Here is a 47,122-nt window from a genome sequence, read left to right as displayed (position 1 = left end):
GATTATGTAAGCATAAAATTCAATTAAATCTGGGGGCTTTGCATGAAAAAAGAAGTGATACTTTTTGATATAAACGAAACGGTTTTAAATTTGGAGTCATTACAGCCTAAATTTAAAGCGGTGTTTGGAAAGGAGGATGCATTATCACTTTGGTTTTCAAAGCTTTTACACTCTTCAACGGTTTGCATCGCAACAAACGTAAAATCTACTTTTTCTGAATTAGCGAATGCAGCGCTCAACGCTATTGCACAACGGTACAAGTGTGATTTAACGGCGGAAAGCAAAGGTGCCTTGTTAACTTCTTTTGCCAATCTACCACCGCACACAGATATCAAAGCGTCTTTGCTCAAATTGCGCGAGAACGGGTTTAAAACCGTCGCTTTTTCCAACTCATCCCTCGATCTCATCACTTCTCAAATCAAGAACTCAGGCTTAGAAGATTATTTCGACACCGTCATTTCCGTTGAAGAAACAGGCAGTTTCAAACCCAATTCAGATGTGTATAACTTTGCAGCCGAAACTTTAAAAGAGCCTGTCGAAAACCTTCGTCTTGTCGCTACTCATGATTGGGACACTCATGGTGCGCTATCCGCTGGCTTACAAGCAGCCTATATAGACCGAACAGGAGTTGAGTATCATTCCTTGTATTTGAAACCGGAGATTAGCTCAAGGACGATGAATGGTGTGGTGGAACAAATAATTAAGCACAATTTAGACAAGTAAAATCTCAAGAGACTTTTCTACTCCTGATTCGATACAACCACCCTGTAGTGGTCAACAAATTCCGGACACTGACTTAACCGCTTTGATCAACCTTGTGTTGAACTGCTCTGGTTATAGAGACGCTGTCGGTTACCTAAAAACTGCAGTTACCTAGCAACAAATATAAGCTAGAAACTACTGTAAGAATGAGGAACGCGTTTGTCTTCATCCCAGCCTGATAGCTCAATATTGATCAATGATTTGCGCTGCTCATTACACAGTGAAGCGATATTGATGATAGGCAGTTGACTACGAAACTGCGCTGTAAGGATGACCTTTTTACTTTCGTTAAGGCTGCTTCTGCATTGCCGCAAAATCGCTTCAGTATCTAGTTGGTGTGCGTTCTCGATAATTTGGATATCAGCATTCTCTTGATAGCAATCTATCAACCAAGATACAGCAGGCTCTTCTATGCTGGTGAGCACGATGACATCTTTTGTTGTGACCAATTCTTTGAGTTCAGATAGTTTGAGTTCAGTTTCCATAGTTACCCTCATTCAGCAGCAAATACATTAAAGTCGATTGCCCAGTTTAGCCTGTGCTAAGTGGTAGCCTCTGTCGATCATCTCTTGTGAGCGATCAAACTCTAGGGTGCCACAAGCATTGCGTGGGATCTCAAGCGTGATATCGGCGGGGTAAGCGGCCAACTTTTGGCGAGCAATGGTCGATTGCATCGCATCAAATGCTTGGTTGGCAATATCGTAAAAAGCAAAGTTGAAGCTCATTTTGCTTTTTACACTGCTACCGAGGTTATCGATAAAATGCACAACCTTCTCATGCAGGTTGCTCTCTTTTGTTGGCAGGGAAACCGGTATCACTTCCTGTTTAACCATTTCAGGTTCACCACCTAAATTCACAGCCAGTGTAAAGTCTGTATTATCACCAAAGGTAGGCGCAATCGGTACGGGATTAAGAACGCCGCCATCAATCAGCACTTCTCCATTGATAACGTGAGGGGTCAAGAACAGTGGCAAAGAGATAGAGGCGCGAATGGCATCAAACAGAGAACCTGATTGCAGCCAAACCTCTTTTTCATCGGCGACGTTAGCGGCAACTGCGGTATAAGGGATGGGCAGATCTTCAATTGAAATCTCGCCGATCAGCCCACGCAGTGTGTCGATGATCTTGTCCCCTTTGAACATACCACTCGACTGCCATGAAAAGTCCAACAACATCGCCATATCACCTTGATCGATACTGGTGACCCACTCTTCAAATTCATCCAACTTGCCCGCAGCGTAGACACCACCGATAAGTGCGCCAATTGAACAGCCAGAAATGGATTTTATCTGATAGCCATGCTCAATTAACCAGCGGATGACTCCAACGTGAACCAAGCCTCTTGCGCCACCACTGCCAAGTACCAATGAGATCGTTTTTGCCATCATATTAATCCTTTAGTTTTAAATTCTAGGTGGGCTAACTCGCCGATTTACCAATTCGCCGATCTCAACTCACTGAATCACTCTCAGTCCATACGGGTAATGAAGGTTTGCTCGTCATCGACAAAAGCCACGTAGTCGCCGTGATAGATAAAAACCCGACCACGCCCTTCAACGATACACGCAAGCTGTGGGTTCAAATCTTCTTCAATATCTCTACTTTGAAAAGTGCCGGTATCGGTGATCACACCGCGGAGTTTAGGCAAAAATCCATAACTGCGTTTGGCTTGATCAATCAGGCTCAACTCGCTGGCGGTAGAAAAGCAAGCTGGGATTGGGCCTGCATCTTCGATAAACATAGTTTTCAGTTCTTCAAAGGCTGTAATTACCAGCCAGTCGATGCCATTTACGTGATGGATAAACATTGTTTATAAATACCTAGTTTCTCGATAACTCTAATGCGGAGATTCTATCACTATCAAGTGCAGAACGTGGGAGAAATTAAGGGACTACAAATAACCAGACACATACTATCTACAGGGTCTAATACTAGTCGTCCGACTCTACGACTAATGTCTAACCGACTGAGTCTATTTGTTTTTTTTGGTTTGGTATAAGGTACTAACAACTAAATGTTAATGGGTTTTTAATTATAAGTTGACGCATTGTTTGCACTTCATACCGTGAGTCAACAACGTTTGTTGGAATAACACACCTAAGAGTGTGAACGAAAGGAATCAAAATGAGCACTACTTTAGAGTCTGCACATATACAAACAGAGAAGCCTCAAGCCAATGAGGATGAACTCACCTATGAACAACAACATAAACCAAGCTCAGAGTTTGAATCCCGAGAACAGTATCTAGAACACGAATTGCAAATCATGTCGCCTAAGCGCTGGCGTCCAAATTTGCCGTTTAAAGATTATCGATTTGAGATAGAAGACACCATCCCAGCGATGGCGGCGACCATTGGTAAAGTGGTTATGGTGGGCGCGATTGCAGCCACCTTTGCTGGGGCTCTCGGATTAAATGAAGACTTCATTCTAGAAAACGTTCGTTATGAACTGCTCATCGCCTCTGTTTTCATTATTATTTTCTCTGGCTTTTTATTGCCGACTGCAAACCTCGCAGGGACCCACGGCCCACTTATCCCTTTGATTCCGATTGTGGTTGCAGCAGGTGGACACCCGATGGCGTTTGGCCTGTTGATTGGCGCTTTTGGCCTCATCTTAGCCATCAGTAAAGGTGGCAGCATGTTGGCCAACCTCACCAGTAAAGGCGTGTGTGGCGGCTTATTGCTCTACCTCGGCTTTGTTGGAACCGCCTCTCAAGTGAAAAAGCTTTTCGCTTGGGCTGAAGGAATCGGTATGAGCCACATCGCGTTTGTGGTGATCTTTTGCACCATTATCTTGTACGCGCTACTGGAACACTTCCGCAAACGTTGGTTAGCAGTACCTCTTAGCTGCTTGTTGGGTGGTACGATTGCATTTGCCATGGGCGCCCCATTTGCTTTCCACACTGAGCCAGGCTTGCCCAACATGAACCCTATGTATTGGTGGGGAGAAAATACAGGTTGGATGCTAGGCCTACCGACGATTGAACACTTCATGGTGGTATTGCCGTTTGCGATTCTAGCCGTAGCGATGTGGTCACCGGATTTCTTAGGGCATCAAGTATTCCAAAAGATCAGCTACCCAGAACGTACCGAAAAAGTACACATGAACATCGACGACACCATGACCACGGCATCAATTCGTCAAACGTTCGGTTCTCTGCTTGGCGGTACTAACTTTACGTCTTCATGGGGGACTTATATCGTACCGGCTGCGATTGCTAAACGCCCTATTCCTGCCGGCGCTTTGCTCACGGCTCTGTTCTGTATTATCGCTGCTGTTTGGGGCTACCCGATGGATTTAGCTATCTGGCAACCTGTACTGTGTGTGGCGCTGATTGTTGGGGTATTTGTGCCATTGCTAGAAGCTGGAATGGAAATGACGCGTGAAGGAAAAACCACACAGTCGGCAGCGATTGTTGTGTTCTCTTCAGCGCTCGTTAACCCTGCATTTGGCTGGGCTCTCACCATGCTGTTAGATAACTTAGGCTTAGTCGGTTGTAAAGAACGTAGTAGTGAACTGAGTAAAATGAGCCGCTGGGTATTGCCTGGCATTATGTTTATTGTGCTAAGTGGTGTAATGGCGCTGGTTGGCCTTCTACCGGGCATACCAGCGATTATCCCGAGTTTTCGTTAATATCGATTTTTGGTCTAAACTCCTCAATGAACAACAGAATGATTTAATAAGGAAATAATCATGGGCAGTAAGATTCAAATAAAGCTAGAGAGACCACGGGTAGAGTTACTACTTGAGCGTTATAAAGAGCTGATTGGGGAAGATTATCTTGGCTATCGTAATCATGTTTATAGAACAATCACTTATGCAATGCACTTTCTAGATTATGATGAACAATTTGAAAAGTTAGTCGAAACCGCATTTGTCTATCATGATATTGGCCTGTGGACTGACCATGAACTCGCTTACCTTGAGCCATCAGAAGCAGTGGCATTAAATGACAATGAAAAGGAAAACTGGGGATTAGACCCTGATGCTCTAAAAGGCGCTATTCACTGGCATCACAAAATCACACCGTATAAAGGTCCACATGAAAAAGTTATAGAAGCTTGTCGAAAAGCGGACTGGATTGATGCATCAAAAGGAATGGTTAAAAAAGGGCTCCCTAAGTCCATGATTGCAGAAGTAGAACAAGCTTTCCCAAATCATGGATTTCATGACACTTTATTAAGATTAGCGAAAGACTACGGTGGTTCTACTTTAATTGGTGGCATTAAAGTGACTCGTGGCATCGTAAAGCTGTAATTTCGTAGTAATGGATAGGTTAGACTTCGTTATTTTTTTCTGAATCATGAGTACATTTAACCTCGCCATTTTTGTCCAATTCTGTGTTCACACCCCTACTTTTAATTCCCCCACAAACAACTAAGGCCTCGCACACGCGAGGCTTGTTTTATCTAAGTTTCAACGAACGATCACCGAAGCAATTTACAATGGTAAAACCACATCAACTCGAGAGCCATTCATCCAATACTTTGATGAATTTAGGATTAATGAGATAACCGATGGAAGCATGCGGATTGCTTTTTCCGTTGCGAATATTGAGGTTATAAACTGGGTGGATATCTTTCATTCCACCGGGTATTAGATCCAGTTTGAGCATATCCTTGAAGTCATTTTTAATTTTGCTGTCATGAGAGATAAAATCATCTTCTGCCGATATGTTTATCCACTGCTGAATGTTTAACGGATACTTCTTCTCATCTTTCAAGCGACTCCCCTTTAGCCTATCTTTTACGTTTTCATCGCCTAACGGCGACCCGAGCGTAAGCAATAAGTTGACCTTCTTGTTTGCACCATAGTCATGCCTATACTCTCCGTAATGAGACAACTTCCATAACACGTCATAACTGATCATCGACCCAAGACTGTGCGACACAATCATCACATCATCCTGATTATCAAGCGCTTCCTTCAGTTCAACCATTAGCCTATGCCTGACATCGCTACCAAAATAGGTATCTTCATTCCAATAGTTCGCCATATCTGGCGCGACCTTCGTTATCAGTGTCTCAGCCACACCTAGCTTTCCAAATAGCGATGAAAAAGTATCTGCTAACGCCTCTTTTAGAAAACCAATTTTAGATACCTTGTTATACGTTGTTTTATTGAATTGGTTTGTCTTGTACTTTTTGAGTTCAGACAGCGCTTGTTGTCGACTTGCAGGGTCTTCTGTTGGTTTCTCTAACAATGTATTTGATAGTTCACCGTAATAGACAAATCGTTTATCGACATCTTTAAAAGCTTGTAATGAGCTTGAGTCTCCACAATCTCGCTGCAAGCCATGCTCTATAGCCTCGTACCAGAGTGCTTGAAGGGGAGCTTTATCGGGCTTTTGAGCGCGACCATGAATGAATATTATTTTCTTAGCCATAGCAGGACGTCCTAAACACATAGTTGAAGTGATTATCAGTAAAAAGCACCACTAGATTCGGTCAGCCCTCACCAATAACAGTGGCGCTAATTACATATCTAGGGGGGGTGGTAGAGCATTTATATAACTATGAGGCCGTCGTTTAAGGACCATAAACGAGTGAACGATGCGATCATCACTCGCAAATTGAAATGAATGTAGCTAGCAAAACCTCCAACGAACAAAAAAGCCCCGCAATCGCGAGGCCTTGGTTTTATCTATCACCGATTACATCCATCATTTAACAACTAAAGCACCCTACTTCACCGCTTTCATCAGCATTGTGTGAATGGGTCTAGTAGACCAAAACCTCCCCCTCTAGCTCCCCCTCGAATGGAGTGACCCGATCTCTTTAGATTAACGATCGAGGGGGAGAACATTCTTTGGCGCTGAACATATAGCTGCACTTTTCACGATCGGTATTCAGTTCCTCCCCTTTCCCATTACCAACAAGAGATTGGAGATGTAAACCAAGGGGAGGCTAGGAGGGGATTATCAGCCTATTCTCACGTACATCTGCCCTAGTCGTTTCAGGATCTGTACTGCACGTTAAAAGCCCTCACTCACTTGGTTTTGCCATAGCCTGCTGTCTAGGCTCCAGCCGTGAATGAAGATCAGCGCCGTCTCCCAGCTCCCACTTTTGCCATACGCAATTTGCTCACCATCGTGAGATATCGCGATACCGTACTTAACCGTTGAGTCATAAGCCATGGCATTCATGCTACCAAGCGCCATGAATACCAAGAGTGTGATGTTTAGAATTAAGCGTTTCATAGTGTCTCTCTCTACTTACTTTAAAGGGAACACAGAAAGCGCCCCTCTCAATCAATATAGCTACTATAAAGTGTGAAGTTGTAGACGGGTCAGATATATATATTGAAGTGGAGATCACGTTACATTTAGTTAATAATTCTAGTCCCTTTTGATCTAACGTACCATATTTCCAATTAAGAGAGCTTATGATAAAGGAGCCCGAGTGCAATTAAATACTAAATTACCTTATATATTTGCTTTTCCAAACTTTCAACTATAGTTTGGTACTCAGATACGTACTTAGCTTCAATACATTGATACTTATCGTTAAACTTCAAAATTGATATTATATACGCACGATAGCCTGTAAGCCTGTTTCTAGTTTGTGTTTTGTAAAATTTCTTCTTGAACTCTTCTTTACCCTTTTTAAAATTATAAACAATATCTCTATCTTGTACTCTAAAAACCCTGTTCATTATGACCTTATGAGGCACTCCTTTTTCCATCATATAGATCAGCTTATATATTTTTTTTGTTTTCTTCTCTGAAATCCTGATCGTACCATTTCGACCATCTCCTTTTGATTCGATGACATAGCCATTAATTGATATCATATTCTTATCTTTAATTGTCTTAGATGTATTTATCCTAAATTCACCTAAAGACAAAATGTAAGAAATCTCATTAAAGAATTTATTTGTGTGTAAATAAGTATGCTCAGAGGGCGAGGAAAACAACATATCATCAGCATAACGAGTGTAGGATATGCCACTTCTAGAACAAAGCTCTTGAATTAATATATCAAATCTACGAAAAATTATGTTGGATATCACCGGTGATGATTTAAAACCAATAGGTAATATAGATTTATTCACTAGCTGTGGATCATTATAATCTTTTGTAACATTAAGGCTAATCAAGTTAAGAAAAGCATCGATTAGAGGCTGCTTTGACTTTCCATCTTCACAAAAAACCTCGTCCGAAATATAGGCCGAAAATGTTTTCTTTAATGCCTCCCTGTTTATACTATGAAAGAAAGACTTTATATCTAATCTTAAAAAATTCGCGTTATTTCTATGAGGCTCAAACATATCAAGGTATGACTTTTTCCCTACATATGCTACGGCTGAATTATTTACTTCAATATTTGAGAAAAATTTTTGATTAAGCCTTTCAAGATACTGAGATTTAGCGGGTGCAAGTTTAAATATAGATTTAGTTCCAATTTTACCATGCTTCACATCTTTTATTGTATAAGGTTGAATGGGGTTTCTGGATAGCTCCAGTTGATCAATAATTTCATCTGAGAGTATAGATAGGAATGTTTTAGTTGTTAATTTTCTATATTTCATAATATAACGGTTTCTTCCTCGACACAAAATACCAATCTTTACACGCCGTGTGCCTTAAAGTTACCATTAAAGCATAATGGAAACGGCGCACAGCTACTGACTGTTAGGAGCTAAGCTTTGTTTAAAGTTTTCCAACTTTACCCATTGCGACTTGCGTGCAAGTCCTCCTGCGCTATCGAGGAAGAAACCTTCCTGATAATATCAGATAGTTCAGGGAAAACAAATGCAAACTTTCGATTAAAGTCTTTATTATTCATACTATTTTTCTCAATATCTTCGATAGCAAAGTCAAGAAAATCAGTTACCCAGCCACCAGTCTTACCCATTATTGGTCCAAGATTTTTGAAATAATGAGTTCGCATCTCCTTAACAAGATTTACAAACTGAACATTGGCCGTATTTAAATAATCATCATGCAATCTACTCAGCAAGTTATCGGTTTTACCTTCAAAAACAACCCTTAGAACATTTAAGATTATTTTGGGTGAATCAGAATAAGATAATAATCTATTGTGGCAATCTTTTAGATGTCCCGTACTTATTTTATTCAAAAATAACATATCTTGCTCTGACAATTTACAACCAACGTAATCCATACTAATTAGCTGATTAAATATATCCGTATGTGACTTCTTACCTGAGAGCAAGTCTCTATTTAGTGCGTTGAACCATTTAGTTGGTTCATCGTTTGAACCTTTATATTTCATTGATTTTGTAAACTTATAAACGGCCCACTTAAAAAATATAGTCAAAGACTGCTCAGTAATAAGAGAACCTTCTATTGTTGTTACTGTTAAATGACAACGTTCATTGTTCAGTATTTCGTTAATCGACTTAACGTAGTTTTGGATAGAAAAAGAATCAAAACCAGTATTACTCGCATCGAATTTTAGAAAATTTCCATTTTGTGAATTAACATAATCTAAGACAGCCTTCTTCCTAACATCGTGAACTGTGTGGAAACTTAGATGGTTCTTCTTTGTTATCATTGGTATATTATACTTTGCATTATCTAACGTAAGCTTACTCTTACTATAATTAAATTTAATCAAGACATCTGCATCGTTAATAACCAGAAAAGGAATAGCTGCTTTAGAATAATTAGGATTTAGATATTTAAGAATCACTTCATTTGTTTCATAAACATCTATGGAATTTAACGCCGGAAATTTTTCACATAATTTATAGTTTCTAAATATTTCGAGCTCAGTTGCTCCTTCGACAAAAAGGATAAAATTACTAAAAAATAATCTAGCTTCATTGTCACTGAATATATTTAGGAACCTAGCATCTTTATACTGAGAGTTTAGCTTTGATACTTGAGTACCTTCATTTTTAAATTTTGAAAAATGAATTACTTGTTGCTTATCCTTAAACAATCTAACAACATACTTTAATACATTCGGGGAGTGTGTCGATATTATTAATTTTGGATAAGGTGTCTTGTATTTTCCTGGCTCTTTCCCCTTCTTTTTTTTTAGAAATTGATTGTAGACTCTATGAAATGTTTGTATCAAGTCTTCATTTAATTTTGGATGTAATCCAACCTCTGGCTCGTCGATATATATAGTTGGAGTTATATATTCTCTTCTGGTCAAAACAATTAGGAGTTTCAATATTATTTCTATAAAACGGTGGGAGTTGGTTCCATCAGATTGTATACCTAACTCTTGTCCTGAGTTTGTAAAGTCATGACCTTGAAGACCGACCTTTATATAACTAAGCACCTTATCTCTATATGAGTATGCTCTAGTGTCTACTATACTTTCAACTTTTTCTATATAGTCTTTATAGTGACCAGTACCATTAGATATTTTACTATCGAGATAGTCTATAACTTCATTACTATCAATTTTCTTTACATTAAAAGAGCTCAACCTGCTTATTAAGCCCCAGATTCTATTCCAATCGTATAGATCAATATGTCTAGTTTCAATATCAATAAACGGATAGAGAATATAGATTAGCTTTAATATTTCTTTGTTCGATGTTGACCACTTTGTTGAATCATCTTTAAAAATAGTTAATGTCAATTCTATATGTGAGTTATCCAACGTTTCATTAGAAAATGCAGTTCTTTTTTGGCCAGGGAATAAAGTATTATAAATATGCTTTAAAAAAGCTGAGTTGTTATTTTTACCCGTCACAATGGCTTTTATTCTTGTAGTATTGAATCGAATCGTAATTGAACCATTACTATTATAATTGGAATACAACTCTGGCGGTAACACTCTCTCACCGTTTAATTTCGAATAAAAATAACGCATGAGCTTGAGTAAATTAGATTTACCTACGTTATTTTTCCCTACAATACAGTTAACATCCTGAATGTTATCAATAAAAACATCATCAAAAGAGAGAAGATTTTTTACTCTTATACTTTGTATAGCCATCTTATAAACACTTTACATTATGTAATATGCATTATCCCACACATATGCAACGTGTCAATTAAACAGCTATTTTAATCAATTAAAACATATGCTTACATCACACCTTTTATATTACTCACCTCCTTTTAGGTTGCAGCAAACCGTTACAAACAACAAAACAAAAAGGCCTCGCAATGCGAGGCCTTTGGTTTTTCTATCTATCAGAAGAGATTAGTCGCGAAGTGCTGCGCCGAATTTCTCTGAGATTGAAGCTACGATAGCATCTACTGAACCAGCGATGTCTGCATCTTCTAGTGTGCGCTCTACAGACTGTAGGCTAAGTGCGATTGCTAGGCTCTTCTTACCTTCTTCAACGCCTTGACCAACGTATACGTCGAACAGTTTAGCGCCTGTTAGGAATTCGCCACCCGCTGCGATACACGCTTCTACGATGTCGCCAGAAGCTACTGCTTCGTCAACAACTACTGCGATATCACGACGGTTTGCAGGGAACTTAGATACGGCTACTGCTTCTGGAAGCACGCGAGTGTTGATAGCTGCCCATTCGATTTCGAATACGATAGTGCGGCCGTTAAGACCAAACTTACGCTCTAGTTCTGGGTGAACAGTACCAATGATACCCACTTCTTTGCCGTCTACGACGATAGCCGCAGTTTGACCTGGGTGAAGTGCTGGGTGCTTAGCTGCTTTGAAGCTGTATGCGATTTCGTTTGCAGAAAGCTCAAGAACTGCTTCTAGGTCACCTTTAAGATCGAAGAAATCTACAGTGTTAGTTGCAATGTCCCAGTGCTCTTCGCCACGAGTACCAGAGATAACGCCCGCAAGCATCATTTCTTGGCGCATGCCGTTTTCAGCAGTTGCTTCAGGGATGAAACGTAGGCCTGATTCGAATAGACGAACGCGAGACTGTTGACGCTTCTGGTTGTGAACAACTGTGTTTAGTAGACCTTGGATTAGGCCAAGACGCATTGCTGACATATCCGCAGAGATTGGGAATGGCAGGATTAGCGGCTCAACACCAGGTACAACAAGTTTTTGCTGCTCTGGTTCTACGAAGCTGTATGTGATTGCTTCGTGGTAGCCACGGTCTACAAGAAGGTCACGAACGCGCTTAAGCGGTTGGTCAGCTTCTTTGTGGTCATTCATTTTAAGTGCCGCTTTAGGCGCTTGGTTTGGAATGTTATCGTAACCGTAGATACGACCTACTTCTTCAATTAGGTCTTGCTCGATTGCGATATCAAAACGCCAAGATGGAGACGTTGCCGTCCAGCCAGCGTCTGTCGTTTCAACGTTACAACCTAGGCGAGTAAGAATTTCCACTACGTCTGTAGATGGGATTTCGTGACCTAGTAGGCTATCTAGCTTAGCGCGACGTAGAGCAACTACGTTTGCTTTAGGAAGTGAGGCTTCAGATTCGCTGCCGTTTACTGGCGCAACTTCACCACCACAGATTTCAACTAGAAGCTGTGTTGCACGCTCCATAGCTGCTGCTTGTAGCGTTGAATCAACACCACGTTCGAAACGTAGAGAAGAATCAGTGTGAAGGCCGTAAGCACGTGCGCGACCACGGATGTGATCCGGTGCGAAGAATGCTGCTTCAAGAAGTACGTCTGTCGTTTCAGTAGTAACACCTGAATCTTGACCGCCAAAGATACCAGCGATTGCTAGTGCTTTGTTTTGGTCAGCGATAACAAGCGTGTTGCTGTTTAGTTCAGCTTCGTTGCCATCTAGAAGTGTTAGCTTTTCGCCCTGCTCTGCTAGACGAACCACGATACCGCCTTCGATCTTAGCGAGATCAAATGCGTGCATTGGTTGGCCTTGCTCTAGCATCACGTAGTTTGTGATGTCAACAACTGGGTCGATTGAACGGATACCACAACGACGCAGTTTTTCTTGCATCCAGATTGGAGATTCCGCTTTCACGTTTACGTTCTTAACCACACGGCCAAGGTAACGTGGACAAGCATCAGTTGCTTTGATTTCAACAGATACTGTGTCTTCAATGCTTGTTGCAACAGCGTCAACTGTTGGCTCTGTAACGTCTGCGCGGTTTAGTACGCCAACTTCACGAGCAAGGCCACGGATGCTGAAGCAGTCTGCGCGGTTTGCTGTTAGGTCTACGTCGATAGTTACGTCGTTAAGCTCAAGAAGCTCACGTACGTCCATGCCTAGCGTTGTGCCTTCTGGTAGCTCAAGGATGCCGTCAGACTCTACGTCGATACCTAGCTCAGAGAAAGAACAAAGCATGCCGTGCGATGGAACGCCACGTAGTTTTGCTTTCTTGATTTTGAAGTTACCAGGCAGTACTGCGCCAACTGTTGCTACTGCTACAGTTAGGCCAAGACGACAGTTAGATGCACCACATACGATGTCTAACAGCTCTTCTTCGCCGATATCAATTTTAGTTACTTGTAGTTTGTCTGCGTCTGGGTGCTGACCGCACTCAACCACTTTACCTACTTTAACGCCGGTGAATTCACCAGCAACAGGTTCTACATCGTCAACTTCCAAACCAGCCATAGTGATTTGGTGAGCTAGCTCTTCGCTGTTAATTGCAGGTTTAACCCACTCGCGTAGCCAAGATTCACTGAATTTCATAGTTTCGACTGCCCCGGATTACTTGAATTGTTTAAGGAAACGAAGGTCGTTCTCGAAGAACGCACGAAGGTCATTTACGCCGTAACGAAGCATCGTTAGACGCTCTACACCCATACCGAATGCAAAACCAGAGTATTTCTCAGGGTCGATGCCAACAGAGCGAAGTACGTTAGGGTGAACCATGCCACAGCCTAGAACTTCTAGCCATTTGCCATCTTTACGTTTCACGTCAACTTCAGCTGAAGGCTCTGTGAACGGGAAGAATGAAGGACGGAAACGCACTTCAACTTCTTCTTCAAAGAAGTTACAAAGGAAATCGTTAAGAATGCCTTTAAGTTGTGCGAAGTTTACGTTCTCATCAACTAACATACCTTCCACTTGGTGGAACATTGGCGTGTGAGTTTGATCGTAGTCGTTACGGTAAACACGACCCGGAGCAATGAAGCGGAATGGCGGTTTGCCGTTTTCCATCGTACGGATTTGAACACCAGAAGTGTGCGTACGTAGCATTAGATCAGGGTTGAAGAAGAAAGTATCGTGATCAGTACGAGCTGGGTGATCGTCTGCGATGTTTAGTGCATCAAAGTTGTGGAATGCATCTTCGATCTCAGGGCCAGACTCAGTGCTAAAGCCAAGCTCACCAAAGAACTGTTCGATACGCTCAACAGTGCGAGTAACTGGGTGAAGACCACCGTTCTCAATGCGACGACCTGGTAGGCTCACATCGATAGTTTCTTCAGCTAGTTTCGCTTCAAGCTCTGCACGTTGTAGTGCGTCTTTGCGAGCTGCGATCGCTTGTTGAACAGCACCTTTCGCTTTGTTGATCTCTTGACCAGCAGTGCGACGCTCTTCAGGTGGAAGTTTACCTAGGCTTTGTAGTTGAAGAGTTAGTTCACCCTTCTTACCTAAATACTGAACTCGCACTTCATCAAGTGCGACTAACGAATCTGCTGTATCAATAGCAGTCGTTGCATTAGCAATGATCTCTTCTAGATGTTGCATCATTTCCTCATCTACCAGTTGGTAGTGTCCGTATCGGATGATTAGTTTTTTTAGATAGCTACACATAGTAATCAAACACGCAACCAATGCCAAATTGAATCGCTAAAAGAACAAGTTATTGCCTAAAAACACGGCAAATTTAACAGGATATTAATGAGGAGTAGGAAGAAGTGGAACAATTACAGGTTCCACTTCTTAATTTGGAAATGACCTGAAGGCTAGATCTGAATAGAACAAACGCTGTTCTTCCCTGCGTTTTTTGCTAAATAGACGGACTCATCCGCCGCTTTAATCAATTCGTTCATGGTTTCGAATTCTTGGGTCATTTCAGCGACACCGACACTAATACTGCCAATCCAAACTTGATGACTGGTTTCAACCTCTAATTCAGACACTTTCTGTCGAGCGGTTTCCGCGATGTACATCCCACCTTTAAGGTCGGTGTTTGGGCAAATAACCAAGAACTCATCGCCACCTAACCGGCAAACAATATCATCATTACGGAACGTGTTTTTCAGTTCACGCGAGAGGGTTTGTAGCACCAAGTCGCCTGCATCATGGCCGCTGGTGTCATTAATGCGCTTGAAGTGGTCGGCATCAATCATAATACACACTAAAGGCATGCCCAGTTCTTTGGAGTCTTGCCAATGCAGCGCTAACTGTTTAAAAGCACTACGACGGTTATGCAAATTAGTAAGAGAGTCGGTTAATGACAGTTCTTCAAGTCTCTTATTCGCTCGTTTTAATTCTGCCGTACGTTCCTCAACTTTATCTTCGAGTAACTGGTTGAAGCGTAACAACTGTTTGTTTCGTTCAGAGACTTGTTCAAACAGGCCGTTAAGCGCAGCCAACAGCGGGACAGTCGCAGAATCTTGCTGCTTTTCTTCCGCTTCAAAGGCTTGCAGAGGTGTCGCGCCCTCTTCTATCGCGGTCATTTGTCGCGCCATGTTTTGGTCGATGCCGAGGATGTGGTAAGCAAGCCAGTGGATCAATAAATCAAGTAACTGCCGTGCTGACGACTGATCTTCTTCCATGATGAAAGCTTGCATACTGTAGATATCTTGCATAAATACACGATGCACTTTGATATGCTCTTCAATGTGTCGCTCATACACACCGCAATCTCTCATCAAAGATTCTTCTTCTTTAAAGTGAAATTCGGCATAGCATGTGAGATCGAGTAAAGCGACGTTTATGTCGTCGATAGAGATAGTGTTCTCTGACAACAGATTTCCGTAGTGGTTGATAATACCAACAAGATATTGATGCTGTTCATCTACAACACCAATGCCTGTTTCAAAGTTTTTATCCCAATTAAATGAATTCATAAATCCCTTAAGGCCGATACCACCAGCACGATTTACATGCATATTCGGAGGTTATAGATACTGAAAAAATATAACCATTTTACCTGTAGGTTTATTCGATTGTTTGATCCATTTTATAAAAAGAAGATATTGAACACTCTAAATATAACTCATCTTAAATTTGAGACGCCCCTCTTAACAAGAACGCCTCATAAAGCTAACACTAGAAATAATATTCCAACGCCATCTCAACAAAATCATCCTTACGTGCGAAGAACAACAAGTCTTCTGGGGTTTCGTTCTCAAACAACCAAGCATTCAGTCGCCACTTGAGATTGTTGTTAATACGGCTCGATGCCTCTAGCTTGGCACTGTAGACATCACTGTTATCTAAGTCTTGAGTGATACCAGTAAGCACTTCGGTGCCGTCTTCATCGTTCAAAGCGAAACGTGCCCCAAGGAACACATCATTTTGGCCGATGGTTTGGGCATTGTTGCCTCGGCTGTCATACAGGTATTCAGCGATGAAGCCGATGTCCCAGTACGATTCAAGCGCCCCTACCCAAGTGTATTCAAAGCCTGTCGCCACGCCGGTATGGTTGTCGTAGCTGTCGCGATAAATGCTTTCCAGCTTCCATAACCAGTCACCGATAATGCCTTGAGCATCCAATCCGAAGTGTTGCATTTGGGCGTAGTATGGCTTGAGTTGATTGCCTTCCACACGGTAATAAGGGTCGCGGTTTGTGCCGCCTAAGTAGCTTAAACCGACATCCCAATCACCGTATATTTGGCTGTAACGCAATGCCACATCAACGTGTTTTTCTTCTCGTGAAGATTCGTAAAGCGCATCGTCCGATACTGGCACGGTTGGCCTTAATCGACCGTCTTCGCCTGCGAAGGTACGCTCACGAAAATACGGCAGTAACATGGCGTCTATGGTGCCCCACTCTTTTATCGAGGTGAAGTGCACCATAGGCTGACCTAACTTGGATTCGCCATCGACCGATTCAATGGCATCGGTCTGGTTTACCACATCCACTAAATGCGCCGATTCGGTTACGCCCCAAAATACCTTTCCAACACCCGCTCGCAGTTCGTAATCATCCCAATAGGTTAAATACAAGGCTTCGCGAATATCACCATGAGTTCGTTCATCGTCTTCACTGTCTAGGCGATAAAACGGGGTGAAGGTAATGCTGCCGTTGCCCTCTTGTTGCTCCCAGTAAAACTCTGGCTGCAACACCAGTGAGCTTTGTCCTTTGTCTTGCCCTTGTAAGCCGTCGCTAAAGAACTGCCTATGTTCAAGGTTAACCTGCCCTGCGATATCAGGACTAAAGCCTGCCGCCACACAAGGCAACGACACCTGCATAAGCCCGACGGTCGCCGCCAAGGTTAAGGATAATTGGGTTCCTGTTGCCACAATCCTTTTCATATTCCTGCCTTATTTCGCACGTTTTAGTGTGTTCTTTTGGAAATCCTTGTCTTTAAGACCGGTCTGGAACACTAAATCTGTCGTGGTTAATACGGTGCTTTTGCCTGTTTGATGGTTTTGCATCGCCATGGTGTGTGCGCGCCAGTATTGGTTCAGGTACTGTTTGTAATCTTGGAACGATAGAGTTTTAAGCAGTGCGCCTTTGCGGTCGTAAAACTCGACTTTCATTGGGCGGTAGTGCTGTTGGTCTAGCCATACCTTTTGCATGGTGTAGCCTGAGTTTTTATCGGTCGGTACTTGCTCTAAAACAAAGGTGTCTACGCCTTCCAGTTTCGCGTCTTCAATGTAGTTGAAGGTGTACTTTTCAAGTTCAAACGAGCTTAAGTCCTCATACGCAAATTCACTGCCCATAAACGGGCCAGATTTGTTGCGTGAAGAGATGCGTTTTACACGCTTGAGTGCAGGAAGATACAACCACTGGTCATCGGATTTGGTGATGTGCGAATGGTTTAGGAAAGCCGTGCCTTTTACGTCACGTGGTTCATCAAAAATGGTTAAGCCTTTGTCGCCATCGTCATCGACTTCCAAAGATTTCAATCGCATCAGACGTGTACTGCTTTCGCCCTGCTTGTTGCGAAGTAGCATTTCCATGGTTGCGACAGAATCGCCCCACCCGACATCGACCGCTTTACGTTGCTCGGCAATTTCTAAGCCTTTCGCAGGGTCTGCTAACGCTGGGAAAGCGGCGAATGTGCTCAGTGCCAACGAGCTAACAGTAAGTAATGTAGTAGCGAATGTTTGTTTAACGCTTTTCATAAATATCTCCTTGAGTCAGCCCACCGCAGCAGGCCGACGTTTCCTTATTTGGTCGAAGTAGTCAGTTCGGCTGTCGATCTAGGCTGCGACTTGGTATCTGGCTTTGATTCGTGCTGAGTTTTAGCTGAATAGTGGGTCTGTTTGTCGAAGATCATCAGTAAGCTTGGTAGCAAGATGAAATCGACCACCAGCGCAATGAAAATCACAATCGCGCTGAGTAAGCCCATGTCGGAGTTGAGTCTGAAGCTCGACATCGCCAGTACAGAGAAACCGGCCACTAGCACAACAGTGGTGATCCACAAAGCGCGACCTACGGTGTGGAAAGCGTATCGAACCGCTTCTTCTGCTGATTTCCCTTCGATTCTTGCGCGCTGGTATTTACTCAAGAAGTGCACCGCATCATCAACCACGATACCCAACGTGAGCGTGACCACGACTGACAAACCGAGGTTGATTTCACCTGAGATAAGCGCCCATAAACCAAAGCCAATGATCGCAGGCGCAATGTTGGGCACTAGGCTGATCATGCCTAAGCGAACCGAGCGCAATGCAAAGATCATCAAGCCAGAGATAAGCACTAGGGTGATAGGCAAAGTTGATAGCATGCTCGCCATGTTGGTTTCGCCAATATGAGCAAACATCAGTGACGGGCTCGAAGCCACCACTTCATATTGCGGTGCATTGGCTGCAAACCATGAGTAAATGCGCTCTTCGAGTTCGACTAGCTCAACGCTGCCAAGGTTATCGACGGTGAGTACCATTTTGATCGATGATTTATCGACGTTGATCTGGTTGTTCAAGTCCAAGCCGTACGGCAGAGACATTTCGTAAAGCAGCAGATATTGCGCGGCAAGTTCACGGTTCAGCGGTAGCTTGTAGTAGCTGTCGTCGTCGGCATGCATATTCTTGTTCAAACGCATATAAACATCAGAAAGCGTTGCCACATGGTCAGTTTCTGGTTGAATGCGTAGCCACTTAGTAAAGTCACCAATTGCTTGCAAGAACACAGGATCAGCAATCGCTTGAGACTCGTTAGTTTTCACTGCGATACTGAGGGTTGTCATGCCGCTTACGGTCTCTTCCATGAAGTCAGCCGCTTGTCTGAATTCACTTGAGGTATCGAAATACTTCACCGATTCATCGTTGACTTTGTTGAGCGGAATTAACGCGGCAGCGCCAACAATCACTAGCGTAGAAATCGGCAGCAGTGCTTTACGGTTAGTTACGACAAAATCGCCCAGCTTATCCATGAAGGTGACTTTGTCTGCCGCCTTAGGGTTGGCAGGTAGACGTTTGACTGGCAGCAGTTTTAGCAACGCTGGCAACATAGTCACAGACAAGAAGCACGCAATAAGTACACCCAGTGCCGATAAGTTACCGAAATCACGCAGCACTGGTGAGTCCGACATGTTCATCATCAGGAAACCAATCGCAGTGGTCACCGAGGTGATCAGAATCGGCATCGCATTGAGCTTGATGCTGTATTGAATGGCTTGTGCTTTCTCCATACCGCGCTGCATCGCTTGTCTCATGGTCACAATCACGTGAACACAATCAGCCACCGCAAAAGTTAAAACCAAGGTTGGCACATTCACGGTTGCGGTACTCAAGAACATCCCTGCCCAACCAGACAATCCCATGGTGGCAACAATCGAAGAGATGATCACAATGAGCGTCGCCACCACACTAAAGAACGAGCGCAGCATAAAGGTCAGGAACACCAGTACCACCAACAGCATTAAGGGAACGAGCGTTGAGCTGTCTTGTTGAGCCGAAGTCATAAACGCGTTGTTCATGGCTATGATGCCCGCTTTATGGAATTCGACATTAGGATACTGAGCTTGGTACTTGCCGATCATGGTATTAATTGCCGCAATCACCTCTTGCACTTCTGCGGTTTTGTCCACTTCTGGCAGTTGCACGGTGACGTTCACAATCGTCACATCGCCAGAGGCCGACACCAAGGCATTCTTAAGCAACGGCTCGTTAAGGGCGATCTGTTTTACTTTGGCGATGCGTTCTGGTGTGTGTTCGTACTCTTCATACAGCAAGTCTTCTACCAAAAGATCATCTTCAATGGCTTCGGTGTGCTGATAATTAGCAAGGGAATCGACACGGCTTGAATACGGGATCTGCCACGCATCAACCGTGAGATTTTGAATCAGGGTGAGAGTTTCAGGGGTGAAGACATTGCCATCTTCAGGTGCGACAACAATCGCAAGGTTGTCGGTTTTTGCAAAGGTGGTTTGGATTTCATCGAACGCCATCAACTGCTTGTTGGTGCCTTCGAAGAAGATGTTGTAGTCCCCTCTAAAGTAGAGGTTCTTAGCCCCTAATGCAGAGAGAATGATGATTGAAAACACCACCAGCAGAACGATAAACGAACGCTTGGTAGGTATTGAGTGCCAACTGTTTAGATCTGTGTTTGCGCTATCAGCATTAGGGTTATCTCGGTTTTGCTGATCGAACGTGGGCTTCTGGCTGTCATGTTTCATCACAGTCTCCATTTGTGACGATTCGTCATATTTGTGTCATAAAAAGCCAGCCGAAGCTGACAAAAGACACAATGCTTAGTCAAACACTCAAGAAAACAGCAACCACAGTCGGTCAGTCTCAAGTTTGTGACGAATCGTCAAAAATGGTTATTAATAAACCCACATGTGTGGGCTTAACGGAAGCTATCGACCTATAGACTCTAAGTAAGCGATCTCTTCACTGAACAGTTCTTGTTCTACACGACGCCAAGTTTTGCGGTAATCCCAGTCACTAGAAAGGGGCTGCCAATTGAGGCCGTCTAGAATCATGTTCGCGTTGTGTAATACTGAATACGGGTCTTGTAACCGCTTAATACAATGACTGTTTGATGCATTCTGTGACAAAGCATTTGAACCAAATGCGATTGACCAGTTAGCAAAAACGATGGCATCTGAGCCAACGCCGGAAGAGAACTTTAGGTCACCCGCTTCTACCGCTTGGTTAACCATAGAGTCGCATTGTTCAATCACCAACTCTTCCAGTTCATTCATCTCGGCGACGCGTGCACTAGACGCTTTCTCTAGTACCCACGGGCTTTTAGCCATGATCGCACAGGTTGATAGTACCGGTTCCATGCGAGCATAGATTCGGTAAGCAACGTGCAATGCGACGATCTTTTCACGTGTGTTGCCTTCAAACTCTCCAGAGCGAGCAAACATCATTGCTTCTGTCTTGAGAGAGTGAATACATAACGCTAAAACGACGTCTTCTTTGCTGCAAAAGTGATTGTATATCGTACCTTTAGAATAAGAGCTCGCTGCCGTTAGCTTGTCCATCGTGAGGTTTCCGAACCCTTGTTCTCGAACCAGATCTTTTGCTAACAACATCAACTCTACTTCTCGGTCTGCAATAGACTGCTGCTTTTTAGACAACACGCCTTTGCAACCAAAGATACCTTGTTTATCGCCTTTACAACCAAAGCCAAACATAATTTTTTAGTCCGTATATGAGCTTAGCCGCTATCTAAGCTTCGCCAGTATTTAAAACACTCCTATCCAATATATTAACACGAATAGTAAATTCATGTAGTTAACCATTTTGTGACGCTTCGTCATTTCTGACTTATCGTCATAATAGCGCAAGTATTGATCATATCAAGGGGTTTTATAAATTAAATACATTTTGTGAATGGAAAGAGAATAAATGGGATATAGCTAAGAAAATCATCAATAGTTGACCTAAAGAGAAGACTTTAAAAGAAGACCTGTATTGTGACCAACAGAATGTGGACGCGAATTGGGCATTCTTAACCTAACAAAGAATGTAGGCACTTTAAGCTGCTATGCGTATTCATGCCCAATGATTCCTAGCTTAAACCACAAGAATGAATGACTGTAGGCTTACTTTATGGGGCAGACGTCTCCTTATGGTCAATATTTGGCTTACTAATGCCGTTTTCTGTTAAGTTGCTATAAATTCGGTAAGGGGTGACTTACAATAGTGACAACGACTTACCTTTTTTGAGAACACGATATTGAGCGCCAAATATTCTTATTTAGCTTGGCAAGTGAATACTTCTAGCCCTGCAGAAAAGCTGGTTTTATTGATGCTTGCAGACGGTGCTGACGAATTCGGCTACACCAATGTGTGCCTACAAACAGCAGGTCAACTTTGTGCTCTCTCTACGTTTGGTTTAGCCGACTGTCTTAAGTGTTTAGTCGACCAAGGTTTTCTCGATAAGGTAAAAGTAGATTATCGGGATAAAAAAGAGATTCACGTTTTCAAAATGCTCATTGAGCAAGAGCAAACTGCGGCGCACGTTGAGGTTCAACCGACCAATAGTATTCCGGTCTACTCTACGGCACCTGCACCTGCACCTGCACCTGCACCTGCACCTGCACCTAAGTTTCAGCCTGCTCCGGCACCAATGCAACACATGCAGCAGGCCCCTCGCCCACAAGGTCGAGGCTCAATGAACAGCAACACCGTCTCTACTCATGATCTCAACGAAGAAGAGATACCATCATGGGCAGAACGTGCGTTTAAATTCTCCGGTTTGACCGGTGACCATAGTTTAGTATGGAAGAAATTTGTCCTCTGGTATAAAGCCAAAGCCAATGAATTAATGCCATTATCTCGGATTGAATCCAAGCTGCAGTACTGGCTAGTTAACGAGAAGCAAAATGAAAGACAACAACAGCAGAAGACCTCTCAATATTCAGGAAATGCAGGACAAGCTCAAGGAAATGGGTATAGACAAAAGCTTAGCCCATCTGAACGCTTCAGGCAGCAGCTCATTCAAAAAGGCAAAAAGCCAACCTTCTGAGCCAGCTCAACCTGTTGTACCTGACGCTACAGGTCCATTAGTACCTGAAGTGATTGAAGCGCAAAGTACCGAAGTGAAAGTAGCGGCTGCACAAGCTGCGGATTCTGGTGCGTCTCAACAAGTACCTGTTGTTGATCAAGATCCTGCAGAGCTGGAACTAACCGATTGGTGTATTCACGTGTTCGGCTCTTTCTTGAGCGTGTACGAAACGCAGTGGGAATATCAGTACGGTAGTGAGCCAAGCGGTAAGTTCATTGAGTTTGCCAACTCTGTTGATTCAGACGGCCTTAACCGCGTTTTAATGCACTGCCACGAACGTATTCAGCTTGGCAACAGCTGGCCGCCGCAAATGGGTGAGCTGTGGATCCTGAAAGATTCTTTAACTGAAGAAGAGTTGCTGGATAGCCGTATCCGTGTGTTGTCTCGCACCGCTGCCAACAAAATTGAAAAATGGCTGATTCAGAACAAACTGTATGACTTGAAGCGTACGGCTGAAAACAAGCTGGATGGTCTGTTTAAGAAGTACTACTTGGAAGCAAAACGTTTAGATGAGAAAGGCATGCTTGAAACTGAGTTACCAGAATTCCTTCTTGCCGCTAACTCTGTAAAGAACCTGAACGATTTAAAACGTGAAGAGTACGAAAGTAAACACGGTAAAGCGATTAACCCAAGAATTCAGCGTATTCTGAACAGTAAAAAATAACCATCCGCTTGCTATCTGTTATAAGAAAACAGAGTAGCGATTACACGGTTAACAGATACAAAAATGCCAGCTATCAAGCTGGCATTTTTTACGAATTCTTACGAACTCTACAAATATCCGTGACCAACGGTACGTCTGTCACTGACTGCAAGTAATTACAGTAGGTGGATAGTTGCGTTTAGCGTGAATACGCCAGAGTCGTCATCTTTCATTTTGAAGTTTTGGTAGCTAGCGCCTACAGATAGTGGACCAAAGATGAAGTATTCAGCGCCTACAGCGTACATGATATCAACGTCGTCTTGCTTGAAGTTATCGCCTTTCACTTCGTATGAGTGAAGACCACCCTTCGCGTATACGTGAAGAGGACCGAAGTCGATGCTTGGTTTGATCGCTAGGTAAGCAGTGCTTACGTCAACACCTTGTTTAGCACGGTTGCCGTAGCTAACGTTGTCGAAAGAACCTAGATCCCAGTAACCCGCTTCAACACCGATTAGTGGAAGGATACCTGTACCTACGTGGATGCCCACCGCGTTTTCATCTTCACCAGCGAATGAGTTTTGACCACCCATTACACCGCCGTACAACCAAGAATCAGCCATTGCTGTTGAAGATGCACCTAGTAGTGCTAGTGCCAATAACGTTTTTTTCATATTCGACCTTTTTCGTCCTAGTGGCAGGCCTTGAGTGGTAATAAATTGCCACCAAGTCGCCCTGTATGTAATAACTATTCAATTAGTAATGCAATAAGCAAGATTTATACCCAAACCTTGCTATTGCGTCTAGCTTTATTCCTTTAGCAAGCATCAATCGCGTTTTTAACACGCTTATCTGATACTGGGTAAGGCGTACCGAGCTGCTGTGCGAAGAAGCTTACACGAAGCTCTTCTATCATCCAACGCACCTCTTTTACATTTTCTGGAACCGCGATCCCTTTTGGAATTTTATTCAGCAGTTCTTTGTAATCATTCATTACTGACTCAACTTTGATCATGTGAAGACGATCTTTGTTCGGGTCAATTGGCAGTTTTTCCATGCGGCGTTCAATCGCTCTCATATAGCGTAGAATATCCGGCAAGCGTTTCCACCCACATTCTGTGGCAAAACCCTTAAAAATCAAACCTTCTACTTGAGCTTTTATGTCAGAAAGTGCGAATGCCATAGAAAGATCCACGCGTCCTTTCAGCTTTTTACTGATGCTGAATGCCGTGGTTAGGATGGTTTCAACCTGTTGAGCAATCTCTACTACGGTATCACCCAGCTCTGCACGTACGTGTTCTTTCAGAGCTTCAAACTGCTCTGGTTCCCAAACCAAACCGCCCTTCTCTTCAATCAGCTTATCAATACCACAAGCGATACAGTCATCGATAAGATCGAGTACCTGTCCGTATGGGTTGAAGTACAAGCCAAGTTTCGATTTGTTCGGCAGGTTCGAGTGCAAGTATTTGATCGGTGATGGCACGTTCAACAAGATTAAACGACGCTGACCCGATTTCATTGCCGAGATTTGCTCTTGCTCGGTTTCGAACAGTTTGATCTCTACGCTGTCTTTGGTATCCACCAGCGCAGGGAAGGCTTTAACATCGTAGCCACCACGTTTCTGTTGGTAGACTTTTGGTAATTCACCAAAGCTCCACGTGTGCAGGTTCTGCTGCTCGATATCGTCGTCTGCCACTTTAGAAAGCGTTTCTTGAACCTTGTCTTTCAGGCTCTCTTTCAACTCATGCAGATCTTTCTGTTCTTTCAGCTTACGCTTGCGATGATCTACAGCGCGGAATGTTACCTTTAAGTGCTCTGGAATCTGGTCTAACTTCCAGTCATCACGTACCACTTCCACACCCGTCATGCGGCGTAGCTCTTTCTCAAGAGAATCCAGTAACGGTGCTTCAAGCGGTGTCACACGTGCCAAGAATGCATCTGCGTAGTTTGGCGCAGGTACAAAGTTACGGCGTAGCGTTTTAGGTAACGACTTAATCAAGCTAATTACTAGCTCTTGACGTAGACCCGGGATCTGCCAATCAAAACCGTTCTGGTCGATCTGGTTCAAGATAGGCAGCGGAATGTGTACCGTTACACCATCGTTATCGTCGCCCGGCTCAAATTGGTAACTCAGCTTGAGCTTGATACCGTTTTGGTGCCAGAAGTTCGGGTAATCCAGATCGGTAACGTGGCTAGCATCACCGCGGAACAGCATCGATTTTTCAAAGTTAAGCAGCTCAGGGGTTTTCTGACTGGTCTTCTTCCACCATGTATCAAAGTGACGGCCAGAAACCGCCTCTTCACCAACACGCTGGTCATAGAAATCGAACAGTTCATCATCGTCGATCAAGATGTCACGACGACGCGATTTATGCTCTAGCTCTTCGACTTCTTGTAGAAGCTTACGGTTCTGCTTGAAGAAAGCGTGTTTGGTTTCCCACTCACCTTCTACTAATGCACTACGTACAAACAACTCACGGCTGACGGTGGCATCAATCGCGCCGTAGTTCACAAGGCGCTTAGGTACGATTGGGATTCCGTAAAGCATCACTTTTTCGTGTGCCATTACCGCTGCTTGTTTCTTCGACCAATGTGGTTCGCTGTAACTGCGTTTAATCAGGTGTTTCGCTAGCGGTTCAATCCATTCCGGTTGAATCTTCGCGATAACGCGCCCCCAAAGTTTTGAGGTTTCTACCAGCTCCGCAGACATGATCCACTTAGGCTGTTTCTTAAATAAGCCAGACGCAGGGAAGATATGGAAGCGTGCATTACGTGCACCTTGATACTCATTCTTCTCTTGATCTTTCATACCGATGTGCGAAAGCAGACCTGATAGCAGTGACATGTGAATGCCATCGTAGCTGCCCGGTTCTGTATTCAACTTAGTATCCAGTTCACGCATTGCTTGGTGAATTTGGAAGTACACATCTTGCCATTCACGGATACGTAAATAGTTGAGGTAATCTTGCTTACACTGTTTGCGGAACTGGTTACTCGACAATGCTTTTTGCTGCTGCTTGATGTAATCCCATAAGTTCACAAACGTGATGAAGTCAGACTCTTTATCGAAGAAACGCTTGTGTTTGTCATCAGACGATTGTTGCTTATCTGATGGACGCTCACGCGGATCTTGAATCGACAACGCAGACGCGATCACCATCACTTCGTGTAGGCATCGGTTACGTGGCGCTTCAATTACCATACGCGCTAAACGTGGATCGATAGGCAGTTTTGCCAGCTTACGACCAATCGCGGTTAGCTTCTTCTTGTCGTCGCCGTGGTTCTTGTTTTTGTTCGCTGGCGGTTCAACGGTGGCGATCGCACCAAGCTCTTCAAGCAGCCTTACACCGTCTTGAATGTTGCGCTTATCGGGCGCTTCAACAAATGGGAACGCTTGAATATCGCCTAGGCCTAGCGCTGTCATCTGAAGGATAACCGATGCTAGGTTAGTACGAAGAATCTCTGGGTCAGTAAACTCTGGGCGTGACTCGAAATCTTCCTCAGAGTACAAACGAATACAGATACCTTCTGCAACACGACCACAACGACCTTTGCGCTGGTTTGCACTCGCTTGAGACACTGGCTCAATCGGTAGACGTTGTACTTTAGTACGGTAGCTGTAGCGGCTGATACGCGCCGTACCCGGGTCGATAACATACTTGATGCCCGGTACGGTTAACGAGGTTTCTGCCACGTTAGTTGCCAGCACGATGCGTCGACCAGTATGAGACTGGAAGATACGGTTCTGCTCACCCGCCGATAGACGCGCGTAAAGCGGAACAATTTCAGTATCGCGAAGGTTACGTTTACTCAATGCATCTGCGGTATCACGAATTTCTCGCTCACCGTTCATGAAGATCAAGATATCGCCAAGCCCTTCATCACACAGCTCATCAACGGCTTCAAAGATGCCTTCGATTTGGTCGCGGTCTGAATCACTTTCATCACCACCTAATGGGCGGTAACGCGTATCAACTGGGTAAGTACGACCAGACACTTCAATGATCGGTGCATTGTTAAAGTGCTTAGAGAAACGCTCTGGATCGATGGTTGCCGACGTGATGATCACTTTCAGATCAGGACGCTTTGGTAGCAACTCTTTCAGGTAACCCATGATGAAATCGATATTTAGGCTACGTTCGTGGGCTTCATCGATAATGATGGTGTCGTACTGATTTAAGAAACGGTCGTGTTGAATCTCCGCCAGTAGAATACCGTCGGTCATCAGTTTGATTTGGGTATTGTCAGAAATCTGGTCGTTGAATCGAACCTTATAACCAACGAACTCACCCAGCTGTGTTTCCATCTCTTCAGCAATACGGTTCGCAACCGAACGCGCCGCAAGACGACGAGGCTGAGTGTGACCAATTAAGCCAAAGCGGCCGCGGCCAAGCTCAGAACAGATTTTCGGTAACTGAGTGGTTTTACCCGAACCCGTTTCACCCGCCACGATAACCACTTGGTTTTCAGCGATGGCTTTCGCGATGTCTTCGCGCTTTTGGCTAACCGGGAGAATTTCTGGGTATTCAATCGTTGGTTTCTGTGCCGCGCGCTGAGTTGCCGTCATCATTGACTTAGCAATGTCTAACGCAATCTCATCAAAGACAGCGTGCTTAGCTTGTTCGTTCTTAATTTTACTCGCACCAGCAATTCGCTTACTCAAACGGAAGCGATCGCGCATCATACATTCGTTGAGCGCTTTACGAAGAGAGGCTGGGCTATTCTGAGATGATTTGTTGTTTGTCGCTGATTGTTCAGCAGATTTTTTCGATGCAGCTTGGTTTGGTTTCGCTTTGCTCTGTGAAGAACTTGGCTGTGCTGCATTCTTGTTGTTATCTGCTTTTTCCGGAGACGAAGTCAAAGCGTGTCCTATTCTTGTACTTATTAAACTCGCGCGATTATATCACAAGTGAGCTAGGCTATAGAACGGAAAGCCACCCTAGCCTGTTGTTTTAATTATTCAGGCACAGTGTTTAAACATGTACAACATTAGTCAGATACACCGCAACGTATCAACAAAAAGAGATTGGTTATACCCAATCTCTTTTACTTTCCTTCGAACAATTTACGTTAAGTTGAATGTTTACCCAAGATGAACAGTTACCGACTCGGTCGCTAGACTGCTTCCTCCAATGTAGACGTCAATGTCACCAACCTCATACATAAAACACTCTTGAGAACCATAGAACTTTAAGTCGTCCGCTGAAATCGTCAGCCTAATTGTTTTACGTTCATTCCCTTTTAAAAAGCATTTTGTAAATGCTTTTAGCTCTCGTTGAGGGCGAGTCGTCGAAGATACCTTACGTGATATATAGCATTGAATGATTTCTTGCCCTGCCCTTTCAGATACATTCTCTACCTCAACTTCAACAATCAGGTTCTCATTCTCAGCAATTTCAGATGTCACAGCCGTCAACTTACCATATTCAAACTGCGAATAGCTCAAGCCAAAACCGAATGGATAAAGCGGTGTATCTTGCTCATTCTTATATGGCATGTACTCTTGATACGCTCGCATTTTTCCAATCGGCTTACGACCGTAATACATCGGAATTTGACCTGTGCTTCTTGGTACTGTCATGGTCAACTTGCCACTCGGGTTACTATGACCAAACAGTAAGTTACCGATTGCATTCCCTGTCTCTGTACCGCTTTGCCATGCATAAACCAATGACTGGGCGTATTGCTCAATCTTAGGAGACGGTATGGGTCTACCAGTACACTGCACCACAATCAAAGGTTTGCCCGTTTTTCCAATGGCTTCAATTAGCTCTTCTTGACCCGGTGGCAGAACAAGCTCGGCAATATTGCGCGCTTCTCCCGTTCGACGATGGCTTTCACCAACGCACAGCACGACTACATCACTTCGATGCGCACACTCCATCATGTCATCACTAAATGCGCTTGAATCAGTAATTATAGTGTTCTCTGGCGCTGCTGCTTGGATGCCATCTGCAATCGTTGCAACGTCGTCCGCATTGCCATCTAAACACCAAGAACCAAGGTGCTGTCTTTGTGAATGAGCATGAGGGCCAATCACAGAAATGGTTAAGCCTTGTGAGTTCAGTGGTAGCAAGTCACCATCATTTTTAAGCAGCACCATGCTCTCTTCTGCAAGAGCTAGCGCTTTGACCTTATGTTCTTCTAGGCCCAGCATGCTCTTATGCAGTTCAGGGTCGATATATGGTCGTTCAAACAGACCAGCGCGGAATTTGGTAAGCAGTACGCGGTAAACAGCTTCATCTAGATTTTCTAGTAAGCTTGGATTGTTCTTCACCAGGTCTTCAAGAGTGTCTTCATATGCCTCGTGAGTCATCGCCATATCAACACCTGCATCCAACGCCTTTAACGCAGCTGTAGATGGGTCTTTCGCAACTTGGAAGTATTCCAGATCGGAAATAGAGCCCCAATCACTGACGACCATGCCATCAAACTTATGCTCGCCTTTGAGCCAGTCTCGAATTAATGGTCGAGATCCGGTTACCGGCGTACCACCAAGGTCGTTAAATCCAGACATCATGGTTGCAACGCCAGCTTTCACTGCCGCGGCAAAGGGCGGCAAGTGCACATTGTGCAAGGTGTTATCACTCAATTCAGTCGTATCGTAGTCGCGACCGCCCTCTGACGCTCCGTAACCAACAAAGTGTTTGGCACACGCCACCAGCTTATTTGGTTGTGAAGGGTCATCACCTTGGAAGCCTTTCACTACTGATTTTGCAAACTGACTGGTTAAGTACGGATCTTCACCTGAACTCTCAATCACTCTGCCCCAACGAGGGTCTCGAACAATGTCGAGCATCGGCGCAAAAGTCCAGTTAATGCCTAGCGATGCCGCTTCAGCCGCGATGCACTCATAAGCTTCTTCAACCAACTTGGGGTTCCAAGAACATGCCTGAGCCAGGGGAATTGGTAGCACCGTCTTTTGGCCGTAAATCACGTCACGCGCGAATATCACTGGAATCCCCAGGCGGCTTTTTTCCATCGCCACTTTTTGGATCTCATTGAGCTGGTGCGGATCAACCGATTCACCCGGCGCATTACCCGCCCACGCTGTGTCAGCAAGGATGCGCGAGCCATACGCACCCTGCTCCACTTTCATCAAGTATTCTTGCTTATTGTCGTCATAATCCAGCATTGGCGATTGGCAAAGCTGACCCACCTTCTCGGCAAGCGTCATCTTAGACAGTAAATCTTGCGCTCTAGTTTGGTAGCTAACAGAGCTGTCTTTGTATAGAGCCATCGATTAGATCTCTTTCAATTTGTATCGTGGGAAAGCTTCGGTTAGAAACTCGGTCATCTCTTGGTATAACGCGTCATTACCAGACTGTTTCGCTAAGCTTCGCAGTTGATCGGCCGCCGTTGGCACATATCGAGAATCAAGCTGAACGTAGATCTCGATGAACTCCATTAACTGCTTTTCGTTAAGTTGCTCAATAATCAATGCGGGCTTTTCTAACGACTGATAGTAAGCGTCTGGCTTAGGCCCAAGCGTTGCGCTTCGCCAAGTTTCAATCACTTGCTGGTAACCACCTAAATACTCATCTTCAATTCTGAGTTCGAGTTTGTTCATCCCTTTTAACGCTGTTACCAGCTCACCTTTTTTGTATTGCTGCTCTGCGTATGCAAAGTAGTTTTCCGATAGTGAGTAAGCTCTCAGCCAAGCGGAGCCATATGCGATAAAGATAACCGAGGCCAACGCTAACAATTTATATCCTATCGATACTTTCATTACTTAACCCCTACGCCAGTAAATGCCTTGATGAAGTTCTTCTGTAGGCAGAAAAAGACAATCACAACAGGAACCGCAATCATGGTGGTCATCGCCCACAGTTGCTCCAGGTTGGTTCCCGGTACTTCAGTTTTAAAGTTGTACAGCGCAAGCTGCAGCGTCATCAGAGATTCGTCTCGTACGTAAAGTAGTGGCCCCATAAAGTCGTTCCATGCACCCATGAAGGTCAGAATACCGACCGTTGCCAGTGCTGGTCGCATCATAGGCAGAATGATTTTGAAGAAGATACGCATCTCACTCGCACCATCAATACGTGCCGCTTCCAAGTAAGCATTGTCTATCTGCTTCATGAACTGCACCATCAAGAAGATGTTGTACGCACTGATTGCCCCCGGAATGATCAGCACACGATAGGTGTTAATCCAATTCCACTCGTACATCATCATGTAGGTTGGGATGGTGAACAGAATCGCTGGAATCATCATCGAGCCAAGAATCACTTTCAGCCAAAACTCGCGGCCAGGTAAGTTGGTTTTGACAATCGAATAAGCAACCATCGACGAGAATAATGTGTTCAGTACCGTGACAGTGACCGAGATAAAGATGGTGTTGAAGAACACTCTCCCCAAGTTCACTGAATCAAACACTTTGATGTAGCCAGCAAACGACCACTCTTTTGGCAAGCTGTTCGGGCTGTGCATGATCTCTGGGCCCGTCTTAAATGAGTTGATCACCATGTAGAAGAACGGATACAACACAATAAGGGTGGCAACCAAAAGTGTGCCGTAAATCAGTAGGTTCTTTTTCTTATCAGCATTCATGATTAGTCTTCCTTACTGGTGATTTTTAACTGCATCATCGTCAGCAGGTAAATTACGCAAGCGAGCATTAAGCCAATGGTTGAAGCTTCACCCATCTTCATCTGCTCAAAACCGGTTTGGTAGAGGTAGAGCACAGGGGTGAGTGCCGATTGGTAAGGGCCGCCGTTTAAGTCGAAGTTCATAAACACTTCGATAAACATCTGCAAGCCGTTGATAATGTTCATTGTCATCACAAACACGATCTGCGGCATGATCATCGGCAGAGTAATTTTCTTGGTCTTACGCCACCACGATGCGCCATCAATGTCAGCCGCTTCAAACAGAGATTTGTCGATACTGGCGATACCACCAAGGAAAATGATCATCTGAACACCGAACCACTTCCATGCACTGAACACCGCAATCACAGGCATTGGTAACCACTCTTCGAATTTCCAAAACACCGGTTCTGAAAGGAGGTTCGCGCCCACCATGGTATTTTGAATGGGACCAGAAGGACCTGATATGAAGTCAAAAATGATCATAGCTACGGTAATCGAGGTCACCACTGGAATGAACATGATGGTGCGGAACATGCTCGACAAAAATTTGATCTCGTTGAGGAGCAAGGCCAAACCCAGTCCAATCACGAAGCTCAACGTCACGAAGATGACTTGGTTAAACACCACATTGAACAACGACTTCCAGAACAAGAAGTCCGTCACCACCGTAATCCAATTGGTTAAACCGATGAACTTGGTGTTCTCTGGCATCAAGATGTTTACGCTTAGAAAGCTACTCTCGAACGACAAGAAGAACGGGTAAATCAAAAAGACCGCAAAGTACACAATCCATGGTGCAAGGAACAGGTAGCCGGTTATGAGGTTATCTTTTTTCATAGTTTCACTTAGACCTATCACACTATTCGTTAATGAGTTTTTCAGCTTGTTTTGCCGCTGCTTCTACCGCTTCCTCAGCCGAAACATCTTGCTTAACCACAGCTTTGGAATACTGCTCAAGAATGACGCCAGCCATGTCTGATGACAGTGCAAAAGGTTCATTCAATTTTGCATTTGGTAGTTGCTCAACAAATGGTTTGGCTTCTGATGTGTTGTAGTAAGGTCGGTCTTTTAGCGAGATCAGTGTTGGCAGTTGTCCCAGCGCTACATTCGCTTTGTGGTTAAACTCGTCTTCCATCATCAGTTGTAAGAACGCCCACGACAGCTGCTCTTTCTCGACGCTGTTTTTGAAGATCATCAGAGCGCGGCCATCGAGTGTGGAGTATGAGGTATCACCTTTGTTGAGTGTCGGAATCGGTGCTAGTCCAACATCGTCACCCACCACCATCGGTTTACCTGCCGCTTCGGTTAGGTTTGCTTTCCAGCCGAAACCAAACTGTGGCCACATACCAATAGTGCGTGAGAAAAAATTCTTCTCCATGGTCAGTGGAGAATACTGCTGCGCCTTAGCCATAGTTTCGAAGAACAGCGCTAGATTCGCTTCTTCTCTATCGAAGATAGGATTGGTGCCAAAACGATTAAGCAGGCCGTATTGGCCATCGTTGAAGTTGTAGTACATCTGAGCCAACATGCTCCAATACCAACTTCCCCACGATAGCGCTTCGTTCCAAAAAACCGTGCCATACACGGGGCTGCCGTCTGCTCGTGGAGGTAGTTGGCTAATCTTTTCAGCCGCGTATAAGAATTCATCCCATGTTTGAGGTGGGTTCTCTGGGTCTAAGCCCGCTTCGATGAACAACTCTTTGTTGTAGAGCATCAATGTCGTTGTTGCATTCCAAGGGATGTAGTAGTTTCTACCGTAGTTTTTTTGCATAAAAACTGGGTCAATCCTATCAACCATTTCATTGAACCCATCAAACTGCTCCAAATAAGCTAGCTTGCCCATCTTTGCGTATTTCGCAGGTTGATAGCCAAAGACTCCAGCATAGAGATTCGGCACATCACCTGCTGCCATACGAGTCTCTAAATTTTCATCATTTGAAACAACAACATCTACGTTTGGGTATCTTTTTTTGAACTCAGGAACTAACTCAGAACGGACAAAGTCCATATAATTACCTACTGGGGTCATGACTTCGATACGGGTATTATCTGCGAGTGTGATCTGCGAACTTAATGCGAGCACACATCCAATCAACCACTTTTTCATAACTATCCTACAGAGTTTCACGTAAAATTAAGGAGGTTGGCAAAATCGTTAATGCTTGTAATTTTTCGGTTTTATCATCGAGAGCATTGATCAATGTTGATGCTGCTAGCTCCCCCATTCCCTCTTTTTCATGAGTAACGGTAGATAAACTTGGAATCATTAACTCTGCCATTCTTATATTGTCAAAGCCGACAAGTTTCATTTCGTTGGGAATATCTATTTCATAACGCTTAGCTGCGCGAAGTATGCCAATCGCCATTTCATCATTGGCAGCAAATACGGCATCAGGCCTACGTCCTTGTTCAAGTATGTCTTTCATCTGTTTGTAAGCGGTCTTTTCGGTAAAGTCGCTTTTTATCAAATGATGATTTTTGACAGGTAGATTGAAATACCCCAAAGCGGAAATATAGCCGTCTAATCGCTTTTTGCTATCGTATGAGTCGTCAGGTCCAGTGAAGAAGTAGATGTCCTTGCAGCCCTTGAGCACCAACTCTTTGGTTGCACTGAACGCTCCACCAAAGTTGTCGATTAGGATGTTGTAGATGCCGGGAGCATTTAACTCTCGGTCTAGCACCACCATGGGAAAGTCCGGGCCTGCGACCGATTTTAGAAACTCGGTATCAAATGAATTGGTTAACACCACTGCGCCATCAACGACTCGATCTCGAATATACTTGTGAGCCGTAGAGTCTTCATTGCCATACATGCTACAAGCCACGACATCATAGCCACGCTGGTGACAGACCTTCTCGATACCTTTGACAAGCTCACTGTAAATCGGGCCAAACCAGTTGTTTAAAAACAGGCCGATGGCATAGCTACGACGCTGCTTCAACTGCTTAGCATTGGTGTTAGCGACATAATTCATCTCGTTAGCAATATTGAGAACATGCTGACGCGTCTTTTCACTGACGCGATTGCAGTCATTCATTGCGTACGAAACGGTTGCGATGGAGACATTCGCTTTTTTAGCTACGTCTTTAATGGTCACTTTCATTTCACTTACTTCCTTTAAGAGCCCAGCTCTTCACACCTTGCATTTTTCTCATACTCAGCCTTTGGGTTGGGCCCATCGCTGAGCCCAACAGATTATTAAAGGGAGATATGAAGGGTGTTTTCTTCACTACTCAATCTCTGAAGCAACCATTCGCGTGAGATCTTCGCACCACCAGCGCGATAGCGGTTCTCAGTAAGTTCGAATGGCACCACTTCATCGTTTATCGAAATAGTTTTTGGAGTGTGTGAACCTTCAACCAAATCGATAACTAAGGTCACAGGCTTCTCATCAAGCTCGAAGTGGATCTTCGTTTGACCAACTCGCGGAGAGATAACTGGATCAAGAATGAGATCGTTGTGCGCGAATCGAACACCAAATACATTAGAGATAAGTTGGTTCACGTAGATACCTGGACCACTTGAGTAGATTCTCCAACCGCCTTTCACTGCAACTTGACCGTTTTTCACTTGGTCAAAGTTGTCGTATGCCGTTGGGCGGTCATTGAACTTCGCATCTGAACTTGAGAAGTACGCGTTAGACTGACGAAGCTCAGCGTTTGGCACGTGGTCTTGAATACCCACTGGGACAATTTTGTACAGGTTGTCGAATACTGCTTCCGCGTCACCCAACTTACACAGTGCTTCGATGAATCGAATATGTGCGTGGCAGTATTGAAGACCGACTTCGCGGCCAAGGTTGGCTGCCAGTTCTGCGCGCTTAAAGTAGCTCTGCTTACCTGCTTTGTACTCGGCCATTTTATCCATCAAGCGAACACCGTCAGGGTGAACAAGGTTTTGCTTAATGATGTCCATGTGAGTGCTTGCCATTTCTGGGTCAAACACTTCTGAAATGATTGAGCGGCTTGCTGGCAATAGTCGGTAGCTGATACCCGTTTTTTGATCCGATGGGTGCAGCAAGTGCTCGATTTGCTTAACACTACCCTCTTCATCACGATCGAAGTGGATAAAGCCAGCAATCACACCATCTTTAATCAAGTAGTGGTGGTAATCGCTTTCCATCTTGTCTGCCAATTCCATCAAAGAAACGGCGTAGTCTTGATGTGCGCTGCCTTTAAGTGCTTGGTACATACCTTTAAGCGCTTGTAGCGTTAGTGGAATTGTCCACCCACTCACCATGTTCTCACGCAGTGATTGATTCGCGGGTTGTAACGTATCGTCCCAGTCACCATCACCGTAGCAAGATAGCGATGTACCCGGCACAAGGTTATCAAGCATATGCTGAATTTGAGTTTGTACGTGGTGCATTAAAGTGAAGTTGTTTTCGCTCTTTACAAAACCTTCTTCTGCTAACGTGTACGGCAGTTCAACATCCAGAATACTGATGTCGCCCGTCGTATTTAGGTAATCAGCCAGAGCTTTGAGCGGCCACACTACGATGTCACCGTGCGCTTCTTCTTGTTGGATAGTCGCGTATTGGTCGAACATGAACCATTGAGGCCAAGTACCCGTCTCTTGATACTGGTGGCTGTAGATCTCTGCTAGTACCGCTTTTGCCTTTGCGTATTCCTGCATCGACATAAACAGTTCGAATGGGCCTTGAGATACATCACGCGTACCCCATGCCGCACCTGAGTATTGCTCTAAGCCATGTGGCGTTGAGTAGTGAACTAAAGCATTGTGAGTGAACCAGTCCAGACACGTATTGATGCGCTGGCTGTTGCCGTTGTCTTCACTGAAATCAACATTGAAGCCTTTGGTCAAAGACTTAATACCTTTTTGGTATTGCTCGCGTTCTGCCTCAAACGCCATAAATTGTGCAGTAGTATCTAGCGCGCCCGTCTTACCGCCAATCGCGACAGAACAGTGACTTTCAAGAGAACCGTTGAGTACCAAGTACTCCACTGAATCAGAATCCGCACGCCCGATCGTTTCAGCCGTTACGTCCATGCCTGACACTGCAAGGCCATAGCTCAGCTGCGGCATGAATTGATCAATCAGTTCATTTTTGCCTATCACCGTGAACAGTTCGCCATCTCTTGCAATCTCAACACTGCCTTCACCTTCGTTGTTACCGAAAACAAGTTGGTGTGACACTTTGATTGAAAGCGGAGCCTCGATGCCGTGTTTAGTGATATCTAGCTGGATGATTGGGCTTTGCGCACTTGAGAACGAAACGATCTCTAGGTAGCCACCAAGTAGTTTATAGATCCAACGCGAATAGTTTTGGCCAGTTTCGTAAGCCGAAGGCATGCCCAATGCGCGGTAGGTTCCTTCCACTTCAACCCATACTCTTTGCCCTGCATGAGTGAATTGGTTTAACGGGTTTCGGCACACACCCAATAGTTTGTTGAATGAGGTATTGCCAAGCGTTAGCTGTGAGTTGAAAACACCGCCGATGTAGTGTGTCGAGCTCATGATAGATTGCTGGTAATCTTGATTATTGCCCGACGCAATCACATGACCTGTCATACGCTCTAGGTGCTTCTCTTTTTCTGGCAAAGTCACGTATTTGTTGTCGCCGTAGAAGAATGACAGCAATTCACCGTCTTTAACGTCTGCGAACGTTTGATCATCACCGAAGAACTCTGTGATCTCTTTCTCGCTCAGCTTTCCGCCCTGCAGGTACTCGCCTTTAGGTTGGTGCACACAAGATAAAGGCTCACGTTCCATCTCTTCAGATAACGTCAGTTGAGTGTGCTTAGCTGTAATCTCTTCCAGTGCGATATGCTCGCCCGAATTTGATTTCGGGAAGTCCGCAGTGACAACACCATAGAAAACCATTTCCTTAGACGATTCTGTTGCAAGCGTAACTTCTTCAGTTTGAAGCGCGATGTAACCCATCTCATATTGATATTTTTGGTTTTCAAGTTGTGGCGCGTTCAATGCTGCGGCCTCGCCTGTTAACTTAAACTCCTTACCAAAGAACTGGAAACCATCGGTGCTGTAGCCAACGACAGGAGAAAGAGAACCCAATTGAATGCGCGGGTTGCCTGAAGATTGAGGTAAGTTCTGACGGCTACAAACCACGTAACCCATTTGGTTTTCAAAGATTTGATGGTCTAGGTATTGAGAACAGTACAATTCATTAGTTTTAACCGCGCCTTCATCCGCAAGACCAACGTCCTGACCGTAAATCAGGTCATATATCAGTGGCTGTGAAGAGAGATTCGTAATATTCACATCGTAGAAAAATGCATGGTCAACAGTTTTAATCGACACAACGGCTTCAAAGTCTTCCGTTGTTGTTACCCACTGTAGTGAACCATCGCTCTGCTTAAACGTTTCAATCTTGTTATTAAAAAAAAGCAATGGTGTGACATTTAATTTGCCTTCACCTTTAACGCGAAGGAATATATTCGAGATCGCCATTTCTGAGTCAGGCGTATCGAACAAAGACACCATTAAACGATCACTGCGAATTGCGCCTAGTACGCCATCTGCGTTGAACGTGAGGTTTAGGCTTTCATTGCCAACGCTCATTTGTGATCCAGGTTGAATGTGGTGCATAAAGCTTTACTCCAAACTTATTTTGATTCTGTGTAGTGGATATTTTCTTGAGAAGCGTCATCAAAGACGTGGCATTTCTCGACTTGAAGTTGAATGTGACAATGAGTGCCGAAATCAGGTGTTTGCTCGGTATCGAGTAGCTTACAAACCACTGGTTTATCGAAGATGGTGACGTGTAAGTAGACTTCTGACCCTAGCTCTTCTTTCGCCTCAACTTTTGCCGGTAGCGTGTTTTGATTCGCTTGATTAGAGACCGATAAGTGCTCTGGACGAATACCAAGGTGGACGCGGTGCCCTACCCACTCTTTCGCTTTCTCTTGATGTGCTTGCGACAGTTCGATGGTGTGTTCATTGAGTTGAACGCACACTTTTCCGCTTTGTTCCAATAGAGTGCCTTCAAGCATGTTCATGGCTGGAGAGCCAATAAACTCAGCAACAAACTTGTTTTTTGGGTTGTGGTACACATTCATTGGTGTATCGACTTGCATGATTTGGCCTTGATTAAGGATGCAGACACGATCTCCCATGGTCATCGCTTCAACCTGATCATGGGTTACGTAGATCATGGTTGCTGGCTTACCCGACTCTTGAAGCTGGTTATGCAGGCGAATGATTCGGCGACGCATCGACACTCGCAGTTTGGCATCGAGGTTAGATAGCGGTTCATCGAATAAGAACACATCCGGGTTACGTACCATTGCGCGCCCTAAGGCAACACGCTGACGCTGACCACCTGACATCTGCTTTGGCTTTCTATCTAGCAGATCCGTGATTTCAAGAAGCTCGGCTGCTTTGGTGACACGTTCTTTAATTTCTGCTTTTGATTTCTTTGCCGTTTCCAAACCAAATGCTAAGTTTTCGTAAGCGGTCATATGCGGGTACAGCGCGTAGTTCTGGAATACCATCGCGATACCACGGTCTTTTGGCGGCAAGTCATTACACTCTCGGTCACCAATCACAAGCTGCCCATCGGTAATACTTTCTAAGCCTGCAACCATTCTCAGCATCGTCGATTTAGCACAGCCAGATGGACCAACAAGCACCATGAATTCACCATCTTTGATGTCTAAACTCACATCGTGAATAGCGTGGAAGCCGTTGTCATAGACTTTGTTTACATTTTGTAGCGTTACTTTCGCCATGATTCTGCATTCCTATCTATAAATGCGCTCACTATTTAGGTCACACCTTCCTTCGCGGTGTATCCAAACAATAGTGCAAGTGGTTAGATGTGGGGTTGTCAAATCCGCGTTTGTTTCAGCCGAATAGCAACCCCACGATAACTAAAGTTGTTTGTTAGAACTTCCAAACAATCCCGACTTTAGAGAACCAAACCAATTGGTCCCCTGTCCAAGGTGCCGGATCCGCGTGACGATCTTTCACCTGAATATCTGCCAAGAAAGAGAAGTGTTCGTTGATTGGTAAATCCGCGTATAACGCATAAACATCATAGTCAAAATGGTCGCGGTTATTTGGATCTGAACCCATGTCCAACGTACCTCTCTCATAACGCAGCTCTAGGTAGTTGCCGTTATCAAAGTTGAACTGCACCAAAGGCTTAACAGCAAACTCGACATAGTTGAAGTCATTGTGCTCTTCGACATAGATCACCTTTGCACCGATATTAATGCCGTTATCTAAGCGATATAGATACAGTGGCTCAGACTCAATGAATGCACCTCGACTACCCGGGCCTTGCCTTTCATCTTTGTAGCCAAGCTCTGCACTTAAGTGTAAGAAGTGGCGGCCAAAGCTAAGGTCAATTCCCGGTTTTGCCATGTATTTGTCATAATGCCATTCACCGATCGTTTTTTCGTACGACAACATCAAGTTGTAAGCAACGTTGTCATTTTGACGCCAGTAAAAACTTGGAATCAGCTCTGAATAATTACTCAATCCAGTACTTTCACCACCTCGGCTATGGTGTATTTCTTTAAGTACGTAACCCATACTGAAGTTATCCGTCACACGGGTGAAACCATCAGCGTAGATATAGTGAAGAAGCTCTTCATTGGGTTGATTTTCGTTATCAATGTGTTCGTATTCGATACCCGTTAGTGCACGAGTTCGAGGTGGCGCATTACTACTTTTGGCCGACTCCGTTTCCAGAATCAACTCGCGGTATTGATGGTCACTCCACAAACCCACTTCCACCTCTTCTTGCGCTTCATCAGCATAAGCAACGGATGGAATCGCAATTGCCATGAATGGGATAATGCTTGCTGCTTTGATAATGTTCACTGCTTTTTCAAAATTCACGACTCAAATCCTTTTCTATTTATTATTCGGTTCAAAGGTCTCGTACATATCCACGATGGCTGCGTAGTAATTTTTACTTTCTAGGTACTTACGCACATCTTGGTTGATAGCCGGTGAAAGGAAGGCACCGACAAACATACCTTGGTCTAGAGACAGAATTTTCGTCGAGGTTTCACCTTTGCCGTTTATCGCGTCATACCAGCCATATGGCGTTTCAAGTTGTGGGTAGTAGTCGATTACTGTGTTCAACAGTTTTACGGCTTCAAATGGATTCACCATGTAAGAAAGCGCTAGCGCATGAGGTGTACCGGTATCACCACCAGCAATATCAGTATTGTTAAAACGGACTTTAGACTCTGATAGCTCTGGGACACCGAATGCAGCATAACCATCGTCAACCGTTGCTGCGGACGACACGAAAGGAATTTGATGCTTGATAGCGTGGTACTTTTGGATCTCTGTCATATCTTCGATCATAGAGAAATCTGGGATCAATGAGCGTTCTTCCAACCAAATCATCGAAAGCATGCCTTGGAAGTAAGCACCATCCCAAGTCAACATAGGCGAATATTTTTTGCCATCGAGATAGTAGTCTTGCGTATATAACTCCATATCATTGAACGCTGTTTTCGGGACCGTATTTTCTGAGTTTTGAGTAATCAGGTGAGCCCAGACTGGGGCTAATCGACTCTCATTTGCCTTACGATCTATATGATATGATAGTGGCGCTTCTTTCTTCGTTGACCACCCAGAATAGAGCAGACCTCGGCTTTCATCATAGAGTGCTGACCAACCATCTGTTTGGCTCTTAAGAATAGACTCAACCTTAGCAACGACTTCTTTTTCGTCGGATTGCTTTGAGTCAAGATAAGCGCCGGCTACACCAGCAAGAGCAAATGCTAAGTTTGCGTTATCTACGGCGGGAACAATGCCATCTTTGTTTGGTTTCAGTTGCTCTCCCTCAATATCGTAAGGCCAGAAGAACAGACCTTTCCAAGTAGGAGCCCCTGCCAACGCATCCAGTGTTTCATGGATACGTATTAGTGCATCAGCATTGCCGTTTTTATGTGCTTCAACAAGCACATTTAGGTACAGGCCAATCTCTGTTGTGTTGACATAATAGTCGTGTTCAATCTGGCCATTTTTATCGACGAAAATCGTGTCGTATGGAACTTTGGCTTTTTGATCAACACCTACGCCATCAACAAAGAAGTCCAAGTTTCTTTGTAAATGTTGTTCAAACCCTACTGGGTAGAGCTGTGGATTAACGGTAAGTTCGGTGATTGTGACATCAGCGAACGCAGACATGCTAGCCATGAGGGTACAGGTAGCTAAAAGGCTTTTTTTTATCATTTCTCGTATCGACCTTTGTGTATAAACGTTTCACAACGGATATTCCCATCTGAGTAACACTGTCAGCAATGTGGTCATTTACCTTTTGTGATTATGGGATTACCCGAACAAAATTTAATGCTTAAACCTTTAAGCATTTAAGCTAAACATGTGAGAGAGTTATCATGTTTTCTGTAGATAAATAGAGAGCGAGTGAGGCAATATCGCTGTTACGGCAAGGTTACAAATAAAAAGGATACATAAGTCGTTTATACAAAAAGCAGAAAATACATTGATCACACCACTTTTGTGAAAGCCATACAAAACAAGCCAACCCCGTAAACGGAAGTTGGCTTGTATGACGTTAAACTGAACTTTAAACTACAGGTTGTCGTTAAAACTCGTACTGGAAGTAAACCGTGTTGTAGTTACTACCGCCTTTGATACGACCATACTGAGAGGATTTTTCAAAGATTGCAGAACGGTGATGCAATGAATAACCGAACCATAAGTTGTTCAAGTCATTCTTACCAATCAAGTCGCCAACGTTGACATCGAATGAGAAGTCTAAGTAGTTCAATAGATGGCTTGCGGTGTAACCTTTACGGTCCATCTCAGAGCCTTCGATATAGGTAATCGAATCGATGTAAGACATACCTTCTGCCACACCAACACGCCACTGAGTTGGCCAATCAAAGGTGTAGTACGCCTTGATTGCGATAATGTATTCGGTGCTGCTCGATTGAACGTCTGAACGCCAGTGGTGCGCAATACCTGGGGTTAAATAGATATCCAGTGGCAAACCGAAGATCTCATCGGTTAACGGGTGTCCATAGAAGAACGAGGTCAACTGGTTGTTGTATTCGTCTTTTTCTCTATTGAACTTCATGATGTCGCCAATATTGGATGGCGTTCCCCAGCCGTGTGCGACACGTAAGTAAGGCGCATTGCTCAGTTTAGGTTTTGGCGCTTTCTCTTTGTCGTTAAAGAAACCAAAGCCAAGGTACAATTCCCCCTGATAACGGTCTTCAACAATCGAAGAATCGTAAGCGTTATCGTCCAATCGAGTCACACTGGTTGAACCCAATAAGTACAAGTTAGAAACCACATGGTAACGCGTTTCAACACCAACATTTAAGTCAACACCAGCACCAATGGTTTCATTAGATGCGGAGTAATACTCACTGTTGAAATCAGCACTTTTATAACGCAGCGTCGCGCTCGGGTAAAACTCCCAATCTCCAGTTTCATACTTGGCTTTAGCTCGTAAGTTACCGTGGAAGTTGTATTCACTGTCGCTCATTAACTCCGTCTCGACAGACCAAGAATCATCAAGTTGGTAGGTCAGTTGAGCACCAAAGTCCGCCGTATCGCCTTCAATCGCGTTCTGCTCAGATGCAGGAATATCAATAAAGCGCATGCGAGAGATAGCATTGAAAGACCACTTCTCATCGTCAGTTTGATAGAGGTATGCCCCCATCTCAGTACCGTCAATAAACACATAATCGTTCTTGAAAAACAGCATCGGTACGAATGAGCTAACCGATTGGTCGCCACCAGACGTGTCATAAGGGATGCTTGCTGTACGGAACATTGCAGCGATGCCCCACTCTTGCTCTTCAGCGGCCCACGCATTAGCACTTACGAAAATGCCACTTAGGAAAGCGCTACCTAGTAAAACCAATCCAGATGAAGGAAGAGTCGGTAAATATTTGAGCTTCATTCTTGTGTAATTACTCTTTGAAAAAAATATTGTTTTACTGATTAGACATTTATTAACCATGACGGCTAACTATTTTTAGGTTTGCTCGGCATTGACCGTTACAATGTAGAATATTCTCGGTTAAATGAAAGTATTGTGAAAGTCTCCGAATTACAAAACATTATAGATCACTTACCCAAAGATTCCGATCCAGATATTGTTATGGGTGAGGCGTGGTTGCCTGAGCGTTTGGTGGATACCAACCTAGACGGTGACATGCTATTTCTTGAATTCGATAATGCCCCTGAAGACAATCAAGGGGATGAAGAAGGCCGTGGCTTTGTTGAGCACGAGATTGCTATGATTCGAGAAAAGCTCGAACTGTTATTAGACGAGCCTTCCGATACCAAGACCAAAGCCGATGCCCTATTGGCAATATTTCTAATGGGCCATGAACTTTCTAGCTCAGAAGTTATCGAAGTTCTTGAATCAACAGAATCTGAAACGACAGAGCCTGAGATTGTAGAGCATAATCAACAGAATCTGACTCAGTAGAATTTGAAGCATCAACGCTTGGAACCACAAAGCCAGACACGAACAAGCTCGAAACAAAAGAACACCACGACGACTAGCCACCAACGATTTTAGGTACCGTATTGAAACCCTCTACGACATCATCTCTTCCCCTGTTACTCGCCGGACCCATTTTAAGAAAAACCACCGCGACTGAAGTAGTACTTTGGTTAGCCACCAGCTCGCCTCTTACAGGCAGAGCCGAGCTTCATACTCAAGAAATAGACGATTCTGAAGCAGCACAAGACCAGCCGTTTTATACCTCATCGCTTGAAGAACATGATTCGATTCAAATCGGTACACATGCGTGGATAACGCTAATTCGCTTACAAGGTGAGTTTCCGACTAATACGCTGCTTGAATATGACATTCACACAGAGTCAGGTTCACTAAAAGAGCTCGCCCCTCACCTTGTTTACAACGGTAAATCTCGCGTTGAGTTTAAGATATCGACCTCAGCTGATTACATTCTTCATGGCTCTTGCCGCAACCCGCATCATCCAAGCAAAGACAGCCTAGTTGCAGCCGATAACAAGATGGCCGATCAAACCGTCGCTGAAAGACCCGACATGCTGATGATGAGCGGCGATCAGATCTACGCCGACCATGTGGCAGGCCCAACACTTGATGCTATTCAACAAGTGATTCACCTGCTTGGCCTTGTAGGCGAAAGCTTACCGACTGACTCGCAAATTAAACAAATAAACAGCAGTGACGATCTGTATAACAGTGAATACCACTTATACCAGCGTCATCACTATTTGCCGCACCACACCGCTTCAGAATCGATGATCGATAAGTTCTTCCCGAACCGTGGCGTGCCGATTTTTAGCTCTACCGATTGTGAAAACCACTTGGTCACGCTGTCTGAGTTTATCGCGATGTACTTATTGGTTTGGTCTCCGACACTGTGGCAATGCGTCAATCGAGAGCGTTTAATTGAGAATAACTTCACTCAAGGTGGACGCCAATTAACACCGACTGAGCAGCAACAATGGCGTGATGAAAGCATCATCATGGATGATTTCATTGCTGGCTTACCGCAAGTACAACGTCTGTTCGCGCATATTCCAACGTACATGATCTTTGATGATCACGATGTGACTGATGATTGGAACCTTACCGTGGGTTGGGAACATGCCGTCGACCAAAACCAGTTCGCCACTCAAGTGATAGGCAACGGCCTCGCGGCTTACTGGATGTGTCAGGGTTGGGGTAACAAACCGGAGAGCTTCGACGAAACGTTTATCAAGCAAGCAAAACAGCTTTTTGTCGCTCAACCGCTCATTACTAAACAACCGCGCATTAGTAAACAAACTCATAATGAAGCCGGCAATGCAGCGACTACTCACTCTATTGGCAACATCGAGCCAGACAAGCATCAAGCCTTTATTGAGATGCTGAGTCGCTTTGAAGAGTGGCATTACACAATAGATAGCTCACCTAAAGTCATTGTGTTGGATACTCGTACGCGTCGTTGGCGTTCAGAGTCACGCATGAATAAACCTTCAGGTTTGATGGACTGGGAAGCCCTGATTGAGTTTCAACATCAGTTAATGAATCAAGATAAAGTGGTGATCGTTTCTGCTGCACCGATGTTTGGCGTGAAGTTTATTGAAACACTGCAAAAGATGGCGACCACAATCGGCAAGCCATTAGTGATAGATGCTGAAAACTGGATGGCACATCCGGGCAGTGCGAATACGCTAATCAGTATCTTTACCCATACCAAAACACCAACCAACTTTGTGGTACTTTCTGGTGACGTTCACTACTCCTTCGCTTATGACATCAAGCTTAGGTATCGTCGCAACAGCCCGAACATCTATCAAATCACCTGCAGTGGCATTAAAAATCAGTTCCCTGCTCCGCTGCTTAAATTCTGCGATGTATGGGACCGCCTGTTATACAGCCCTCGCTCAGTTTTGAACTACTTCACTAAGCGTAAACGCTTGAAGATCGAAAAGCGAAGCCCTGACAATCAGACCTTCTATCGCCTTTCAAACCGCAGTGCGATTGGAGAATTGAGGCTAGACACTGATGGGAAACCGCAATCGATCACGACACTCAGTGGCGACGGTAAAATTACCCGTTTCCCAGAGCCCGATTGATAAAATGCTCCTTATCGCTCGCGTATCCGTAATGTCAGTTTTTAGTAAAGACGCTTGCGATCACACTCTGTAGACCCAATAGTTATGCTTATGCTTATGCTTATGGTTATAGTTGATAGCTATCAGCGTTACGGAACTCGATACAAATTTTAACTGGAGCTCGTTATGTTCAATTCTCTCACATCAATGTTTAAACAATTGATTGAAGGCCAGGACCTAAGCAAAAACCAAGGCACATCACCTAATATCGCCATCGCGAGTTTGTTGTGTGAAGTCGCGGGTGCCGACCATCAGATCAATGAATCAGAAAGAGTCGCTAAGCTACAGCTTCTGCAGCGTTTGCTGGATTTAGATGAAGAACAATCAAAGGTACTGCTCGCGCAAGCAGAGCCGAAAGTAGAGCAATCAGTATCGCTGTATGACTTTACATCGCAACTCAGAGACCTATCTCAGCCAGTGCGAATCGACTTAATCAAAGCGATGTGGGAAGTAGCGCATGCCGACGGGGAAATTGACCCTATCGAAGATTCTGTGATCCGTAAAACAGCAGAACTGCTCTACGTCGACCACTGTGACTTCATCAAGAGTAAGTTAAGTGTTTTAGGCGAAAATTAGTGCCTGAAATAATGAATTGGAAACTGAAATAATCGAGTAGGAGGAGGC

General features: G+C 44.3%; 36 protein-coding genes. 9 read left to right on the top strand and 27 right to left on the bottom strand.

From position 1 onward, the window contains the following. The first annotated feature begins 42 nt into the window (after window positions 1-42). Window positions 43-723, top strand: coding sequence for a haloacid dehalogenase type II (locus AB4517_RS15490; RefSeq protein WP_017065459.1), 681 nt, complete (start codon window positions 43-45; stop codon window positions 721-723). Between the two features lie 167 nt (window positions 724-890). Here the strand turns inward: AB4517_RS15490 and AB4517_RS15485 are convergent, their stop codons facing one another. The 3 genes from AB4517_RS15485 to AB4517_RS15475 all read right to left on the bottom strand — a co-directional run bounded on the left by AB4517_RS15485 (window position 891) and on the right by AB4517_RS15475 (window position 2,569). Continuing rightward, entirely contained in the window at window positions 891-1,259 is a 369-nt protein-coding gene (locus tag AB4517_RS15485) for a hypothetical protein (RefSeq protein WP_032546992.1), read from the bottom strand. Window positions 1,260-1,274: 15 nt separating this feature from the next. Next, entirely contained in the window at window positions 1,275-2,147 is an 873-nt protein-coding gene (locus AB4517_RS15480; RefSeq protein WP_017070388.1) for a patatin-like phospholipase family protein, read from the bottom strand. 83 nt (window positions 2,148-2,230) lie between these two features. After that, a complete protein-coding gene (locus AB4517_RS15475; RefSeq protein ID WP_017059071.1) occupies window positions 2,231-2,569 on the bottom strand; it encodes a hypothetical protein in 339 nt (112 codons plus the stop codon). A 317-nt stretch (window positions 2,570-2,886) separates the two neighbouring features. Between AB4517_RS15475 and AB4517_RS15470 the strand changes: the two genes are divergently transcribed. Further along, the gene (locus tag AB4517_RS15470; RefSeq protein WP_102321477.1) at window positions 2,887-4,395 is read left to right on the top strand and encodes a DUF3360 domain-containing protein; all 1,509 of its coding nucleotides are present in this window, start codon (window positions 2,887-2,889) and stop codon (window positions 4,393-4,395) included. Window positions 4,396-4,455: 60 nt separating this feature from the next. Then, window positions 4,456-5,019 carry a hypothetical protein gene (locus AB4517_RS15465; RefSeq protein WP_050645430.1) on the top strand — a complete coding sequence of 188 codons (564 nt, stop codon included), beginning with the start codon at window positions 4,456-4,458 and terminating at the stop codon, window positions 5,017-5,019. A 202-nt stretch (window positions 5,020-5,221) separates the two neighbouring features. On the opposite strand, the gene AB4517_RS15460 is transcribed toward AB4517_RS15465, so the two are convergent. The 10 genes from AB4517_RS15460 to AB4517_RS15415 form a co-directional block, all read right to left on the bottom strand. Beyond that, window positions 5,222-6,148: a hypothetical protein gene (locus tag AB4517_RS15460; RefSeq protein ID WP_372148628.1), complete on the bottom strand. Its 927-nt coding sequence runs from the start codon at window positions 6,146-6,148 to the stop codon at window positions 5,222-5,224. A 588-nt stretch (window positions 6,149-6,736) separates the two neighbouring features. After that, window positions 6,737-6,961 (bottom strand): alpha/beta fold hydrolase, encoded by a 225-nt coding sequence (locus AB4517_RS15455; RefSeq protein ID WP_372148625.1) that lies wholly within the window; start codon window positions 6,959-6,961, stop codon window positions 6,737-6,739. A gap of 215 nt (window positions 6,962-7,176) precedes the next feature. Next, window positions 7,177-8,292: a reverse transcriptase family protein gene (locus AB4517_RS15450; protein WP_372148623.1), complete on the bottom strand. Its 1,116-nt coding sequence runs from the start codon at window positions 8,290-8,292 to the stop codon at window positions 7,177-7,179. 137 nt (window positions 8,293-8,429) lie between these two features. Further along, window positions 8,430-10,685, bottom strand: coding sequence for a retron Eco8 family effector endonuclease (locus tag AB4517_RS15445; protein ID WP_372148620.1), 2,256 nt, complete (start codon window positions 10,683-10,685; stop codon window positions 8,430-8,432). Between the two features lie 210 nt (window positions 10,686-10,895). Next, window positions 10,896-13,283: a phenylalanine--tRNA ligase subunit beta gene (pheT, locus tag AB4517_RS15440; protein ID WP_372132217.1), complete on the bottom strand. Its 2,388-nt coding sequence runs from the start codon at window positions 13,281-13,283 to the stop codon at window positions 10,896-10,898. An 18-nt stretch (window positions 13,284-13,301) separates the two neighbouring features. Next, window positions 13,302-14,285 carry a phenylalanine--tRNA ligase subunit alpha gene (gene pheS, locus AB4517_RS15435; protein WP_004734764.1) on the bottom strand — a complete coding sequence of 328 codons (984 nt, stop codon included), beginning with the start codon at window positions 14,283-14,285 and terminating at the stop codon, window positions 13,302-13,304. A 218-nt stretch (window positions 14,286-14,503) separates the two neighbouring features. Next, window positions 14,504-15,613, bottom strand: a complete 1,110-nt coding sequence (locus tag AB4517_RS15430; RefSeq protein ID WP_029235308.1) for a GGDEF domain-containing protein — start codon at window positions 15,611-15,613, stop codon at window positions 14,504-14,506. A 202-nt stretch (window positions 15,614-15,815) separates the two neighbouring features. Beyond that, complete coding sequence (locus tag AB4517_RS15425; RefSeq protein WP_372148617.1) at window positions 15,816-17,024, bottom strand: hypothetical protein; 1,209 nt, start codon at window positions 17,022-17,024, stop codon at window positions 15,816-15,818. Window positions 17,025-17,033: 9 nt separating this feature from the next. Then, complete coding sequence (locus AB4517_RS15420; protein ID WP_017060448.1) at window positions 17,034-17,840, bottom strand: outer membrane lipoprotein-sorting protein; 807 nt, start codon at window positions 17,838-17,840, stop codon at window positions 17,034-17,036. A 44-nt stretch (window positions 17,841-17,884) separates the two neighbouring features. After that, the gene (locus AB4517_RS15415; protein WP_372148614.1) at window positions 17,885-20,347 is read right to left on the bottom strand and encodes an RND family transporter; all 2,463 of its coding nucleotides are present in this window, start codon (window positions 20,345-20,347) and stop codon (window positions 17,885-17,887) included. A 59-nt stretch (window positions 20,348-20,406) separates the two neighbouring features. On the opposite strand from AB4517_RS15415, the gene AB4517_RS15410 reads away from it, so the two are divergent. Beyond that, window positions 20,407-20,532 (top strand): hypothetical protein, encoded by a 126-nt coding sequence (locus AB4517_RS15410; protein ID WP_372148611.1) that lies wholly within the window; start codon window positions 20,407-20,409, stop codon window positions 20,530-20,532. On the opposite strand, the gene AB4517_RS15405 is transcribed toward AB4517_RS15410, so the two are convergent. Further along, window positions 20,519-21,304, bottom strand: coding sequence for a TetR/AcrR family transcriptional regulator (locus tag AB4517_RS15405; protein ID WP_372148608.1), 786 nt, complete (start codon window positions 21,302-21,304; stop codon window positions 20,519-20,521). The two genes, AB4517_RS15410 and AB4517_RS15405, sit on opposite strands and share 14 nt — an antisense overlap. Before the next feature lie 545 nt (window positions 21,305-21,849). Between AB4517_RS15405 and AB4517_RS15400 the strand changes: the two genes are divergently transcribed. Together AB4517_RS15400 and AB4517_RS15395 are read left to right on the top strand one after the other, a co-directional pair. Beyond that, complete coding sequence (locus AB4517_RS15400; RefSeq protein WP_102321034.1) at window positions 21,850-22,641, top strand: hypothetical protein; 792 nt, start codon at window positions 21,850-21,852, stop codon at window positions 22,639-22,641. Beyond that, window positions 22,562-23,344 (top strand): hypothetical protein, encoded by a 783-nt coding sequence (locus AB4517_RS15395; RefSeq protein ID WP_017067728.1) that lies wholly within the window; start codon window positions 22,562-22,564, stop codon window positions 23,342-23,344. The genes AB4517_RS15400 and AB4517_RS15395 overlap by 80 nt, the downstream gene beginning before the upstream one ends. 155 nt (window positions 23,345-23,499) lie before the next feature. Here AB4517_RS15395 and AB4517_RS15390 read toward each other — a convergent pair whose 3' ends face one another. From AB4517_RS15390 to AB4517_RS15330, 13 genes are all read right to left on the bottom strand, one after another. Next, window positions 23,500-23,994: an outer membrane beta-barrel protein gene (locus AB4517_RS15390; RefSeq protein ID WP_372148606.1), complete on the bottom strand. Its 495-nt coding sequence runs from the start codon at window positions 23,992-23,994 to the stop codon at window positions 23,500-23,502. A 143-nt stretch (window positions 23,995-24,137) separates the two neighbouring features. Next, the gene (gene hrpA, locus AB4517_RS15385) at window positions 24,138-28,181 is read right to left on the bottom strand and encodes an ATP-dependent RNA helicase HrpA (RefSeq protein WP_372148603.1); all 4,044 of its coding nucleotides are present in this window, start codon (window positions 28,179-28,181) and stop codon (window positions 24,138-24,140) included. Between the two features lie 222 nt (window positions 28,182-28,403). Next, window positions 28,404-30,560: a glycoside hydrolase family 3 N-terminal domain-containing protein gene (locus AB4517_RS15380; RefSeq protein WP_372148601.1), complete on the bottom strand. Its 2,157-nt coding sequence runs from the start codon at window positions 30,558-30,560 to the stop codon at window positions 28,404-28,406. A 3-nt stretch (window positions 30,561-30,563) separates the two neighbouring features. Next, on the bottom strand, window positions 30,564-31,049 hold the full coding sequence (locus AB4517_RS15375; RefSeq protein ID WP_372148599.1) for a hypothetical protein: 486 nt from the start codon (window positions 31,047-31,049) through the stop codon (window positions 30,564-30,566). Then, window positions 31,049-31,870: a carbohydrate ABC transporter permease gene (locus tag AB4517_RS15370; protein WP_102553179.1), complete on the bottom strand. Its 822-nt coding sequence runs from the start codon at window positions 31,868-31,870 to the stop codon at window positions 31,049-31,051. The genes AB4517_RS15375 and AB4517_RS15370 overlap by 1 nt, the downstream gene beginning before the upstream one ends. 2 nt (window positions 31,871-31,872) lie before the next feature. Then, window positions 31,873-32,748 carry a carbohydrate ABC transporter permease gene (locus AB4517_RS15365; RefSeq protein WP_137001154.1) on the bottom strand — a complete coding sequence of 292 codons (876 nt, stop codon included), beginning with the start codon at window positions 32,746-32,748 and terminating at the stop codon, window positions 31,873-31,875. A 22-nt stretch (window positions 32,749-32,770) separates the two neighbouring features. Beyond that, window positions 32,771-34,018, bottom strand: a complete 1,248-nt coding sequence (locus tag AB4517_RS15360; RefSeq protein WP_137001155.1) for an extracellular solute-binding protein — start codon at window positions 34,016-34,018, stop codon at window positions 32,771-32,773. Between the two features lie 7 nt (window positions 34,019-34,025). Then, window positions 34,026-35,015: a LacI family DNA-binding transcriptional regulator gene (locus AB4517_RS15355; protein WP_137001156.1), complete on the bottom strand. Its 990-nt coding sequence runs from the start codon at window positions 35,013-35,015 to the stop codon at window positions 34,026-34,028. Window positions 35,016-35,110: 95 nt separating this feature from the next. Next, complete coding sequence (locus AB4517_RS15350; protein WP_240800814.1) at window positions 35,111-38,455, bottom strand: GH36-type glycosyl hydrolase domain-containing protein; 3,345 nt, start codon at window positions 38,453-38,455, stop codon at window positions 35,111-35,113. Window positions 38,456-38,499: 44 nt separating this feature from the next. Continuing rightward, on the bottom strand, window positions 38,500-39,624 hold the full coding sequence (locus AB4517_RS15345; protein WP_372148594.1) for an ABC transporter ATP-binding protein: 1,125 nt from the start codon (window positions 39,622-39,624) through the stop codon (window positions 38,500-38,502). Between the two features lie 154 nt (window positions 39,625-39,778). After that, a complete protein-coding gene (locus AB4517_RS15340) occupies window positions 39,779-40,741 on the bottom strand; it encodes a hypothetical protein (RefSeq protein ID WP_372148591.1) in 963 nt (320 codons plus the stop codon). Window positions 40,742-40,756: 15 nt separating this feature from the next. Continuing rightward, window positions 40,757-42,049, bottom strand: a complete 1,293-nt coding sequence (locus tag AB4517_RS15335; RefSeq protein WP_372148588.1) for a hypothetical protein — start codon at window positions 42,047-42,049, stop codon at window positions 40,757-40,759. 418 nt (window positions 42,050-42,467) lie between these two features. After that, on the bottom strand, window positions 42,468-43,796 hold the full coding sequence (locus AB4517_RS15330; RefSeq protein ID WP_372148585.1) for a MipA/OmpV family protein: 1,329 nt from the start codon (window positions 43,794-43,796) through the stop codon (window positions 42,468-42,470). 81 nt (window positions 43,797-43,877) lie between these two features. Between AB4517_RS15330 and AB4517_RS15325 the strand changes: the two genes are divergently transcribed. The 3 genes from AB4517_RS15325 to AB4517_RS15315 all read left to right on the top strand — a co-directional run bounded on the left by AB4517_RS15325 (window position 43,878) and on the right by AB4517_RS15315 (window position 47,074). Then, window positions 43,878-44,330 (top strand): hypothetical protein, encoded by a 453-nt coding sequence (locus AB4517_RS15325; protein ID WP_372148583.1) that lies wholly within the window; start codon window positions 43,878-43,880, stop codon window positions 44,328-44,330. Between the two features lie 101 nt (window positions 44,331-44,431). Further along, window positions 44,432-46,459 carry an alkaline phosphatase family protein gene (locus tag AB4517_RS15320; protein ID WP_372148580.1) on the top strand — a complete coding sequence of 676 codons (2,028 nt, stop codon included), beginning with the start codon at window positions 44,432-44,434 and terminating at the stop codon, window positions 46,457-46,459. Window positions 46,460-46,624: 165 nt separating this feature from the next. Then, window positions 46,625-47,074, top strand: a complete 450-nt coding sequence (locus AB4517_RS15315) for a TerB family tellurite resistance protein (protein ID WP_372148578.1) — start codon at window positions 46,625-46,627, stop codon at window positions 47,072-47,074. Window positions 47,075-47,122 lie beyond the last annotated feature (48 nt).

The organism is Vibrio sp. 10N.222.52.C3 (genome assembly GCF_041474195.1).
GTDB classification, from domain to species: Bacteria; Pseudomonadota; Gammaproteobacteria; order Enterobacterales; family Vibrionaceae; genus Vibrio; species Vibrio crassostreae_C.
Note: the sequence above shows the minus strand (reverse complement) of the source record. Positions and strands in the feature narration are given on the sequence as shown.

Bases quoted from the DNA above. Each gene is read 5' to 3' on its own strand.
- AB4517_RS15490 (WP_017065459.1), top strand. From the start codon at position 43: ATGAAAAAAGAAGTGATACTTTTTGATATAAACGAAACGGTTTTAAAT.
- AB4517_RS15485 (WP_032546992.1), bottom strand. From the start codon at position 1,259: ATGAGGGTAACTATGGAAACTGAACTCAAACTATCTGAACTCAAAGAA.
- AB4517_RS15480 (WP_017070388.1), bottom strand. From the start codon at position 2,147: ATGGCAAAAACGATCTCATTGGTACTTGGCAGTGGTGGCGCAAGAGGC.
- AB4517_RS15475 (WP_017059071.1), bottom strand. From the start codon at position 2,569: ATGTTTATCCATCACGTAAATGGCATCGACTGGCTGGTAATTACAGCC.
- AB4517_RS15470 (WP_102321477.1), top strand. From the start codon at position 2,887: ATGAGCACTACTTTAGAGTCTGCACATATACAAACAGAGAAGCCTCAA.
- AB4517_RS15465 (WP_050645430.1), top strand. From the start codon at position 4,456: ATGGGCAGTAAGATTCAAATAAAGCTAGAGAGACCACGGGTAGAGTTA.
- AB4517_RS15460 (WP_372148628.1), bottom strand. From the start codon at position 6,148: ATGGCTAAGAAAATAATATTCATTCATGGTCGCGCTCAAAAGCCCGAT.
- AB4517_RS15455 (WP_372148625.1), bottom strand. From the start codon at position 6,961: ATGAAACGCTTAATTCTAAACATCACACTCTTGGTATTCATGGCGCTT.
- AB4517_RS15450 (WP_372148623.1), bottom strand. From the start codon at position 8,292: ATGAAATATAGAAAATTAACAACTAAAACATTCCTATCTATACTCTCA.
- AB4517_RS15445 (WP_372148620.1), bottom strand. From the start codon at position 10,685: ATGGCTATACAAAGTATAAGAGTAAAAAATCTTCTCTCTTTTGATGAT.
- pheT (WP_372132217.1), bottom strand. From the start codon at position 13,283: ATGAAATTCAGTGAATCTTGGCTACGCGAGTGGGTTAAACCTGCAATT.
- pheS (WP_004734764.1), bottom strand. From the start codon at position 14,285: ATGCAACATCTAGAAGAGATCATTGCTAATGCAACGACTGCTATTGAT.
- AB4517_RS15430 (WP_029235308.1), bottom strand. From the start codon at position 15,613: ATGAATTCATTTAATTGGGATAAAAACTTTGAAACAGGCATTGGTGTT.
- AB4517_RS15425 (WP_372148617.1), bottom strand. From the start codon at position 17,024: ATGAAAAGGATTGTGGCAACAGGAACCCAATTATCCTTAACCTTGGCG.
- AB4517_RS15420 (WP_017060448.1), bottom strand. From the start codon at position 17,840: ATGAAAAGCGTTAAACAAACATTCGCTACTACATTACTTACTGTTAGC.
- AB4517_RS15415 (WP_372148614.1), bottom strand. From the start codon at position 20,347: ATGGAGACTGTGATGAAACATGACAGCCAGAAGCCCACGTTCGATCAG.
- AB4517_RS15410 (WP_372148611.1), top strand. From the start codon at position 20,407: ATGCTTAGTCAAACACTCAAGAAAACAGCAACCACAGTCGGTCAGTCT.
- AB4517_RS15405 (WP_372148608.1), bottom strand. From the start codon at position 21,304: ATGTTTGGCTTTGGTTGTAAAGGCGATAAACAAGGTATCTTTGGTTGC.
- AB4517_RS15395 (WP_017067728.1), top strand. From the start codon at position 22,562: ATGGGTATAGACAAAAGCTTAGCCCATCTGAACGCTTCAGGCAGCAGC.
- AB4517_RS15390 (WP_372148606.1), bottom strand. From the start codon at position 23,994: ATGAAAAAAACGTTATTGGCACTAGCACTACTAGGTGCATCTTCAACA.
- AB4517_RS15380 (WP_372148601.1), bottom strand. From the start codon at position 30,560: ATGGCTCTATACAAAGACAGCTCTGTTAGCTACCAAACTAGAGCGCAA.
- AB4517_RS15375 (WP_372148599.1), bottom strand. From the start codon at position 31,049: ATGAAAGTATCGATAGGATATAAATTGTTAGCGTTGGCCTCGGTTATC.
- AB4517_RS15370 (WP_102553179.1), bottom strand. From the start codon at position 31,870: ATGAATGCTGATAAGAAAAAGAACCTACTGATTTACGGCACACTTTTG.
- AB4517_RS15365 (WP_137001154.1), bottom strand. From the start codon at position 32,748: ATGAAAAAAGATAACCTCATAACCGGCTACCTGTTCCTTGCACCATGG.
- AB4517_RS15360 (WP_137001155.1), bottom strand. From the start codon at position 34,018: ATGAAAAAGTGGTTGATTGGATGTGTGCTCGCATTAAGTTCGCAGATC.
- AB4517_RS15355 (WP_137001156.1), bottom strand. From the start codon at position 35,015: ATGAAAGTGACCATTAAAGACGTAGCTAAAAAAGCGAATGTCTCCATC.
- AB4517_RS15350 (WP_240800814.1), bottom strand. From the start codon at position 38,455: ATGAGCGTTGGCAATGAAAGCCTAAACCTCACGTTCAACGCAGATGGC.
- AB4517_RS15345 (WP_372148594.1), bottom strand. From the start codon at position 39,624: ATGGCGAAAGTAACGCTACAAAATGTAAACAAAGTCTATGACAACGGC.
- AB4517_RS15335 (WP_372148588.1), bottom strand. From the start codon at position 42,049: ATGTCTGCGTTCGCTGATGTCACAATCACCGAACTTACCGTTAATCCA.
- AB4517_RS15330 (WP_372148585.1), bottom strand. From the start codon at position 43,796: ATGAAGCTCAAATATTTACCGACTCTTCCTTCATCTGGATTGGTTTTA.
- AB4517_RS15315 (WP_372148578.1), top strand. From the start codon at position 46,625: ATGTTCAATTCTCTCACATCAATGTTTAAACAATTGATTGAAGGCCAG.